This window comes from Vibrio penaeicida, from assembly GCF_019977755.1.
GTDB classification, from domain to species: domain Bacteria; phylum Pseudomonadota; class Gammaproteobacteria; order Enterobacterales; family Vibrionaceae; genus Vibrio; species Vibrio penaeicida.
Genome location: NZ_AP025144.1, coordinates 1,782,449 through 1,840,119, shown reverse-complemented (window position 1 = coordinate 1,840,119; position 57,671 = coordinate 1,782,449). Strand labels below are relative to the sequence as shown.

40 protein-coding genes (2 of these 40 running past the window's edge) are annotated in these 57,671 nt (G+C 46.7%); 10 read left to right on the top strand and 30 right to left on the bottom strand.

Annotated elements, in window-relative coordinates:
• From LDO37_RS08310 to LDO37_RS08300, 3 genes are all read left to right on the top strand, one after another.
• A protein-coding gene (locus LDO37_RS08310; RefSeq protein ID WP_126610001.1) for a methyl-accepting chemotaxis protein crosses the window boundary here: on the top strand, positions 1 to 653 show its 3' end. 1,087 nt of this gene lie to the left of the window's left edge; the window shows 653 of its 1,740 coding nt (coding positions 1,088–1,740); the start codon falls outside the window, past its left edge; the stop codon is at positions 651 to 653.
• A gap of 81 nt (positions 654 to 734) precedes the next feature.
• The gene (locus LDO37_RS08305; RefSeq protein ID WP_101114767.1) at positions 735 to 1,358 is read left to right on the top strand and encodes a LysE family translocator; all 624 of its coding nucleotides are present in this window, start codon (positions 735 to 737) and stop codon (positions 1,356 to 1,358) included.
• Positions 1,359 to 1,377: 19 nt separating this feature from the next.
• On the top strand, positions 1,378 to 2,070 hold the full coding sequence (locus LDO37_RS08300) for an NAD(P)H-binding protein (RefSeq protein WP_126610002.1): 693 nt from the start codon (positions 1,378 to 1,380) through the stop codon (positions 2,068 to 2,070).
• Between the two features lie 380 nt (positions 2,071 to 2,450).
• On the opposite strand, the gene LDO37_RS08295 is transcribed toward LDO37_RS08300, so the two are convergent.
• On the bottom strand, positions 2,451 to 7,064 hold the full coding sequence (locus tag LDO37_RS08295; RefSeq protein ID WP_126610003.1) for a discoidin domain-containing protein: 4,614 nt from the start codon (positions 7,062 to 7,064) through the stop codon (positions 2,451 to 2,453).
• Between the two features lie 609 nt (positions 7,065 to 7,673).
• On the opposite strand from LDO37_RS08295, the gene LDO37_RS08290 reads away from it, so the two are divergent.
• The 3 genes from LDO37_RS08290 to LDO37_RS08280 all read left to right on the top strand — a co-directional run bounded on the left by LDO37_RS08290 (position 7,674) and on the right by LDO37_RS08280 (position 9,711).
• The gene (locus LDO37_RS08290) at positions 7,674 to 8,234 is read left to right on the top strand and encodes an aldolase/citrate lyase/malate synthase family protein (protein WP_101114764.1); all 561 of its coding nucleotides are present in this window, start codon (positions 7,674 to 7,676) and stop codon (positions 8,232 to 8,234) included.
• Positions 8,235 to 8,662: 428 nt separating this feature from the next.
• Positions 8,663 to 9,100 (top strand): hypothetical protein, encoded by a 438-nt coding sequence (locus tag LDO37_RS08285; RefSeq protein WP_126608483.1) that lies wholly within the window; start codon positions 8,663 to 8,665, stop codon positions 9,098 to 9,100.
• Positions 9,101 to 9,111: 11 nt separating this feature from the next.
• Positions 9,112 to 9,711 carry a dihydrofolate reductase family protein gene (locus LDO37_RS08280; RefSeq protein ID WP_126608484.1) on the top strand — a complete coding sequence of 200 codons (600 nt, stop codon included), beginning with the start codon at positions 9,112 to 9,114 and terminating at the stop codon, positions 9,709 to 9,711.
• Between the two features lie 86 nt (positions 9,712 to 9,797).
• On the opposite strand, the gene LDO37_RS08275 is transcribed toward LDO37_RS08280, so the two are convergent.
• The 3 genes from LDO37_RS08275 to LDO37_RS08265 form a co-directional block, all read right to left on the bottom strand.
• The gene (locus LDO37_RS08275) at positions 9,798 to 10,562 is read right to left on the bottom strand and encodes a potassium channel family protein (RefSeq protein WP_126608485.1); all 765 of its coding nucleotides are present in this window, start codon (positions 10,560 to 10,562) and stop codon (positions 9,798 to 9,800) included.
• Positions 10,563 to 11,044: 482 nt separating this feature from the next.
• Positions 11,045 to 11,548, bottom strand: coding sequence for an SRPBCC family protein (locus LDO37_RS08270; protein ID WP_126608486.1), 504 nt, complete (start codon positions 11,546 to 11,548; stop codon positions 11,045 to 11,047).
• Positions 11,541 to 11,885: an ArsR/SmtB family transcription factor gene (locus LDO37_RS08265; RefSeq protein WP_126608487.1), complete on the bottom strand. Its 345-nt coding sequence runs from the start codon at positions 11,883 to 11,885 to the stop codon at positions 11,541 to 11,543. The genes LDO37_RS08270 and LDO37_RS08265 overlap by 8 nt, the downstream gene beginning before the upstream one ends.
• A gap of 139 nt (positions 11,886 to 12,024) precedes the next feature.
• Between LDO37_RS08265 and LDO37_RS08260 the strand changes: the two genes are divergently transcribed.
• Both LDO37_RS08260 and LDO37_RS08255 read left to right on the top strand, forming a co-directional pair.
• Positions 12,025 to 12,585 (top strand): Crp/Fnr family transcriptional regulator, encoded by a 561-nt coding sequence (locus tag LDO37_RS08260; protein ID WP_126608488.1) that lies wholly within the window; start codon positions 12,025 to 12,027, stop codon positions 12,583 to 12,585.
• 60 nt (positions 12,586 to 12,645) lie between these two features.
• Entirely contained in the window at positions 12,646 to 13,128 is a 483-nt protein-coding gene (locus tag LDO37_RS08255) for a DUF1772 domain-containing protein (protein ID WP_126608489.1), read from the top strand.
• A gap of 11 nt (positions 13,129 to 13,139) precedes the next feature.
• Here LDO37_RS08255 and LDO37_RS08250 read toward each other — a convergent pair whose 3' ends face one another.
• The 4 genes from LDO37_RS08250 to LDO37_RS08235 all read right to left on the bottom strand — a co-directional run bounded on the left by LDO37_RS08250 (position 13,140) and on the right by LDO37_RS08235 (position 17,625).
• Positions 13,140 to 13,751, bottom strand: a complete 612-nt coding sequence (locus LDO37_RS08250) for an HAD family hydrolase (protein WP_126608490.1) — start codon at positions 13,749 to 13,751, stop codon at positions 13,140 to 13,142.
• Between the two features lie 41 nt (positions 13,752 to 13,792).
• A complete protein-coding gene (locus tag LDO37_RS08245) occupies positions 13,793 to 14,413 on the bottom strand; it encodes a hypothetical protein (RefSeq protein WP_126608491.1) in 621 nt (206 codons plus the stop codon).
• A gap of 151 nt (positions 14,414 to 14,564) precedes the next feature.
• Positions 14,565 to 16,175, bottom strand: a complete 1,611-nt coding sequence (locus LDO37_RS08240) for an alkaline phosphatase (RefSeq protein ID WP_126608492.1) — start codon at positions 16,173 to 16,175, stop codon at positions 14,565 to 14,567.
• 175 nt (positions 16,176 to 16,350) lie between these two features.
• Positions 16,351 to 17,625, bottom strand: a complete 1,275-nt coding sequence (locus LDO37_RS08235; RefSeq protein WP_126608493.1) for an aromatic ring-hydroxylating oxygenase subunit alpha — start codon at positions 17,623 to 17,625, stop codon at positions 16,351 to 16,353.
• A 90-nt stretch (positions 17,626 to 17,715) separates the two neighbouring features.
• Here LDO37_RS08235 and LDO37_RS08230 point away from each other — a divergent pair, with 90 nt between their 5' ends.
• Together LDO37_RS08230 and gbdR are read left to right on the top strand one after the other, a co-directional pair.
• Entirely contained in the window at positions 17,716 to 17,964 is a 249-nt protein-coding gene (locus LDO37_RS08230) for a hypothetical protein (protein WP_126608494.1), read from the top strand.
• A 160-nt stretch (positions 17,965 to 18,124) separates the two neighbouring features.
• On the top strand, positions 18,125 to 19,174 hold the full coding sequence (gbdR, locus tag LDO37_RS08225; RefSeq protein WP_126607740.1) for a choline metabolism transcriptional regulator GbdR: 1,050 nt from the start codon (positions 18,125 to 18,127) through the stop codon (positions 19,172 to 19,174).
• Positions 19,175 to 19,308: 134 nt separating this feature from the next.
• Here the strand turns inward: gbdR and LDO37_RS08220 are convergent, their stop codons facing one another.
• From LDO37_RS08220 to LDO37_RS08115, 22 genes are all read right to left on the bottom strand, one after another.
• Positions 19,309 to 20,085: an electron transfer flavoprotein subunit beta gene (locus LDO37_RS08220; protein ID WP_126607739.1), complete on the bottom strand. Its 777-nt coding sequence runs from the start codon at positions 20,083 to 20,085 to the stop codon at positions 19,309 to 19,311.
• On the bottom strand, positions 20,078 to 21,367 hold the full coding sequence (locus LDO37_RS08215) for an electron transfer flavoprotein subunit alpha/FixB family protein (RefSeq protein ID WP_126607738.1): 1,290 nt from the start codon (positions 21,365 to 21,367) through the stop codon (positions 20,078 to 20,080). Before LDO37_RS08215 ends, LDO37_RS08220 begins: the two co-directional genes overlap by 8 nt.
• Complete coding sequence (locus LDO37_RS08210) at positions 21,364 to 23,307, bottom strand: (Fe-S)-binding protein (protein WP_126607737.1); 1,944 nt, start codon at positions 23,305 to 23,307, stop codon at positions 21,364 to 21,366. The genes LDO37_RS08215 and LDO37_RS08210 overlap by 4 nt, the downstream gene beginning before the upstream one ends.
• 30 nt (positions 23,308 to 23,337) lie before the next feature.
• Complete coding sequence (locus LDO37_RS08205) at positions 23,338 to 25,398, bottom strand: oxidoreductase (protein WP_126607736.1); 2,061 nt, start codon at positions 25,396 to 25,398, stop codon at positions 23,338 to 23,340.
• A gap of 94 nt (positions 25,399 to 25,492) precedes the next feature.
• The gene (locus tag LDO37_RS08200) at positions 25,493 to 26,029 is read right to left on the bottom strand and encodes a 4-vinyl reductase (protein ID WP_126607735.1); all 537 of its coding nucleotides are present in this window, start codon (positions 26,027 to 26,029) and stop codon (positions 25,493 to 25,495) included.
• Between the two features lie 11 nt (positions 26,030 to 26,040).
• Positions 26,041 to 27,021, bottom strand: a complete 981-nt coding sequence (locus LDO37_RS08195; RefSeq protein WP_126607734.1) for a dipeptidase — start codon at positions 27,019 to 27,021, stop codon at positions 26,041 to 26,043.
• A 246-nt stretch (positions 27,022 to 27,267) separates the two neighbouring features.
• Positions 27,268 to 28,464, bottom strand: coding sequence for a formaldehyde dehydrogenase, glutathione-independent (gene fdhA / locus LDO37_RS08190; RefSeq protein WP_126607733.1), 1,197 nt, complete (start codon positions 28,462 to 28,464; stop codon positions 27,268 to 27,270).
• A gap of 299 nt (positions 28,465 to 28,763) precedes the next feature.
• On the bottom strand, positions 28,764 to 29,624 hold the full coding sequence (gene purU, locus LDO37_RS08185; protein WP_126607732.1) for a formyltetrahydrofolate deformylase: 861 nt from the start codon (positions 29,622 to 29,624) through the stop codon (positions 28,764 to 28,766).
• A 43-nt stretch (positions 29,625 to 29,667) separates the two neighbouring features.
• Positions 29,668 to 30,288: a sarcosine oxidase subunit gamma gene (locus LDO37_RS08180; RefSeq protein ID WP_185829797.1), complete on the bottom strand. Its 621-nt coding sequence runs from the start codon at positions 30,286 to 30,288 to the stop codon at positions 29,668 to 29,670.
• On the bottom strand, positions 30,278 to 33,301 hold the full coding sequence (locus LDO37_RS08175) for a sarcosine oxidase subunit alpha family protein (protein ID WP_185829796.1): 3,024 nt from the start codon (positions 33,299 to 33,301) through the stop codon (positions 30,278 to 30,280). Before LDO37_RS08175 ends, LDO37_RS08180 begins: the two co-directional genes overlap by 11 nt.
• Complete coding sequence (locus LDO37_RS08170) at positions 33,298 to 33,594, bottom strand: sarcosine oxidase subunit delta (RefSeq protein WP_126607731.1); 297 nt, start codon at positions 33,592 to 33,594, stop codon at positions 33,298 to 33,300. The genes LDO37_RS08175 and LDO37_RS08170 overlap by 4 nt, the downstream gene beginning before the upstream one ends.
• Positions 33,595 to 33,603: 9 nt before the next feature.
• The gene (locus LDO37_RS08165) at positions 33,604 to 34,854 is read right to left on the bottom strand and encodes a sarcosine oxidase subunit beta family protein (protein WP_126607730.1); all 1,251 of its coding nucleotides are present in this window, start codon (positions 34,852 to 34,854) and stop codon (positions 33,604 to 33,606) included.
• 40 nt (positions 34,855 to 34,894) lie between these two features.
• The gene (locus tag LDO37_RS08160; RefSeq protein ID WP_126607729.1) at positions 34,895 to 36,268 is read right to left on the bottom strand and encodes an L-serine ammonia-lyase; all 1,374 of its coding nucleotides are present in this window, start codon (positions 36,266 to 36,268) and stop codon (positions 34,895 to 34,897) included.
• A 27-nt stretch (positions 36,269 to 36,295) separates the two neighbouring features.
• Positions 36,296 to 37,549 (bottom strand): serine hydroxymethyltransferase, encoded by a 1,254-nt coding sequence (gene glyA, locus LDO37_RS08155; protein WP_126607728.1) that lies wholly within the window; start codon positions 37,547 to 37,549, stop codon positions 36,296 to 36,298.
• 382 nt (positions 37,550 to 37,931) lie between these two features.
• Positions 37,932 to 39,041 (bottom strand): hybrid-cluster NAD(P)-dependent oxidoreductase, encoded by a 1,110-nt coding sequence (locus tag LDO37_RS08150; protein ID WP_126607727.1) that lies wholly within the window; start codon positions 39,039 to 39,041, stop codon positions 37,932 to 37,934.
• A 55-nt stretch (positions 39,042 to 39,096) separates the two neighbouring features.
• Positions 39,097 to 40,299, bottom strand: coding sequence for a choline ABC transporter ATP-binding protein (choV, locus tag LDO37_RS08145; protein ID WP_126607726.1), 1,203 nt, complete (start codon positions 40,297 to 40,299; stop codon positions 39,097 to 39,099).
• Positions 40,300 to 40,302: 3 nt separating this feature from the next.
• Positions 40,303 to 41,160: a choline ABC transporter permease subunit gene (gene choW, locus LDO37_RS08140; protein ID WP_126607725.1), complete on the bottom strand. Its 858-nt coding sequence runs from the start codon at positions 41,158 to 41,160 to the stop codon at positions 40,303 to 40,305.
• Between the two features lie 84 nt (positions 41,161 to 41,244).
• Positions 41,245 to 42,189: a choline ABC transporter substrate-binding protein gene (locus LDO37_RS08135; protein WP_126607724.1), complete on the bottom strand. Its 945-nt coding sequence runs from the start codon at positions 42,187 to 42,189 to the stop codon at positions 41,245 to 41,247.
• A 74-nt stretch (positions 42,190 to 42,263) separates the two neighbouring features.
• Positions 42,264 to 43,925 (bottom strand): choline dehydrogenase, encoded by a 1,662-nt coding sequence (gene betA, locus LDO37_RS08130; RefSeq protein ID WP_126607723.1) that lies wholly within the window; start codon positions 43,923 to 43,925, stop codon positions 42,264 to 42,266.
• A gap of 46 nt (positions 43,926 to 43,971) precedes the next feature.
• Entirely contained in the window at positions 43,972 to 45,444 is a 1,473-nt protein-coding gene (gene betB / locus LDO37_RS08125; protein ID WP_126607722.1) for a betaine-aldehyde dehydrogenase, read from the bottom strand.
• Positions 45,441 to 46,079 (bottom strand): transcriptional regulator BetI, encoded by a 639-nt coding sequence (betI, locus tag LDO37_RS08120; RefSeq protein WP_126607721.1) that lies wholly within the window; start codon positions 46,077 to 46,079, stop codon positions 45,441 to 45,443. Before betI ends, betB begins: the two co-directional genes overlap by 4 nt.
• A 724-nt stretch (positions 46,080 to 46,803) precedes the next feature.
• Positions 46,804 to 57,671, bottom strand: the 3' portion of a protein-coding gene (locus tag LDO37_RS08115; protein WP_224056059.1) for a VCBS domain-containing protein. 4,582 nt of this gene lie beyond the right edge of the window; only the last 10,868 of its 15,450 coding nucleotides appear in the window; the start codon falls outside the window, past its right edge; the stop codon is at positions 46,804 to 46,806.

Here is a 57,671-nt window from a genome sequence, read left to right as displayed (position 1 = left end):
CCGAGCACACCTCTGCAAATGCTGAAGAATCAAAAGAAATTGTTTCTCAGGCGGTAAACAGCGTTTCAGCGCTGGTTGATGAAGTAAGCAGCATGTCTCAGTCTATCGGGACGATGAGCGCGGACACAAAACAGATCAGCACCGTGCTGCAAGTGATTGGTGAAATTGCTGAACAAACGAACTTGCTTGCCTTAAATGCGGCAATAGAAGCAGCCCGTGCAGGTGAGCAAGGCAGAGGATTTGCGGTCGTAGCCGACGAAGTAAGAGCCCTAGCCGCGCGAACGCAAGACAGTACCTCTCAAATAAATGAAATGTTGAGTAAGTTACGAAATGCCACCGACAATGTGGTTTCAGCAATGGAGTCTACACGCAATAGTTGTGAGAACACAGCTGAGAATACCAATAAGGTTATGGATTCTCTTAACCAAGTGACCGATTCTGTCATTGAAATAAATGAATTGAATGCACTGATGGCAACCTCTGCGGATCAGCAAAGTCAGGTTACAGAAGAAGTGAATAGAAATATGGTCGCAATTCAGCAGATCGTACATCAACTGAACGACAACGCTTCTCAAGCCAATACCGTGAACCAGGCCCTTGATTCAACATCTAGCGGTTTAAATAAGGTTGTCGGACGCTTTAAAGTTCAGTAATTTATGTAAAGTATCAACTTAGGCAGCGAGTCAATGATATCGCTGCCTTTTTTTTTGCACATTTTTCATAAGGATAGAGAAATGGATTGGAATACATGGATGATCTACGTCGCGGCGATATTCATACTCACCGCATCACCGGGACCCAGTGTTTTACTTTGTTTAAGTAAATCGGTCACACAAGGTTTTCGCTCATCAGTTTTTACCGCTCTTGGCAGTTTAACCGCCATTATGGGCATCCTAACGCTTTCTTTTACCGGGTTAGGTATGATCATCGCAACATCCGAGTGGGTATTTAATATCATAAAATGGACGGGGGCAGCTTATCTGATTTACCTTGGCGTGCAGGCATTACTTTCTAAACAAGAAAGTTATGAAGTTGCTGAAGGAAAAAGCCAACAACAATCACCTCGCAGTCTGTTCTTAAGTGGCTTTATCGTGGGCTCCAGTAACCCAAAGGCCATCATCTTCTTTACGGCACTTTTTCCACAGTTTATTGATCCTCAACTCTCTTTACTCACCCAATACTCCATATTGGCGAGTACGTTTGCAGTGATGGAACTGTCTTGGCTTTTGATCTACGCCTACTTAGGAGCAAAATCTTCAAATTGGTTATTGCAAAGTGGTCGTGCCAAACTGTTTAATAAGCTGACTGGTGGCGTGTTTGTGGGTTCGGGTATACTGTTGTCTACAACCTCACGCTAAGAAATTCTCGAGAGGTGTTATGAGTATTCCAGAAAGTAAAGTGGCGATTGTTGCCGGCGGCAGTGGTTTAGTTGGTCACGAGTTAATGATGTTACTTCTCAAAGAAGACGCCATTGCAAAAGTCCATGCCATGGGAAGACGACCTACACACCTCTCTCATTCAAAGCTTAAAGAGCATATCCACGTAGACCTGTCGGTCACTCAGTGGGATGAAAACTCCTCCTCTCCAGAAATTGGTTTTATTTGCCTAGGGACAACACTTAAACAGGCGGGGTCAAAAGAGAAGCTTGCGAAAGTAGACGTCGATTTGGTGTGTCATGTTGCTCAGGAAATGAAATTACTCGGCGTTACGCGCATTGCCGTTGTTTCTAGCTATGGAGCAGATCCAGACTCTTACTCTCATTACTTGAAATGCAAGGGACGAATGGAGTCAGCTGTGTCAAAAATGGGATTCGAACGGGTCGTATTTGTTAGACCAGGTCCTTTAAGCGGCGAGCGTGATAAGCCGCGAAAAAACGAAATAATAACCGAATATGTCCTTAAGCTCTTTTCGCCTCTTCTCATCGGCAAACTTGGTAATTTCAAACCAATCTCCGGAAAAGACGTAGCGCAGTGTATGCTCTATTCGTTATTTGAAACTCAAACATCTCAGATCTACCCCACTATTTTTGATACTCGTTCAATGATTGCGTTGCTGGATCAATTTAAATAAACGGACATCTTATCTCCCACCAGCTGAAATACGGCATCACCCACTCTAAATTAACGTGTTTCAAATGATGGTTTCGTTCGCATTGCCAGTTTCAAAACGTACGTGGCGATTAGCGTGTCAAACGTCATACGTTTTAGAATGGTAGAGTAGTAAGTTTAGTTGATTTTAGATGAGGTCATAGCTCTTCCGTTAAGTTGGAAGAACTATGACCAGAGTTGGAAGGAAATCTAACGTGTATTCGTTAGATGCTACCGTTTATTGTGACTAAAGCTGAAGAATCCAAAGTAATCGATAGATTGTTGTTGGATGCTCATCCTGCATATTTCTCACACTTGCCCGGCAATGAAAGAAATCTTGACACAGATGACATCTTCGTCAGATTAAAAACCCTGACGAGTGCCAATCACATCAAATTCCGATGCAGAAACAAAGTCCCCTAGCCCAGATAATGCCTCGAATCTGACATAGTTTGCTCTAACTGGTGCAAACGATAGGGTGTGCGTTCTGGTGTTTGAGTCAAAATGACCGCTACTCACTTCCTGCCACTGTGAACCATTCATTGAAAGAGAAATTCGATATTGCCCAATGGTGCCATTCCCTAAATCTTCACGTGCAAGATACTCAAATCCTGATACATCAAGTGTCTCACCAAGTTTTATGATAAAACTTTGAGGCGCCTTTTGACTTTCATCATTAGGGAACCAAGGTGAGTGATACATAGTGCTAGGGTCGTTATCAAATGCTTTCGCCAGATCATGGCTAGATTGAAAATCAGGCGCTTGAATAATGGTCATTGTGCTCTCATCGAAGTCATTTACGGTGCGTGTTCCAATCACATCAAACTCGGCTGCTGATACGAAATCACCCAATCCAGATAGCGCTTCGAATCTGACATAGTTCGCTTTAATTGGCGCAAACGATAGCGTGTGATTCCTTGTATTTGGCTCAAAGCTGCCGCTACTCGCCTCTTGCCACTGTGAGCCATCCATTGAAAGTGAGATTCGGTATTGCCCAATCGTACCATTCCCTAAATCTTCACGTGCAAGGTAACCAAATCCTGATACATCAAGTGTTTCTCCAAGTTTGATAATAAAGCTTTGAGGCGCCTTTTGACTTTCATCGGCAGGGAACCAAGGTGAGTGGTACATAGTGCTAGGGTCGTTATCAAATGCTTTCGCCAGATCATGGCTAGATTGAAAATCAGGCGCTTGAATAACCGTTATAGTGCTCTTATCGAAATCGTTTTTGTCCCGTGTTCCAAAGACATCAAATTCCGCCGCCGACACAAAATCACCTACCCCAGACAACGCTTCAAACTTCAAGTAGCTTGCTTTGGTAGCACTGAATGTGATTTTTTGAATTTCTGATAAACGCTCGAAACGGCCATTGCTTATTTCGGTCCATTGGTTACCATCAAGCGAGAGTGAAAGCCTATATTGCCCAATAGTGCCATTTCCAGCACCTTCACGTGCAAGATAGCTGAAACTATGGACATCAAACGTCCCACCTAGGTTAACGGCAAATTGTTGAGGTGCTCTTTCACTGTCGTTGGTCGGATTCCACGGTGAGTGGTAAATCGTTGTTGGGTCATTATCAAACGCATTCTCTATGGCATGCCCTTGCTGGTGGCTGGGTTGCTCAATAAAGACAAAATCGGACTTATTGATCTCGTTAAATGTAGCGGATTCAGGTCCACTTATTCTCAAGTTTGCCCAATTAATGCAATCAACAGCGGCACTGGTGTCAATATCTTCAACGGTTAGCTCAACGCTACGTATTCCGGTTAACGCTAAATTAGGTTTGACGACGGTAGGGCCTTCTATATCGTACTCCCAGGCTTTAAACCCATTCAAATAGATAGAAGCTTTAACGGTATTCCCGTATACATTACAACTGTCGTCAATACCCACATCCGCATTGAGTTCAGACCACGTTCCATCAAGGAAGAACGTAAGAGACGACGGCGCAGAAACCCCAATCCCTCCAGAGAAAGACAAGCCGTTCATTTGCATTGCGTCCCCTGTCACTGCCTTATCTTGCTGGACGTTACCTACAGCAGTACCGTTAGAGAGCGTTAAATCAACCGTTTTAAGCGGAACTTCGATTCGTTCGGTGATCACATCAAACTCTCTCGCGGAAAAGAATTGACCAACACCCGCTAACGCTTCAAATTTTAGATATCGAGCATTCTGTGCCGTGAATCTCGCAATTTTCAGTTCGTTGCTTACCTCCCAATCACCTTCGCTAACGGGGTCCCCCCAGTTGCTCGTATCGTTAGATAAGAAAAGTCTATATTGCGTGACCGTGCCATTTCCTGCATCCTCCCGCGGAAGATAGGTGAAACCAGAGACAATGTAGTCCTCTCCAAGGTCGATGGTGAATGACTGAGGTAGTCGATCGCCGTCGTTTTCAGGCCACCATGGTGAGTGGTAAATGGTACTGACGTCCCCATCTAGCGCATGGCTAAACGGCTGAAAATCTTGTTCTTCAGCACTTTTAATAATGGTGATCTTACTTTTGTCAAAATCTGTCTCGTAGAGTGGGCTCGGATAAGGTGGAGTCACCGGTAACGTGGCTAGTTCATCAATGTCTATATTAAATTCGATACCTTGGTAAACAGATTGGTTTGGCACTTTGATATGGATGGTCCCAAATTTCTCATCTGTGGCGTAGTACCACCCCTGTTCAATAGCATTGAACTCATCTAGCGTGCTCACAGATGTCATTTCTAAATTGCCAAACCGTACACTTAATGGTTCCAATAAAGAATTCACTTTAAGGTGGTAGCTGCGACCCGTTACTTGATCGGTGTAGCTATTGTGCACCGTTGTCGCGTCAACATTGATCGTGATGTCTCCTGCTGCATTTTCCGGCGCAGACACACGGATGCTCGTATCTGCAAATGCATTTTGCTCTTTGTATTCACGTGTTTCGCCATCATCCTCAAATAGCGTAAACTCACTGTTACCGTGGGGGTAAATGTCTAGAATCAGGTGAGTTTTATCCTGTAGCTGATCAGATTGGGCACCTTCATACATTGGAATAATCGCACCTGCGCGGACAAGTACAGGCATTGTGTCGATAGAAATCGGATAATGAGAGAGCAGTGTCCCGCCCGATGGTGATAGGGTACGGGTTCCGTCCCAGTAATCGATCCACAGCCCTTCTGGCAAGTAGACGTCTTTGTGCCATCCGCCGTTTTTGAGCATAGGTTCATACACAGGGGCAACCAACAAAGATTCTCCATACATGTATTGATACTTGTAGGTTTCGTCTTTAAGTACAGGATCGTCCGGAAACTCCCAAGTCATCGCTCTGACAATAGGAAAACCGGTTCTGTCCGCCTCGTAAGCATAGTTATACAAGTAAGGGGTAAGAGCGGACTTCAACTTCAAATATTGGCGGTTAATGTCACGATAGGATTTACCACTTTGTTTACCATCATGCCACCAAGCGTGTTTCCTTTCTTTGTCGTCCCAACCAGACATCGCTATCAACACTGGGGTGAAAGTTTTGAACTGAATATCGCGAGTGTATTTTTCAGCTCCGTTACCAAATATGCCGTTAACATCTGAAGAAGCGTACGCCTGACCTGAAAGACCGGAGCCAATGAACGTTGGTATGTGCCAACGGATATAGTCCCAGCTAGAGTATTGGTCGCCCGTCCACGCTATTGAGTATCGCTGCGTGCCTGCCCAGCCCATTACCGTCCAAATCATTCCCCTAGTGTCGGAATTATTGACCAATCCCTGATGAGCATCGTTATTGGCAGATAAAGAGTACAGCTTTCCTGGACCTGTCCATGCTACATCCAATTTGTAAACGCTGACGCCATCCGCCACTTCTTGCGCAATAGAATCTAGCGAGCGTTGTGTCCATAAACCTGTTTTTATTCCCAGATCGTCTAGCGCATTGATGGTGCCTGATAGATTTTCATATTCACAACCATACCCATCGTTTGGCAAAATCCACCCTATTGGCATATCGTAATTTTTATAAGGAATGCCCACTTGTTCAACAACATCCATCGTTGTTCCTGGTTCGGAAGGCCAGCCTTGTGGGTAATAGCCGTTTTTGTTGTTGTAACAATCCGCATCACCGAGGTAGTACGCCCATCGAGGCATCAAATGAGGACGCCCCGTTAACGCGGTATATTGCTCGACAACGTCTTTAATAGAGTCCCCAGTAAAATAATAAGCATCAAACCTATTTTCGTTATAGCTGGATGTATATTTATCAATATTTCTAAAATCTTGTCCCCCATTTCGCCAAGTGTTTCTGAGTACTCCGTAACCTTTGTCTGACATAAAAAACGGGGCAGGATTAGGTCGGTCGTACTCGTCCCAACCACCAGAATACGACGCTTCCATGATTTTGCCATTGAACTCAAACTCACCATTTTGCTGACCACCGCCGTAGAAATGTTCCTCTAAGCCACTGGAAAGCGTTTGAGTAGTTTTTCCACTCGGCTTGTCCATCTTAAGCGACTCAATATCAAAGTTTGTTTTAGCTTGCCCAATGCTAATAGGAACAATTTCAGACCATAACGCAGTTGGATCACCTTGCTTGTATAAAGAAAAGATCAGTGGCGATTTCTGAATTCTTAATGATATTTCATTCGTATTAAGAGCATAAAAATTGGAATTCGTCGTCAATTGAACATTCACATTGTCTACGTTGTTGTCGACGACAATGGTAGGAAGTGCGTTGACATCAAAGTCACTCGCATTACAGTTAAAATTATTGCATTGGTCGAATAGCGCATCCACTGTCTCATCGACAAACGTCGCCGTTTGACTCACCTGTATCCGAAATGTGTTCTCACTAAGGATAGAGATTTTAAGATGCTCGTTATCCGTTGTTTTTAGCGTGAGAGTCTGTCCGGTAAGTTGCACAGTGTTTGCATCAATATCGCCGAGTCCCTTGGCATCGACAGCAGTTATCGTTACGAAAACCAACGCCGTTACGCTGAGATATGATTTGGTACATTTCATGAATATTTTCCCTAATATCAGAAAGTGAACATCAAATATTGAGTGTCTCTTTTCTTGATTCCTTTCGTTTTCTTTCGCTTTATTTCTCGTGTTTTTTGTTTATTTCTATTTGTTTCTATTCACAGAACCTAGCGCTGTTTTTTAATTTTTAAAGTGATTTTGATCAAAAGAATTTCTCTGAAATCTATGTTTTTTGTGACGTGAGCTCGCAAGAATTATGAATATTTTTTCAATTCATCCCCCTTACCTCAACAAGTGCAGTTTGTCGGTAACCTTCTTTTTATTTCGTTCTCAAAAATAATAGAGACATGACACCTTAGCGTTTGTCTCAAAATAGTGATGCGGGACAGGCTGGCTTAAAGATGGTGCGAGTCAAAAAGCATAAGCAAGTCGTTGCCCCGCTTTGATAAGACAACAAAATATGAAAAGTGCATGGGAGTGATAGATGCTGTGTAAAATTTCACAGGCTTTTTTGTAAAATTTACACTGTGAAATTTTTATTGTGAAATTTTGATGTGAATGGCGCTAATCTAAAGTTGAAGCAAGGGCAAAAGAACAGTCACCTCTTTTACCCAAGCTGGCAAAAAGATAAATGATGAGGACATCACTATGACTATATCAACTGCTTCGAACAATCAAAATACAGAAACCGAACAACAGTTTGATGCGACTTCTGTCCTCGCTGCTGAAAAATCAAATGCGCAACGAGTGACAGAAAAGCAACAACGAGCAAAAGAAATATTGGATTCATCCTTCCCGTTAGAGCATGGTTCTCATCAAGATGTTGTGAACTATATGGTGTACTACTGCAATTTGGTTGCCTGCTTTGCAGATGGGAAGTTGGTAGGGTTAGATAACCCTTCACAGTTTGTCGCTTTATCAGGTCACAAACGCGAGCCGGAAGCCATTTTACTTAAAGATGCTCAAGGTTCGCACCTAGAGATTACGCTAGGGACACACCTAGGCAGTATTGATAATTTGGCAAACATCCAAGATATTCAGCTGGAATCTCGTACCTCGCTGTGCATGGAAACCCAATCTAACCACCGTTACTGGATCAGCCTTCTAGAAACGGGAGCAAAGGGCGACCCCATTGCGCACAGCGTCGACAAAGAGTACACCTCGCGCAGTGGTGAAGACTATACACTCACTCGCTTTTGCAAGAATTAAGATACACAAAAATATCCACACAACTATTTTATAAAAACCTTAACCTTAGTCTATGTCAATCTGACTGACCCCTTAATTGGGGTCTTTTTTTTGGGTCAAACAACCTAAATAATTTTACCTAAACTGTCCCCGAATTGTGATTTCTCTCGTCTAGATAATAGCCAGAACTAAAAACTGGTTTGAACGTAAGTTAAACAGCTTATCAAGGAGAAAACTGTGAGAATGAATCAAGAAAGGAATTGGACCGGAGTCGAACATAATTTAGACGACTTATTTTTAGCCTATCTCGAGGTTTTGAAAAGTCCTAGTTTGTTTAGTCAATGGAAAAAGGCTGAAGCCCCCGTTGTTCACCTGATAGAAATAGCATCAGTATTGTGTTCCATAAAAAAGTCGTTCACGTCCGCTAATTCAATACAGGGAGTGACACAATGATTGCGCATGTCCTATCAATTCTGACCTTTATGGTCGTTACCTTTGCCGCACAAGGCTTATCCCATTTTGTTATTAACAAAGATCATTTTGATTCAGTGGGTTTTCTTCGCTCTGAGCCAATCATGGCGATGGGGTTCGTCGTTATGATTATTCAAGGCTTAATCATCAGCATTGGTCTGAAAGCCTGGAAAGACAGTACCGTTAGAATGAAAGACGGTGTAATTATTTCGCTGCTTTTTGGATCGTTTCTTGTCAGCTATATCGCACTCACCGAGCCTGCTAAATATACCGTACCATCAATTTCAAACTGGATTCTAATTGAACTAACAGTCGGGTTGCTGCAATTTGGGATTTTTGGACTGACTTTAGGTTGGATCCATAAAAAGTTCCGCTCAGATAATAGGCACCGAAATACCTACACGAACAAGATATAAAGGAGGCATCTATGAGAAATCTTGCTGTTCTGGCATTCGTAACGCTTGATGGAGTCATGCAGTCCCCTAGTATGCCTGAAGAAGACCCATCTGGTGGATTTAAGCATGGCGGTTGGGCAGCGCCTTACTGGGAAGGTGTAATGAGCCAGGTCGAAAGCTACGCGATGTCGACGCCTTACGATATGGTTTTTGGTCGCAATACCTATAACATTTTTTCAAGGCATTGGCCTAACGCACCAAAAAGCACACTTTCAGACCGAATGAATGCAGCGAGGAAATACGTTGTTACGTCTGACCCACAAACATTGAATTGGGAGAATTCCCATGCAATTACGGGCGATATTGCTTCTGAAATTCATGCTTTAAAAAGCCAAAACGGTCCTATCCTACAAGTGCATGGCAGTGCCAATCTGATACAAGCGCTTCTAAAGCATGGCCTAATAGATGAACTTCGCCTCTGGGTATTTCCTGTCGTTGTTGGTAGCGGAAAACGTCTGTTCGAATACGGCAGCGCCTTACATCGTTTTGAACTTACAAAGTTTGATAGCTGCGATAACGGTGTAATGATGCATTTCTACAAACCTGCGTTAACTTCCAAAAACCTGCCTTGAATACCGCGCCAGAGAAAGGCGTTGAGCGAGTAACGATAGAACTGAATGAACTCGGATCTGTTTAAAAGTCAATTTTCTTTACCCCATTAATTGGGGTCTTTTTTTTGGTTTAATTCTATAAGCAATGCTTTAAGCTCTCCGACTTCTGATCTGAGTTCCGTCACTTCGTCTTTGAGGTTTGCCATTATGTGTTTGCCCTGATCCTCTTTGTCATCTTCCAGAAACCAAGAAGCCACAAAGCCGGTAAAAGTACCGAATAGACCAACACCCGTTGTCATCAACACAGAGGCAACAAACCTACCCTCAGCTGTGACGGGATAGAAATCCCCGTAACCTACAGTCGTTATCGTTACAAATGCCCACCAAAATGCGTCTGACGCATTGTGAATGTTGGCTCCTTCAACCCCTTGCTCTAACAAAAGTAATGCGATTGCACCAACGGTCAGCATAAGAATCGAAACAAAAACAACGAATGAGAACGAGCTTTTTACTTTGTTCCGTAAAAAGACATTGGCTAATGTGCGAACAGAGCGAATGACCCGAATGAGACGAATAACACGAACGACGCGCGCAAATTGCGGATAAAAACCAAATGGGACGGAAGAAAGCAAATCTATCCACCCCCATGTACGAAAATATCGCCAACGATCGGGGGCATGTTTCAATTGGATAATGAAATCAATAAAGAAGAAAACACAGATAAATTGATCCGACCATCTGAGCATAGTGTTGATGTCATCGGGTAGTTTCGTTGTTAATTGCAATACAACGGATATCAAAACAAAGACAGACAAAAACAAAATAAAGACCTGAAATGGGCCTAGATACTCACGCTGCTCAGTAGTGGTCATGAAATGTTCTCTAAAATCAATCTAAAAAGAGGGGGAATACTCGGTAACATTAAGTGACTAGGTGATCGTTCGTCAATCCGGAATGCAAAGTAGTTTGGCATGGGTTTGGATAGTGACGTTAGTGACGGGGTTTCTTTTTGCTGGGCTTTGGCTTAGACGTATTCTGCATTGAAGAATACTCATTTTTCAAAATGAAAACAAAACGTATCACACCGATGACAAACACAATGCCTAATACAATAAGTATTGTCTGGCAAAGCCACTCTGGGTCGCAGGGTAAATAAATTTCTATGGGCATTTCGCCATATACACAGCAGGCTCGTAACAATACTGACCGCCCACTCAGCAAAAAACTTCTATCCCTGAGTCACCTAAAGCAAAAAAGGCTGTTATGAGCACCTAACAGCCTATATTTTTACCATACAACTATGTCGCTATTGAGCTATTGAGCTATTGAGCTATTGAGCTATTGAGCTATTGAGCTATTGAGTTGAAAGATATCGTCCCAAACTATCCAAGCCAGTTCCCCAACCTGCACCGTGTTGGCTGCGCGATGCGTCAAATGCGGCGAGTTCTTCTGATGTCGCGTTAACGGGCTCCCAAATCAGTTGTAATTTAGTTTGGCTGCCATTTTCTTCAAGCTTAACCGTTGTTTTCATTTCTTTTGGCCAATTAGGCATTTGTGGGCTCGGCATGATCTCGCCCTGCTCATTCGATACCGATTGAATAAACACAACCGTGTGCGGTTCTACAATTTCAATGTATTGAGATAAAAGCCACATCTCGAAACCATTTGGCATCACCATCTTGTGAAGAGACGATCCACCAGCCTGAATATCAGCTCGGGTAAATTCGCAGGTTACGCCAGGCATAGGAACCATCCACTTTGTCATGTGCTCTACTTTAGTCCATGCCTCAAATACCAAAGCGATAGGCGCATCGTATTCTCTTGTTAGAATGGTGGGTTCTACGTGTTGATTACTCATCCTTGTCCCCTTTTTGTTGAATCTCTTGTAGGTATTCACCCAAACTATCTAAAGTATGGGTCCAATATTGCTCGAATTGAACAATCCAGTCTTGAATAGACTTAAGTTGCTCGCCATTTACGTGATAAGCGCGAAATCTTCCTTCTCGACGCTCCCTAACCAAATCGACGGCTTTTAGCACCCCTAAGTGTTTGGATACCATTGGCTGATTCCACCCAAGTGATTCAACTAGCTGATTAACCGTCATTTCTTTGCCAGCTAATTTTTCCAGTAGCTCTCTTCTTTTAGGCTCAGCTATCGCGTTAAATGGATCAAATGTGGTTTTTGTTCTAGCCATAAACTTTAATATATTCCTATATGGGAATATTTCAACATGATAAAGGCCAAGTTCTTATCATTGAGACATTGGAGAGTTCTCGTCTTAGTAAACTTAGGTCTTATACTGGTTGCAAAGATATGTTGAGAAGGAAATCATGGTGGAAAGTCAGTTTTTTAGGCAACTTGATAAGCCAACGCAAAACAAACTTACCCTTTCAGCGCAATCATTTCGATTCGAACCACAAGAGTTTCTTCTCGATTCACAGTCAAAATGGAACACGGTATTCCTATTAAACTCAGGCTCTGTGAGGATGTACTACCTCGACAGAGATGGAAAAGAGCACAACAAAGCCTTTTTTGTCGATCATGCTTTCTTCTGGCCGGTGACAGAATCGCTAAGGAATGAGCCCGCCGGATTTTTTATTGAATCCATTGAAAGTGGTAGCGGATGGCGTTGGGATTTTGATGTCTTCAAACAAAATTTTGCCAACGAAGCCGACTGGATGACGTTTTCTCACCTTTGGATGGAAAATGTATTAGCCGAAAAGTTCAATAGAGAGAAAGACTGGCTGCAACTTACCGCAGCGCAGCGCTACATTAAACTCATCACTCAGAGGCCGGAGTTCAAGCGTTTACCCAACATGCACCTCGCAAGTTATATCGGCGTAACACCTGAATCCTTCTCCCGATTAAAAAAATCCATGTCACTTACCAAATGATAAGTACAACTCTCTGACATTTCGCCAGACTTTCCGTTAACGCACAAAAAGGAAAGCAAAATGGAAAAGGGACTAGAAGCAACATCTACTTTACTGCTTGGACTTATGGCTGGTTTTTTTGCCACCTACAGTTTTAACGTGAACTACGCCATGCTCGAAGTCGATGGCAGCACCTACGCTACGGTACAATCACTGTTTAATATCAATGTGAGACACACCGGTTTTTTTGTGTGCTTTTTTGGGGCTGCTCTGTTGCCCACAGTAACTGGAGTGGTGTGGCTGAGAAAGGATAAACGATGTGCACTGATTTGGTTAGCCATCGCTTTGAGTTACTTTATTGGGATAGTTATTTTTACTCGGTTTGTTAATTTACCGCTTAACTACTACACAGAATCATGGGATCCAGCCGCGCTGCCCGATGATTGGCAAACCATTCGAGATCAATGGAATACCGCGAATTTACTGCGTGTTATTGTCAGTATGATTACCTTTTCGATTGCATTGGTAGTCCCTCACTTACGAACACGCAGTATCATCCGTTAGCTTTGTACTCTCTATACGGAAACACCTAAGCTACGCAAATCTTCTCGCGCTTTCTTAGCCGTTGAAAACTGGAAAGCGTGAAAGCCCTCTGTTTTCGCCCCCTCTACATTCGCGGGCATGTCATCTAAAAATACAGATTCACCAGCTTCCACGTTACATTGCTCCACCACCAACTGGTATATTCTAGGATTAGGTTTCAGTACATCCCATTCCGCAGAGACAATGGCATTGTCGAATAGCGACCAAAAATCGTATTTATCTTTAAGAAACGTAACAATTTCATGCACATTATCAGTGAGTGCGTAAATGCCATAGCCTGATTCTTTTAAATCTTTCATCATGTCTTCTGTGCCTTCTAATAAGGACAGTGATGATTTCACGTTATCAAAGAGTCGGTCAGTTTCGGTTGCACTTAGCTGCAGTTGAGTTTGATACGCCAGCTTCGCTTCACTTTCAGAATACCGACCTTTATTTAAATCAAGCCAAATTTGATGAGAGAAAATGTCTTGAGCCAGTTTTTGCGCCGCTTCCTCTTCCACATCAAACGTTGCGGAAACGATCTCAAGAGGAGACCATTTTACAATCACGTTACCTACGTCAAAAACGATATTTTTTATTGTCATATCCTAGCCTTTGTTAATTGATGCACAAGTACGCGCTGGGGTTATAAAGCCTTTAAATACACCGCGGCATTTTCCTTAGAAGGAGAAAAACCAACGTTCAAAAGATACTCTTCGTGCTCTCTGGTTTTCGCAATGGCTTTAAGCATGTTTACACCGCGTTGCTTCATCACTTCTGGGTGTAATTGGTAGTAATACTGCGCGACCTTCATGTCTCGATACTCTGGCGTCACAAAATCAAGCACAAGAGATAACGTGCCGTCCTTATCCATGTTCCCCACCAGCACGCCCGCAATACTGTTGTTTCGAAGTGTATAAAATGCCGTGTCCGATTTCTTTATCGATTCCACCGAGGTTTGCTGCTCAATTTCGGCTAAGTTGGTGGAAACAAAATGGTCGAAATATTCCGAATCGACAGAAGCCGAGATCAATTTGAATCTCTCTTTGGTGGTATAAATACCCCACAAATAATAGACATTGATTCCTGCAATACCTAAGTTCATCAACATAGTGGGATAAGAATCAATAAAATAGGCAAACGCTGCAAAAAGTAAGCAGCCGATAAAGTTAATCACTCTTAACTTTATGATGGACGTCATTGTTAGCGATACAAGTACGACCAAAGATGCGAGATAGCCAAACCACTCTACCCAATCAAAATCCATTTTGATGCTCCTTCTCGTTTGTGTAATCAAAAAGATAGCATTGGAACTATGCTGGGTACACATCAAAAATGTGTTAGCTATGCAGGTATAAAAAGAAAGCCACCGAATAAAGTGGCTTTGAAAACAGAGTGCATATTTATCGGTGTCAACACTATTCAATAATATCTATCATAAAACGCCCGATATCCGTGTGATGTAACAGTTTGCTTGTGAAAGGCGCAACCGCTTCGTCTTCACCTTGCGCGAACAAGAATACTGGCGTGCTGGTGTGGCTTCCTGTGCTCCATACCACACCTTGCTGTTCTGCCAATTCCCGAGCCAGCAAATTTTGTCGGTTATCGTCCGTTTGGTACACGAAGAATGCACCATACCCTTCCAGTTTTGGCACGGTCTTACTGCTTAGGTATTTGTGATCCCGAACGTAATAGGGGTTAGGCTGAGTGTCGAGTATCTTTTTCGCCTGCGCTGCGCTGATTTCAAAGTCGCTATTCTCAGCGACTAACTTCGCCAGGTTCTCGGGTGTTTGCTGCGCTTTATCTAACCCATCAAATTCGGAGTAAAACAGATCAGCGTGGCTGATTTTTTGGTTGTAAATCTTATCCAATACATTAGGAGAAATGAAATTGAAATTAGGCTTGTAGTCTCTTCCTTCAAATGCATCTCCAGGCAGCTCTTGAGGATCGGGTAAGTCCACCGCTGAATAACTGAAGCCAAAACCGCCTGTTTCATGATCTGCGGTCACCAATACGAGAGTGTCGTTTCTGGTATCAGCCCAGTCGAGTATGCTGGTTACGGCATCGTTCATTTTTAGCATCTCGTGCAGCATGCTGCCCGTATCGTTATAATGCCCAGCCCAATCTATTTGCCCCGCTTCGACCATTAGGAAAAAACCGTTCTCGTTTTTTTCCAACACGCTGATCGCATGTTTGGCCATCTCTTCAAGTGTCGGTTGCGCACGCTGATCATCACCTTTGAGCTTGCTGTTAGTAATGCCATCATACATTCCTGAATAAGAGAACAACCCAAGTACTTTGTTGCCCTTCGAGTTGCTTAATTGCTCTTTAGTAAAGACGGTTTCGTATCCTGCCCCTTCAGCTTCGGTAATGAGGTTGCGTTCATCTTTTCGCTTCGATTTAATACGCACTTTTCCGTCGGTTTTCGCCGTGAGCGCTTTGTGTGCTTCCGAGGTTTTGTCACTCGCGCTTTTTGGTATCCAATACCTCAAACCACCAGAGAGCAACACATCAGCATCGCTTGCGAGCATTTGCTCTGCGATTTTGTTTTCCAAACTTCGATGAGCAACATGCGCAGCAAATGACCCTGGTGTTGCGTGGGTAATACGCGTATCCGAAACCAAACCGACCGACATGCCTTTTTGTTTCGCCACTTCGAGTACGGTACGTGCCGAATACCCTTTCGCATTTAGCCCGATCATTTCCGCCCCCGACATTTGCCCTGTTGCAAGTTGGCTCGCTGAAGCAGCGGAATCGACCACAATCGCTTTATCAGGGTGTGTCATCGACATGTTCATTTGACCACCTTTGATCATGCGCTCAAACACCGTACCTTTTCCTTTCAGCACCGACTTAGGGGCAAGATCGGAATACGTTTGCAATAAGCCCACTTGCTGGGGGCCCATTCCGTCTCCTATAACCAGTATGATATTTTTTGTTTTTGATTCCGCGAACGCCATATTAGCACTTAAGCCAATAGCGGCTGCCGCTAAGGACATGAGCGATAATCTTCTTCCATGTAATTTCATCGTTTCTGTTCCATTGATTGAAAATTTTGGCGCTACTCGAAAGCATCACCTTGTTCTTTAAAACGAAAAAAGGAACCCCAGTAGAGAGGTTCCTTTGGTTTCATCACCTAAGAAAAAGAGAACAACCTAAAATGTTCATCTTTTTTTAAAAAGGCGGTCAACAAATAGAGTCGCATTATTCATTGTCCACCATGCCGCTATCAAGGTTAGCGAGCATTTTGTCGGCATACCAATTGATAAAATTGATCACACCAAATTCATAGGTCTCGGAGTAAGGACCCGGTTCATAAGCCATCGAGTTAATACCCAGTTGGTTGGTTTCCCCAAGAATACGGTCTTGGTCGTTCGTTGCATCCCAAACCTTACGTAGGTTATCTACATCGTAATCGATACCTTCAACCGCATCTTTATGGACAATCCACTTGGTAATCACTTTACTTAACTGGGGCGCAACAGGAATCACTTGGAAAGCGATCAAGTGGTCACCTTGAGCATGGTTCCATGAGTTAGGCAAATGCAGAATTCGCATTGAACCCAAATCAGGAGTATTAATACGCCCCATTAATTTCTTGCAACCCACTTCACCGTTCATCGTCATTGCGCTTACGCCATCTTTTAAGGGCATGCGCACAATTCGATTTTGATTCCCATAAGCAGATTTATGCTCGTGAGGAATGCCATTTTCATCCCATATTTTTTGCTTTTCGGCAACAAGCGCTTTGAACTCGTCAGACGCCCGTGGATCATTAGTGTCATCCCACTCTAAAAGGGAGCCTAACAGTTCTGGGTGCGAACCTTCACAGTGGTAGCACTCTCGATTGTTCTCGATAACGAGCTTCCAGTTCGCCTCTTCCATCATGACACTTTGGACGGCAACTTTGGCGTTTTCCAAGTCATAGGGTTCAAGGTAGTGCTCTAAATCTTTGAGAAACTCGTCAATTTCAGGCGGATTCTCAGCGAGAGAAATAAAGATGTACCCTCCTGCCGTTTTACAGTGTATAGGCTTCAAACTGAATTTCTTTTTATCAAAATCCGAACCCATCTCCTGACCGGCGTAAATCAACTCACCATCCATGTTGTATGTCCATTGATGGTATGGGCAAACTAACTTAGCGGATTTACCGCGATGCTTAGTACAAATTTTCGAACCACGGTGACGACATACATTATGCAAGGCATAAACTTCGCCGTTATCACCCCGTGTGATCATGACCGGATTGTTCCCAACCTCAAACGCGATGTAGTTTCCTTTATCAGGAATTTCACACGTTAACCCTGCAAAAAGCCATTCACGTTCGAATATAGATTTCATATCGATATCAAACAGTTCTTGGTTGTTGTAAAACTCTTGTTCCAACGAGTATCGAGGGTTTCGCTCTCGCAACATGTCCAACACTTTTTGCTCGTCTATAAGTCCTTTTTGAGGCCTTTTTTTGATATTTGCTTCCATGGGTCTATCTCTTATAGCGCTACCTATCCCACACGCTTTTCATCAACACTGTTGAGAAAAGCTCTGATTCCCTAAAAAGCAGCGGTGTGAATGGGTGATGACAAACACACCGATGTTAAAGGGTTGCCAACAACCCACTTTACAAAAGCCCGCAGTCATAAAGTGGTTGTTGTGGGATATCTTGAGCAATACCCAAAGTTCACACTTAGTTATTTGAGACACGAATATGCTCAAAAAAGACAAGTCGAAGGAACAAACCTTCACAATGTGTTAGCGATCAATAAAATACGAAAAGCGCACACAACCCTCGATAAAATTTACTTTTTTATTTTTAATTGAATGATCAATTAAAAATAAATGATGGATCACAAACAGAGAATAACTGGCTTTACAGAGTAAACGCCCGCTGATTAATTATTAACCAAAAGATAACAAAATGATCACATGAGCAATCTTGAAGGTCAGTTTACTCACACACGGAAGCAAAAGGAGGATCGTCATGACCTCATCGATACAAACAGGGACAAAGATCAGTTTTGTACTGGTTGAAAACTTCACTATGATCGCATTTGCTTCGGCAATTGAAGTGCTAAGAATGGCTAATCAGTTGTCGGGAGAACGGTTGTATGAATGGAACACAGTAAGCTTGGATGGACAGTCGGTCCAAGCGAGTGACGCACTTAGTATCAATGTAGATGGGTCGATGGAACTTGCTTCCGAGTCGGAAACAGTCATTGTTTGCGGAGGCGTGGGTGTACAACAACAATGCCAACCTAAAATGCTGAATTGGCTTTTGCACTTGGATCGGCAACATATTACGTTGGGCAGCTTGTGTACGGGGAGCTATATTCTTGCGAAAGCAGGTCTCTTAGATGGGCACCCTTGTGCAATCCACTGGGAATATATGGCTGGCATGCAGGAAGAATTTTCCGCCATCCACGTGAGTAATAAGATTTTCACCATATCAGAGAAACGCATGACCTGTACGGGTGGAACTGCGCCGATGGATATGATGCTCCAAATGATTAATCGCCAACATGGCGAAAAGCTCAGTGCTGCGATTTCGCAAATGTTTATTTGTGACCGTATTCGCGACAGCGAGGAAATGCAAACACTGCCACTAAAAAGTTTGGTTGGCGCTTCTCAGCCCAAGCTTCGCGAAATCATCATGCTGATGGAAGCTAACCTTGAAGAAACCATCAGTATGGACGAAATGGCAGGATACGTTGACCTTTCAAGAAGACAGCTAGAACGCCTGTTCCAGAAGTACTTAAACTACTCCCCTTCTCGTTACTACCTGCACCTTCGGCTAAACCGTGCAAAACAACTTCTTAAGCAGACAAATCTGTCCATTATTGAAGTGTCTATCGCGTGCGGGTTTGTTTCGACGTCTCATTTCAGCAAGTGTTATCGCGACTACTTTGGCTCTCCTCCTAAATCTGAGCGTTCAGCCAAATTCTCAATGAGCCAGGCTCCTTCTTCATCGAATGAGCCGACTTATGCATCGGTATCCCTTCATGAAGAGGTCATGGTGAAAAGCGTGATTTAGCTTTCGGTCTTTCGCCCCTCATATCTGGTTCACGAAATCATAAAAAATCCGATAAACAACGCTTATCGGATTTTTACTTGTTGGGAGGTGAGTTAAACGGATCAAAAGCAATAACTGATCAAAAGAAATAGAGGCTATCCTCGCTTTTTTAGTAACCCTTCCGCTTTTAATACTTTCAGAATCTCCTCTGCAGCCTCATTTGGATCTGGCGCGTGCATTACTTGGCTCGATGTCGTTTCCGATTTCGCGGTTGCGGCTTTAAACCGGTCTTTTGCCGACGTTGCTTTTACTTTTTTCAAGCGTTTAGGGCGTTTGGCGGCTGGCTCAAATTCCCAGTTTTCAAGCGCTAGGTCTTTAATAAATGGTGCTCCCAAATAATAGATGTTTCCAGAGACCGACTTTAAGTAAGAAATTTGCCTAGGCTCTGCTGCTGCCGAATCAACAAGACCAACAAACGGCAAATTCACTTCTACCTTTCGTCTTTGCCCTCTTGGTAGTGCCTGCAACACCGTTGCGCTATTATTGTCTATTCTCAGTACCTCTACAATCTTCGGTACCAATGTGAAACCCAGTAAATTGGCTACGGTATAAGGCAGATGCCCCGAGCATTCACCTACCTCCGCTTCTGTCCCTGTCAGTATGACATCAGCGTTCGTAGAGCATATGTAATCCACCAGCGCCGGAATAACATCCGCATTTGCTGGCTGTGACAGTACGGTTAAATCTGGAATACCCATTCCTAGGTAATCTCTTAAGGAAGGTTCATCAGGATCGCCAGCGTGCAATAGCTCCAAATTCACGGCATCCAAACCCAGTGCCAATTCCACCATTTTTGCGTCTTGATCTGCTCGTCTGGCGCGTTTGGTATAAGGGTGCTCCCCCACTGAAACTAATCCTATCGCTTTAAGCATGTTCAACCTCCTTGTGCTCAAGGTTGTTCGAGTCGGAACGGGAAATCAATGTGTCTCCGATAACAATTTCATCTGAATCTTTGCGTAGCAGTACGCTCATCGCCTTCATGATCTCGCTGCTATCAGCGATCACACTTAACTCAGAGCGCTTAATCATATCGCACCCCAAATCTGTATTGATTGCGATGACTTTTTCACACTTCTCAATACCTTGTAGGTGCTGAACGGCTCCAGAAATACCCACAGCGATATAAACTCTGGCGGTAACCCAAGTACCCGTTGCACCTACCTGAGTACTTCGGGGCATAAACCCATCGTCTACCGCAACTCGACTCGCGCCCATCGTGGCACCCAATTCCGATGCCAATTGTTTGAATAGCGCCCAATCCTTGACCCCGTTCCCTCCCGACAAAATGAACTCTGCTTCGCCAAGTGAAATGGTTGCAGGGTCGACATCAACCGAGCCTTTGTCTGAGATACCTATAGGCGCACATAGGTCCGAGTTGATCTCCGCTCCTATATCAATACACGCATGGCTCGTTTCCGTTACTGGCTCTTCGCATTCGGGTAGTAACAGCATCACTCTTGATGCCTTCTGAACATATTGCCGCGTTCCTTTGGAAGACAAGCAATGGCATTGGTCGTTTTGCCATTTGTACACGTTCGTACTTGGTCTCACATTAAGCGAGGCAGCCAACCTGCGTCCTAGCTCTCCACTGCCATCGTCACTCTCAGCGATAAGAATGTTTCTAGGGCTTAGCTTCATGACTTGTTCATAAACAAATTTGGCTTTTCCTTCAGGGTTGTAGCCTAAAAATACGGTTTCATTAGCGTAAACCACTCTATCCACGCCCAAGCTTCCCAGCTCCTCCTTTAGCTCCCCAAACAAGACAAGATCGACAGGCTGAGTAGGTGAACAAGAAGACGCCTGTTTATGAGCCAGCCCCAAAATGTCTTTACCGTGTTCAGAAATTTTCCCAGACGTGGTTTCAAGTACAACCATGATTGGGGCATCCGTGCTTTCTGGGGTGTAGTCTTGCCGCTTCAGTTCCTGAGACGCTCCGCGAACACTGACGACCGAACTTGTCGCGGCACTGCCCAAATTAAGGCGATCAATGCGTTTCACTCCACTTGGACCAATAAAACCAATGCCATGCACCTTTTTACGAATCAAGCCTGTCGGTCCGTATTGAGGCTCACCAAGGTTAGTATGCTCAGGGTGAAGTCTATTCCGTGCGATACGCTCTCTGCGTGGATCTCGCCTTACGATGATTTCACTCATGCAACCTCCCTAGCGGACACCGTCGCCGCTGGTTGTGCTTTTTCTGCTGGCAACGCTTCCAATAAAAGCTCCGCAATATCTTTCACGTCGGGTCTTGGTTCGACAACACCTTCAAGCATTAATGTACACTGAGGGCATCCAACGGCAACCACGTCTGCTTGGGTTTCTTTTATGTCTTTCATGCGAATATCGGGAATGCGTTTTTCTCCCGGTATGTCTGTGACCGGAGCCCCTCCACCACCGCCGCAACATCGAGACCGATAGCCAGAACGCTCCATCTCTTTCAGTTCAAACCCAAGCTGCTTAAGTAAGTATCTCGGTGCTTCATATTCCTCGTTGTAACGCCCCAGATAACATGGATCATGGTAAGTCACAGTGCCTTTAGATACATCGCTATCCAAGTGAAGCGACCCGCTTTCAACCAACCTCGCAAGCAGCTGAGTATGATGTTCCACTTCAAAGTTACCGCCAAAATCGGGGTACTCGTTTTTTAGGACGTGAAACGCATGGGGATCAGCCGTAACAATCGCCTTAAAGCGGTATTTGTTCAGTACACCAATATTGGCTTTCGCCAATCGCTGGAAGGTGGCTTCGTCACCCAGTCTGCGGGCGAGATCCCCACTATCCAACTCTTCGTTACCCAAAACGGCAAAAGATACCCCAGCACGACGCAGCAACTTGACCACTGCGCGTATGGTGCGCTGATTTCGCATATCAAAGGCTGCGTCGCCCACCCAAAACAGCACGTCGCACTCTTTGACTTCTTTGAGTACGGGCAGTTTTAGATCGATTCCCCAGTTGTGGCGTTGTACCGGAGGCAGCCCATTTGGGTTATCTGTCGCGATCAAATTTTCCAACACTTCTCGGCCTTTACCGGGTGTTTGACCAAGGTCTAGCGTTAAATGCCGTCTCATATCGACCATGGCGTCAACGTGTTCAATCATCATGGGACACTCTTCCACACACGCTCGACAAGTTGTGCAAGACCAAACAGTCTCCGGATCTAAGAGCTTTTCAAATAGAGGTTGGTCTTTACCGCCTTCACCAATGTCACCCTCTTTTCCGGGGTAACCCTGACCGGCATAGCGTGATGTATCTCCACCCGCCATCCCAACAACCAAGTCTTGGATCATTTTCTTCGGGTTAAGAGGCTGACCAGCCGCAAACGCAGGGCACATTTTTTCGCATCGACCACATTGGACACACGCATCAAAACTCAGCAGCTGCTTCCATGAAAAATCTTCGGGTTTAGCAACCCCAAAGCCCGGGGCGGGCTCTTTAATATCTATTGGTTTTAATCCTGTAGAACGAATGCCGGAAAAGCGTTCTGCTCTGCGGTGAAACGCGAGATGCAATGCGCCAGAAAAAGCGTGCTTTAGCGGTCCACCCCACGTCATACCAACCACTAGCTCTAACAAACCTAACGCAATGCCCAACAGTAAAACCACGGCTAGTACGGTATTCCCAACAACGGAGTCTTGAGAGGCAAGAGTGAACACGCAAATTGCCAGACCGGATGCAGAAAACATCAACAAGCTTTTAGGAAGGCGCATCCAAGCCCCTTTCGATAGGTTTGGCGGAGCGTTCACACGCCTGAGATAAACGAATATCGCCCCTACGAACATCGCGAGTAAAGGTAAAATAAGCACAGCCCATGCTACGGGGTGATAGTCGAGGTCAAATAAATAGATGGCCATCAGCCCCAGCAACGACGCGACAAAGCCTCCTGCGGCTGCCACGTGCGTGTTCGACATGTATTTGTCTCGGGCGACGACGTGGTGCAAGTCGACAAGGTAACGCTTAGGAATGGATAGGAGCCCAGCAACAACATTGACTGGCTCCTTTCTTCCTCTACGCCACATCAAAATACGCCTTAACGCTCCAAGAACCCAAACTAGGATCACTGTTACCAGCAACCAAGGTAAGATCTGATTAATCATCGCTTCTACTCCCTACTTCTGCATCTGTTATCAGAAGTCCTTACACAGTCTGAGCGCATCGTATATTGCTGCGTGTGTGTTTCTTTGAGCGGTACAGTCACCGATGCGGAACAAAAGCATGCCTTCGCTTTGTTTTTCCAATGACGGCTGTGGCTTCGCATCGTAGAGCGCTTGAATATCCATTTGCCCTTTATTAACCGATTGCGCTTTCAAGGCGTAGTAGAGTTCTTCGGACGGTCTGATCCCATTTTCGACCACAATCTGGTCGACGACGCGTTCTTCTTTTTGCCCCGTGTACTCGTTCTCTAGCACAGCGATGAGCTTATCGTTTTCTTTGTAGACTTCTTCGAGTATGAAATCCGGTGTCATGATGACTTCTTTTTCATACAGGCTTCGGTAATAGGTAGGGAATGTGGTTCCACCGACCGCTGCTCCCGGCTTGATGTCGTCAGTCACCAACTCAACAAGCGATCCTTTGGATGAAAGATAATCGGCGACAGACATACCTGAAAATTCGCAAATCGTATCGTAAACCAACACATTTTTACCTGGCTCGATTTCTCCGCTCAGTACGTCCCAACTGCTGATGACTAACCCATCTTGCGCGCCCCATTTAGGGTTTTGCTCAATGAAAGGTGTTCCACCAACGGCGAGGATAGTGACATCAGGGCTATGGCTTAAAATGATCTCTTCTGTCGCTTCAGTGTCGAAATGTATTTCGACATTAAGCCTCGCCAGCTCTAACGCATACCAACGGGTAATACCTGCAATTTGGTCGCGCTGAGGTGCCTTCGCTGCCAGTGTAATTTGACCACCAAGTTCTGGTGCTTTTTCGAGTAGCACGACATTGTGCCCGCGCTCGGCACAGACACGTGCAGCTTCCATTCCTGCTGGACCACCACCCACAACCACCACTTTTCGAATCACACCGTCTGTTTTCGAAATAATATGAGGCATAGTGGACTCACGAGAGGTTGCCGCATTTTGAATACAAAGCACGTCCAGCCCTTGATACTGGCGGTCGATACAATAATTTGCGCCCACACATTGGCGAATCTGATCCACTTGATTCATTTTTATTTTTGCAATGAGGTGCGGATCAGCAATGTGCGCGCGTGTCATGCCAACGAAATCCACATACCCAGCTTCAAGTATTCGCTGCGCTTGGTTTGGATCTTTTATGTTTTGAGCATGAATAACTGGCACGTTCACCACTTCTTTGATCCCGGCAGCTAGATGCAGAAAAGGTTCTGGTGGGTAACTCATGTTCGGAATCACGTTTGCTAGTGTGTTGTGCGTGTCGCACCCCGAACCAATAACGCCAAAGAAATCGACCAAGCCCGTTTTGTCATAGTAGGTTGCGATTTCTTTCATGTCATCGTGCGTTAAGCCGTCGGGGTGAAACTCATCTCCACAGATTCTTAAGCCAACTGCAAAGTCTCGCCCTACCTCTTCTCGAATCGCCTCCAGAACACGAATCCCGAAACGCATTCGGTTTTCAAAACTTCCACCCCACTCGTCTTCTCGTTTATTCACGCGAGGGCTCCAAAATTGATCGATTAGGTGTTGGTGTACAGCCGAGAGTTCGACACCATCAAGACCGCCTTCCTTTGCTCGCCTCGCGGCTTGAGCGTAGTCTCCAATGATGCGTTCAATTTCTTCAGGTTCAATGGTTTTACACGTTGCGCGGTGAACCGGTTCTCGAATCCCACTTGGGCTGACTAACGTTGTCCAGTCTCCACCATCCCAACGAGAACGACGCCCCATATGGGTGATTTGAATCATGATATGACCACCGTGCTTATGCACTGCGTCGGCAAGATTCTGAAAGTGGGGAATGATTCGGTCGGTGGATAAATTGACGGATTTCCACCAGCTTTGTGGGCTGTCTATGGAGACGACACTGGAACCACCGCAAATACTAAGACCGACGCCACCTTTGGCTTTTTCTTCGTAATACTTAACGTAACGTTCCGTGGTCATACCGCCTTCAGTGGCGTACACCTCAGCGTGAGCCGTGCTCACAACACGGTTTCTTATTGTTAAGTTATTGATATTCAATGGCTGAAATAGTGCATCAAACTGAGACATCGCTGCTTCCTTACTGTTTACATCCGACCGCTTTTATTTTTTAGTGCTTTCACTTCTTTTTTACCGATTTCACTTACTTTTCTACCACTTCCACTTAGCTTCCCAGCGGCTCAACCACGAAGACTCCGTAATCAACGCCTTCTTCGGACGCGCTTTGAACCTGTGTGGCTTTGGTTTTGACGTTGTAGCCCAAGCTCTCTGCGATTTGATCGATCGCGCCAGCAAACCAGCCCGTAAACATGTAATCCACTTTGCGATTGACTTTTCCGTAGTGGTAAACAAAAGCCGAGTGATCCAATCGAACTCGCGCAGTTCCATTCTCAATATCCAAACTTTCAATGCGGAACAGCCCCCAGCCTCGCTGGGAAAGGCGCTTCATGTAGTGTTCAAATACCGCGTCACCAGAAAGCCCATGTTTTTCGGCTTCCTTTTCACACCAATAATGCGCCGATTGGTAACCGGCTTTGTATAAAATCTCCGCGTACATATCGTCGCCTAGCGACTCCGCTATCGCTGTGTGGTTGTTGATGAAAAAGTGTCGCGGTACGTACAGCATCGGAAGTGCGTCTGTCACCCAAACGCCTGTTTCGCTGTCTACTTTGATTTCCATTTCAGGTGCATGTGTACCCATTTTTAATCTCCTTATTCGCCCCAAACTTCTTTGAGAGTGTTAACCCAGTTTTCACCCATCACTTTTTGTACTTTTCTTGGCGTCCAACCTCGGTTGAGTAACGCCTCGGTAAGGTTTGGAAACTCTCCGATCGTTCTAATGCCTTTCGGGTTAATAATTTCACCAAATCGAGTGAGACGACGAGCGTAGCCTTTATCGTGAGTAAGCCATTCGAAGAACGGTTCGTCGTGCCCTTGCGTAAAGTCCGTTCCAATACCGACGTGGTCTTCCCCCACGATGTTGACGATGTACTCGATGGCTTCGACATAATCTTCAATCGTGGACTTGATGCCGTTTTTGAGGAACGGAGCAAACATGGTTACACCGACAAAGCCACCGTGATCGGCGATGAATTTCAGTTCTTCATCCGATTTATTCCGAGGGTGATCCTTAAGACCAAGGGGCAAGCAATGTGAATAACAAACGGGTTTTTCAGACGCGAGAATGACCTCTTTTGATGTTTGGCTTCCTACATGAGACAAATCGCACATCATACCAACGCGGTTCATTTCACGAACGATTTCATGCCCAAAGCCAGAAAGCCCGCCGTCGCGCTCATAGCACCCTGTACCAACAAGGTTTTGTGTGTTGTACGCCATTTGGGCAATGCCAACACCCAGTTGCTTAAACACTTCGACATAGCCAATTTGGTCTTCAAAAGCGTGAACGTTTTGGAAACCCAATATGATCCCTGTCCGCCCTTCTTGTTTTGCTTTGTGAATATCCTGAGTCGTTCTTACGGGTCGAATTAAGTCAGAGTGCTCTTGAAAGAAGGTGTTAAATTCCGCAATGTTGTTCACGGTATCTTGAAACCCTTCCCATACTGAAACCGTGCAATTGGCGGCGGTTAATCCCCCTTTCGCCATGTCTTGAAAAAGTGCTCTATCCCATTTGGCTATCACAAGTCCATCTAAAATGATGGATGCTTCATGTAGCTTTTCCGCGTCTGACATATTCGACTCCAAAGTTTTATTAAGCTCGTGCTCGTATTAGGTGCTGCACGCACAAAGCATTCTGGTTTAGGGGAATGCTGATTAAAGGTGTTGCTCTTAGGTTTTGAGTCTAACGTGTCAATTTGCGCAAAAACGGCTTGAAAGCGACAAGAACATTAGGAATGCCGTCATCTTTTGCTCTGGAAAAAAAATAGCGACCCAATAGGTCGCTATTCTTCGTTTATGTTGTGACTTTGGGTTGATGTTCTATGCAACCATTCCATGTGGATCGATAACAAACTTCTTCGCGACACCGCCATCGAACTCGCTATACCCATCGGGTGCTTCATCCAAGGAAATAACTTGAACATTAACGGCTTTGGCTATGTCGATTTTATCCCATAGAATCGCTTGCCCTAATTGCCTGTGATATTTCATGACGGGGCATTGACCCGTGACAAAGTAATGCGATTTCGCCCAGCCTAGCCCAATACGTACACCGAGTTGCCCCATCTTTGCAGCTTCATCGACTGCCCCAGGATCGCCCGTCACGTACAAACCCGGTATACCGATACCGCCACCAGCACGGCATACGTCCATCATGGTGTTAAGAACCGTTGCAGGTTGCTCTTTGTGATGCGAACAACCATGGCTTCTCGCTTCAAAGCCAACGCAGTCAATGGCTGCATCCACTTCTGGCACACCTAGGATCTGCTCTATCATTTCTGGAACGGTAGATTCCTCTCGAAGATCAATCGTCTCACAACCAAAGCTTCTTGCTTGCTCCAATCGCGCTGGAATCATATCCCCGACAATCACGCATGCAGCCCCAAGTAAATGAGCAGAAGCGGCACACGCCAACCCAACAGGTCCCGCTCCAGCGATGTATACCGTTGAACCCGGTTGAACCCCTGCCGTCACAGCTCCGTGATAGCCAGTTGGGAAAATATCCGACAGTAGTGTGAGATCTTTGATTTTCTCTAACGCACCTTCACGGTCATCAAACTTAAGTAAGTTGAAGTCGGCATAAGGCACCATAACGTATTCCGATTGCCCACCAACCCAGCCGCCCATATCGACATAGCCGTAAGCCGCACCAGGACGTGCAGGATTTACGTTTAAGCAAATACCGGTATTGCCTTCTTTGCAGTTTCGGCATCGGCCACAAGCAATATTAAAGGGAACAGAGACAATATCGCCCACTTCAAGAAACTCGACATCTCGTCCACATTCAATAATTTGCCCCGTAATTTCGTGTCCAAGAACCAGCCCTGCTTCTGCCGTTGTTCGCCCGCGAACCATGTGTTGATCGCTTCCACATATATTGGTTGTGATCACCTTTAAAATAACGCCGTGTTGGCACGCTCGTTTACCCATCATAAGTTCTGGGTAAGCAATGGGCTGAACTTCTACACTGTTCTCCCCCATGTACACCACACCGCGGTTTCCATGATTTCCACACATAAATTCCATATCCCTATTCAATTTGATTTGCTGCTCAGTTCGCTTCTCATCGACAGGTACAAGAAAGTCGGTACGAGAAAACCAGTGAGCCCCTTTCCAGTTAATCGGTTTATGTGTGAGTAAACATGTCCATATAAGACGCTAAATCGACTGTTTGAGACATGTTAAGAATCTTGAAAATTTAGACTGCTAAAAATTAACGCTCTCGCTTTACGTTTGCCTAACAAAACAGAAAGCCCCTATTCAATAGGGGCTAAATCTGCTTTTCAAAGATAGGCACTGTTACTTGAACAAACGAACTATTGCTCGAATACGATGGTTTTATTGCGGTAAAGGAACACGCGCTTTTGAATATGCAGTTGAACTGCTTTGGCGAGCGTCAGTGATTCAACGTCCATCCCTTTCTTGGCTAAATCCTCTGGGTAAAAGCTGTGATTCACCACTTCCATGCCTTGAGTAATGATCGGACCTTCATCCAGTTCATCACTCACATAGTGAGCCGTCGCGCCTAACAGTTTTACCCCTTTTTCATAGGCCTGATGATAGGGTCTCGCGCCTTTAAAGCCTGGCAGAATAGAATGATGAATATTGATGGCTTTACCTTCCAAACGCTTACAAAACCCGTTCGATAGAACTTGCATGTAACGCGCCAAGATCAATAGCTCGCATCCATATTCCTCCATGATTTGTTCCACTTTTGCTTCTTGCTCCAATTTGGTTTCTTTCGAAATTGGGAAGTGGTAATACGGGATACCATGCCACTCAGCAAGCGGTTTCAAATCGGGATGGTTGGAGACAATAGCACCCACTTCTACATTTAGGTTTCCGGTGCGGTAGCGATAGAGCAAGTCGTTCAAACAATGGTCGTACTTGGACACCATAATCACCACTTTGGTTTTATGGTTGGCGTTAGAGACTTCCCACTCTAAATCGAACTTGCTCCCTCTAACATTGAGTTCTTTTGTGAATTGTTCTGAATCGAAGCTCGCGCCTTCCATCATTCGAAAATCCACACGGATGAAAAACCGCCCTGATACCTCATCGTCAAATGAGCTCAATTCGCTGATGTAAGCATTCCACTCGTACAAGAAGCGAGTGACAACATCAACCGTTCCCTGTCGGCTTGGGCAGCTAGCGGTAAGAATATAGTGCTGTGTCATGCCATTCCCCTTCGGTATGTCGGCGGTTAGGTTCAATCGGCGACTAAACACCGACGTTTAAAGAAAAACCATATTCTTTAGAGGCATCTTGCAACCATAAACACAGATAGTCTGCAAAGCTTCTACGTACGATTAAATCTACTTGATGCTCGTCGCGTCGAATCATGTGCACGGAGCTTTTCGCAAACACGGTGCCGACGACTTTGCCAACAGGAAACGATTCTAAATCGGTGTCGTAAGGGCACGACTTTTTAATAACATCCAGAGTGTGCTTCCCACTCAGGCGTATCACCGTTTGTGCGCCACTCACATCAACCACAGAAAAGTGCCCGTTCAATTCGTTTCTCAGATCTGCCTTTAAAACGATGTATGATTTCTCCTTAGAGACAATAAGCCATTCATCGGGTGACATCCAATAAATGCTGGTCTCACCATCTGTTTTTGATTGGCAAGCAGTGCGAGGTAATGTCAATCCAACCGCATTTTGAATACCTAATACAAATTCAGGATCATAGCCGTTTCCACGAACAATGATATGAGTCAGTGCTGCCAACTCCCGAATTTCGACGCCATTCCCTTCATTCAAATTCGCCTCTGCTGAAAGCGCGACGTGTTGCAACGGAGAATTCATTCTAGGGGCAAATTTCATTTCATTATTCGACATTTTGGCGCTCTCCCTTTGGATCATAAAATACAGAACTGGTGATCTCAGCCTCTAAAACCCTGCCATCGGCTAACGGAAAATAAACCGACTCGCCTAACATGGCTAACCCATTTTTGATCATCCCCAGAGCAATGGAGTGCCCTAAACATGCGCTGTAGTAACTTGAGGTCACGTGACCGATCATCGTCATCGGAACCGGTTCTTTAGGGTCAAGTACCGCTTGTGCCCCCTCAGGTATAACGGCTTGGCTATCTTTACAACGAAGACCAACAAATTGCTTCCTATCGGTACGAGATGTATCTTCCCGCTCCCATGAACGCTTGCCAATGTAACTGAATGCCTTTTTCTTACCGACAATCCAATTCATGTCCATATCCTGAGGTGTAACCGAGCCGTCCGTATCTTGTCCAGCGATGATAAAGCCTTTTTCCGCACGTAGAATGTGCATGGTTTCGGTTCCGTACGGAGTGATATCGAACTCTCTCCCTGCTTCCATAATCGTTTCCCAAACGTAAGATCCGTAATTGGCTTGCACGTTAATTTCGAAAGAGAGCTCCCCAGTAAAACTGATTCGGAAAATACGCGCTTTCACGCCGGCAACTTCGCCACTCTGCCACGTCATGTATGGGAAAGATTCGTTCGAGACATCCCAATCTGGCGCTATTTTTTCGAGCAGTTTGCGACTATTTGGACCAGATATCGTCATCGTCGACCAGTGATCTGTAACGCTGGTGAAATACACATTGAGTTCTGGCCATTCGGTTTGTTGCCACAACTCTAACCATTGCAAAACCGCCGCAGCGCCCCCCGAGGTAGTAGTCATAATGAAGTGATTATCGTTGATGCAAGAGGTCACACCGTCGTCGAAAATCATCCCATCTTCTTTGCACATCACGCCATATCGGCACTTTCCGGGCGCAAGTTGGCTCCAAGGGTTGGTGTAAATTCGATTGAGAAACTCACGCGCATCGGCACCCTGAATGTCGATTTTACCCAGCGTTGAGGCATCCAAGATCCCAACACTGTTTCGCGTAGCTAAGCATTCTCGGTTCAGGGATTCCTGCATGGTTTCATTACCTTTTGGGTAATACCAAGGGCGCTTCCATTGGCCAACATTTTCAAAGAGCGCACCATGCTCAATGTGCCATTTATGCATGGAAGTAAAGCGAGCAGGATCAAACAAATGCCCCGCATCCCGCCCCGCTAACGCACCGAAAGTGACAGGTGTGTACATGGGTCGGAAAATAGTGGTGCCTGTTTCTGCGATGGTTTTTCCCATCGCCTTCGCGGCAATTGCCATACCATTGATGTTGCCAGTTTTACCTTGGTCAGTTCCAAAACCCATAGCGGTATAACGCTTGATGTGCTCTATGCTCTCAAAACCTTCTCGGGTTGCCAGCACAATCCCTGCCGCCGTCACGTCGTTTTGGAAATCGACAAACTGCTTTGGTGCACGGCTAATAGAGCGCTCATGAGGACATAAGTAGAGTTCCATTGAATCGCTCATAATGGGCTCTTCTATTGCTGGAAACTCTCCTAAATCTTGATTTGGTTTAACGCCAAGAGAGCTAAGAAGGCTTTGGACTTCGGCAATCGCTTGATCGGCAATGGCGTTTAGGCTGTATACCCCATTAACACCGCCAATACAGGTTTGGTCTTGTACCGTTTTACCCGGAACAAAACCCAAACTGTCTTCACACCAAACGGGTTTGGAGCCTGTGTGACAAGACAAATGAACTGCTGGGCTCCATCCCCCCGAACTGGCAATGGTATCGCAGCTCACTTCAACCACGTTACCTATCACCTTATCGCCCGCTTCGTTAATCGGCGCGACTTTGGCACTTTTTACTCGTTTGTTTCCGCATGCTTGAATCACACACGAGCCTTCAAAAACAGAAATGCCCTGCTCAATCGCCCAATCCATGAGATGTGCAGCGACTTGTTTTCGTGAATCAACAATGGCAACGACCTGCTTACCGGCTTCTACCCACGCTTTTGCTATTTCGTATGCACCGTCATTGGTTGTCATTAGCAAAAGTGCATCACCCGGTACGACCCCATACTGGCGCACATAGGTTGCTACGGCACCGGCAAGCATGTTACCCGGCAGGTCATTGTTGCCATACACTAACGGGCGCTCAATCGCACCGGAAGCCAAAACGACCTTTTTTGCACGAATACGATGAAGTCGCTGACGTGGACCTTCAACATTTTCACCAAGATGATCGGTGCGTCTTTCCACTACCCCGACAAAATTTTGGTCGTAGTAACCAAATGCCGTGCTGCGGCTTAGGATCATGCACTTACTGTCTTTACTGAGTTCGATTATCGTCTCATCAATCCAGTCAGACGACGTGAGCCCGTTGATTTTGGTGTTGGAAGACAAGAGTGCGCCACCGAGTTGGTGTTGTTCGTCTACCAAGATGATTCTGAGCCCTTGCCCGACCAGTTTTTTGGCTGCGGTCAAACCCGCAAAACCGCCACCTACAATCAAGACATCGCAATGGTGGTTCATCTTGTCGTATTCGTCGACATCTGGTGCTGTTGGTGTACTGCCTAAACCCGCGGCTTTACGGATGTATTTTTCATACGTTGGCCACAGTGATTGAGGATACATAAAGGTTTTGTAGTAAAAACCTGGGGGCATCATTCCACCGGCTAACTTTCCTAGCCCAGCTTTAAAATCGATATCGATATTTGGCCAACCTGACACACTGCTGCACACTAAGCCTTCATAAAGCTCTGTTTGCGTTGCTCTTAAGTTTGGAATGGTCGTACTGGCTGAACTGCCAACTTGTAAGATGGCATTCGGCTCTTCTGCACCACTGCCAAAAATGCCGCGAACACGACCGTATTTGAAGCTTCGCCCGACGATATCGATGCCATTTGCCAACAAGGCTGATGCGACGGTATCCCCCGCGTAGCCAGTAAGCTGCTTGCCGTTGAAGGTAAAATTAATTGGTTCGTGTCTGTCTATCAATCCGCCAGATAGTGTGCGATTGGACTGTGTCATTCCTGTACCTCCGACGTAGATTGCTTAGGCGACTGCCCCATTTCGTAGACTTCAACAATCTCGTATGAGACCGTGTCTCGCGTTACGTTGAAAAACTTTCTACACCCTGTGGCATGGAACCACATTTCATGATGCAACCCTTTCGGATTTTTACGGTGGAATAAGTATTCCCCCCATTCTTTATCACTTAGCGACGCAGGGTCGAGTGGGCGCTCGATGTGCGCCTCTCCAGCATAAGAAAACTCTTCTTCTTCACGATGTTCCTGACAGTAAGGACAATACAAGTGCAACATAATTAGCTCCTAGTGCGCGACACCTGCAGCGCCATGTTCATCAATCAAATACCCTGATACAAAACGATCCATCGCGAACGGTTTTGCTAATGGATGTGGATCGTCATACGCGATTGTATGAGCAAAAACATGCCCCGACCCTGGTGTTGCTTTAAAGCCTCCTGTTCCCCAACCGCAGTTAAAATACAAACCTTTGATCGGTGTTTTACTGATAATGGGACAGGCATCTGGACAGGTATCAACGATCCCTCCCCAGTGACGGTTTAACCTCACTCGGCTAACAATTGGGAACATTTCCTTAATGGCAGAAATAGTGTGTTCGATTACCGAAAATGACCCTCTTTGCCCGTAGCCTAAGTAGCTGTCTATACCCGCACCTATGACCAAATCACCTTTATCCGATTGGCTCATGTAGCCATGGACATGATTAGACATCACAACGGTGTCGAGCACTGGTTTCAATGGCTCAGAAACCATCGCCTGAAGAGGGTGAGATTCCAGTGGAAGAGACAAACCCACCATATTGGCTAACACACCAGAATTCCCAGATGCCACGCAACCAACCTTGTTTGCACCAATAAATCCGTTTGATGTTTCCACGCCAACGACACGACCATCTTGAACCCTTATGTCGGTGACTTCCGTTTGCTGGATAAGATCGACACCCAGCTTGTCGGCGGCGCGAGCAAACCCCCATGCAACGGCATCGTGACGCGCCGTACCGCCTCTCGGTTGCCAACTTGCGCCCAAAACGGGATACCGAGCGTTGTCTGAGCAATCCAGAATGGGCACCATTTCTTGCACTTGGTCTCGGTTAAGCACCTCGCCGTCTATTCCGTTTAGGCGATTGGCGTTCACTCTTCTCTCAATATCTCTCATGTCTTGAAGGGTATGACCCAAGTTCAGTACGCCTCGTTGGCTGAACATTAGGTTGTAATTCAAATCGACTGACAAACCTTCCCATAGCTTCATAGCATGTTCATACAGCTTTGCCGCTTCATCCCAAAGGTAATTTGAACGTACAATCGTGGTGTTTCGTGCTGTGTTACCACCACCTAAGTATCCTTTTTCAACCACAGCGATATTTTTTACTCCGTGATTTTTTGCCAGATAATAAGCTGTCGCCAAACCATGACCACCACCGCCTACGATGATCACATCGTAAGCCTTTTTAGGCTTTGGATTGCGCCAAACACGCTGCCAGTTTTCATGGTAAGTAAGAGCATGCTTGAACAAACCGAATCCTGAATATTTGCTCATTGTTGATTCCTTTCTACTACGCAGTCACAACTGTGTCTGACTAACATTCAATGACGTTGACGGCTAAGCCACCACGTGACGTTTCTTTGTACTTATCCAACATATCTTTTCCAGTATCTCTCATGGTTTTAATCGCGGTATCGAGAGAGACAAAATGGCTACCATCACCTTTCAACGCCATGGATACAGCGTTAATCGCTTTCACCGCTGCCATGGCGTTGCGTTCAATACACGGTACTTGAACAAGTCCTCCAACTGGGTCGCACGTTAAGCCTAGGTTATGTTCCATCCCAATTTCCGCCGCGTTTTCAACTTGCTCGGGGGTTGCCCCAACCGCTTCTGCTAACCCCGCAGCAGCCATTGCACATGCCGACCCCACTTCGCCTTGGCACCCAACTTCTGCACCTGAGATAGAGGCGTTGGTTTTGCATAGCATGCCAATAGCTGCAGCACTCAAAAGAAACCGAATAACACCTGCTTCGTTACCATTGCAAAACTCTAGGTAATATTTAATTACCGCGGGAATTATGCCTGCTGCGCCGTTAGTGGGCGCTGTTACTACTTTGCCACCGGCTGCGTTTTCTTCGTTAACCGATATGGCGTACAGGTTTACCCACGCCATAGAATCTAGATGCCGAATTCCGGTTTCTTGATTCATGTCGCACAGGTCGCGATGCATTTGAGGTGCGCGCCGCTTAACCGATAACCCACCAGGAAGAATCCCATCTTTGGTTAGCCCTCTGTCGATGCAACTTGTCATGACACCCCAGATTTCATTAATACCATCCAGTACGCTCACTTCATCACGAAACGCACATTCGTTTGCGAGCATAATTTTATGTATCGGGTGCCCAGTTTTATTGCAGATGGTAAGCAGCTGTTCTGCTGTATTAAACGGGTATGGAATAGGTGCAGCTTGAACGTTGAAAACCGAGTTTTCTTTCCCTTGCTCAATAACAAACCCACCGCCAACGGAGTAATAGGTCTTGCTATTAATAACGGTGCCTTCCGCGTTGCTGGCTGTTAGCGTCATCGCGTTAGAGTGCCCAGGCAAGATCTCCTCACCTTTGAAAAGCATATGTTTTTCTTCAAAAAAACGAATCCATTTGTCTTGGTTTAGAAAAATCAACTCGGTTGCAGTAATAGAACGAATACGAGCCTCAATTTCTTCCGATTGAACCAACTCTGGTGTGTAGCCCTCTAAACCAATTTTCACGGCCGTATCGGTACTGTGCCCTTTCCCTGTTGCACCTAATGATCCGAACAACTCACATTGGATCTCTTCCACTGAATCGATGACGTTTTGCTGCGCGAGTTCCTCCACAAACATGTTGGCCGCTTTCATCGGTCCCACGGTATGGGAGCTGGACGGTCCCACACCTATCTTAAACATGTCGAATATACTGATTGCCATAATGCCGTACCTATTGAATCGCCTTTGCTAGCGATAAACCGGATGCTCAGAACAAAGCTTTTCTACCTGCTCTTTCACTTCTTGGACGACAACATCGGACTCGATATTATCGAGAATGTCGCATATCCAGTTTGCCAGTAGTGCCACTTCTTGCTCTTTAAAGCCTCGCGTTGTAACCGCTGGGGTTCCTATTCTCAGGCCGCTCGTCACGAATGGTGACTGAGGGTCATTCGGTACTGCATTTTTGTTCACAGTGATATTGGCTCGGCTTAGTGCTTCATCCGCCGCTTTCCCCGTTAAACCTTTGCTTACTAGGCTTAATAAAAACAAATGGTTGTCTGTTCCACCTGAAATCACTTCGTAATCTCGTTGCTGAAAAACCTCTGCCATTACCAGAGCGTTTTTCACAACTTGGCGTTGGTAGCTAGCAAAATCCTCCGACATCGCTTCTTTGAAGGCGACGGCTTTAGCCGCAATCACATGCATTAACGGGCCACCTTGCCCACCGGGAAAAACCGCTGAATTCAGTTTCTTTTCTAGCGCTTCGTTTTTACGGCAAAGGATCAACCCGCCACGCGGCCCACGTAATGTTTTGTGCGTAGTTGTTGTGACGACATCGGCAAACGGTACGGGGTTCGGGTATTCACCAGTGACGATTAAGCCTGCAACATGAGCCATGTCCACCATCAAGTACGCGCCTACCGAATCGGCTATTTTGCGGAATCTTTCCCAGTCCACCACTCGTGAATAAGCGGAAAAGCCTGCAACGATCATTTTTGGTTGATGCTCAGAAGCCAATGCTTGAACTTGGTCGTAGTCAATTTCACCTGTTTCTTCGTTTAAGCCATATTGAACGGAGTGATATTGTTTACCAGAAAAACTGACTTTCGCGCCATGGGTTAAATGCCCGCCATGAGCGAGGCTCATCCCCAATACGGTGTCACCTGGGTTTAACAGCGCCATGTAAACGGCTGAATTCGCTTGAGAGCCAGAGTGTGGCTGTACGTTCGCGTAGTCCGCTCCAAAGAGCTGCTTTGCTCGTTCAATCGCAATGGATTCCACGACGTCTACATGTTCACAGCCACCGTAATAGCGTTTTGCAGGGTAGCCTTCGGCGTATTTATTAGTGAGTTGTGTGCCTTGCGCTTCCATCACCCTTTGACTGGTGTAGTTTTCTGATGCGATCAATTCCACGTGGTGGTGCTGACGGTCCGTTTCGGCTTCTATCGCGTTCCAAATCTCATCGTCAAACCCTTTCACAGTATCCTTACGGTTGAACATGCTTTCTCTCCATTCAAATCATTCATCGCACTCAGGGAAAGTCTAATTTTTCGAGCTGAGGCTTTTTTCCACGCGGGTTTTGCGCGGATTGTTTGTATGGGTTGATACTAGCGAGCACAGGGTTGGGGATGATGCTTTTTTACGTCGACAATTATTCTATTTACGACGCCAAAAACGACTGAATTTCTGCGGACTAAAAGTCTTAATTGGTGGGCATAAAAAAAGGTTAGCGCAGCTAACCTAATGACCAATGGCTTCCCGACAAAGCGTAGCTTAATGAACATCCCTGTAATTTCGCGTGTCAACGAAGTTAGTTTATACAAGTGTCGATTAATGCTCGGTCACACAAATACTCAGTTAAACAAATACTCGGTCAAACAAATTATGTTTTGATAACGACATGGCTCTTCGGTGTGGAACAACAACTCAGAATGTATCCATCATTCTCGTCATCTTCCGTAATCCCGCCGTTGTGATTCATTTCCACTTCACCTGAAACCAATTTGACTTTACATGTACCGCAGATCCCCATTCCACAGGCTTTTGGGATATGTAGCCCAGCTTTCGAGGCCGCGGATAACAATGTATCTTCTGCGGTAATCTTGGCGCTTCTATCTGCATCCTCAAATAAGACTTCAAATAGATTGGTATCATCCGGTTGAAGCAAAGCATGCTCAGCCGATTCTAATGCCTCTTCTTTGGCTTCTTCCGGTGGCGCACCAAAGCTTTCTTCGAAATAGTTTTCCATTGGAAAATTCAGTACTTGAAGGATCTTTTTTACCGCATTCATGTAAGGTGTAGGTCCACAACAAAACACGTATCTGTCCTGAAAATCGGGGGCAATCAATTGGAGAGTTTCCTTGGATAAATAGCCACGAAATCCCATCCAGCTATCGCCAATGTTTTGCCTTTCACAAATTATCGCCAATTCAAAGTTATCGATCCGCGAATCCATAAATTCCAGTTCGCGGTGATAAATGATGTCTTTCGGAGTCTGCGCGCTGTGGACAAACTTCATATCTACATTGCCGTTAGTATCAAACCACCAACGTGCCATCGACATTAAGGGAGTCACACCAACGCCACCGGACAATAGCAGCACCTTATCTGCGGTTTGATCAATACAGTTAAAGTTACCTACCGGTCCGTGAACCGCTAGCTCGCTTTCCACCATCATATTATCGTGCAGCCAATTAGAAACTTTCCCACCTTTCACGCGCTTTACTGTTATTGAAAAGCTATAAGGTACAGACGGAGAAGACGAGATCGTATAGCTTCTCATCACTTGTTCTTCGTCTATTTCAAGCTCTAGCGTGACAAATTGACCCGGTTTGAAAAAGAACATAATAGGGCTCTGACTCATGAAACAGAATGTTTTCACATCATGCGTTTCTTGAATCACTTTTACACAACGAACCATATGACGACCATTAACCCAAGTTTGAGTGTTGACTGGGCTTAGGTTAACTGGATTCTCATCGATCACGGTCATGGTGCGACTCCTTTCTAATCACTCTGTGTTTAACGTTGGTGGTTGTATTGTCTTATTATCCTTCGGACACTTGGCTGAAATGTTTTCCCAGCAAAGCGTGATAGAAGTCTTTGTCTGACAGCACGCCACAAATACGTCCATTCTCTTCTATAACGATTGGACGACCCGTTCGATAACGTATTTCTAGTGCTTCTCTCATTGTGATGCTTGGACTTGCAACAACGAGACTCTCGACCGACAACGCTTCGATATCGACTTCCTGATTCCACTTCAGTAGATGAATATCCCCCGCATGTTGACTGCCGGCGGACATAACCTCTCCTTTTAGTGACACCGTAACCCAGCTTCTTTTCTCGTGATCGAGGTAATACCGATCATCATTAACTGCGAGCTCTTTTGCCGGCGTCATTAACGACTCACCACAAAGAACATTTAAAGGGTTGGTGTGAGCAACGAACTCACGGACATATTCGGTGGATGGACGCAACACGATATCTTCTGGTTTGCCTTGCTGAATAATCCGAGCCGATTCCATAATGGCGATGTTAGTGCCCAGTTTTAGCGCTTCATCCAAATCATGGCTGACAAAAATGATGGTTTTCTTTAGGCGCGTTTGGAGTTCTAACAATTCATCTTGGAGTTGGTTCCGAATAAGAGGATCGAGCGCAGAGAAAGGTTCGTCCATCAGCAGGACATCAGCGTCCATTGAGAAAGCGCGAGCTAAACCCACTCGCTGCTGCATTCCACCGGATAACTCATGCGGATATTTTTCGGACCACTCTGCCAGCCCAACCATCTCGAGTTGTTCCATCGCTTTAGAGATACGAACCCCTTTAGCGATGCCTTTCATTTCCAGTCCAAATGCCACGTTTTCAACAACCGTTAACCAAGGCATTAATGCAAATTTTTGGAAAACCATGGATACACAGTTAGCACGAATGGTTCTGAGCGTATCTCTATCGCAAGTAGCAATATCGGTTTGTTCACCGTCGTATTCAACAACAAGCTCGCCGCGAGTCGTTGTATTCAGACCATTTATTGCGCGTAGTAAACTGGACTTCCCAGATCCTGAAAGCCCCATAAGAACGCAGATTTCGCCTTCTTTAACTTCCAAACTGGCATTGTGTACGCCCACAATATCCCCAGTTTCGTTTGAGATTTCTTGTCGCGTTTTTCCTTGGTCTAGCATTTCTAAGGTTCTATCGAGATCGTTTTGACCAAAAATGATGTCCAGATTTTTAATAGTGACTGATGCCATTGTTTATCCCTCTTCTCTGCCGCCAGTAACGCTTTTTGGCTGCTTGCATAGACGGTCTAAAATAATCGCGACCAAAACGATGGCTAACCCAGCCTCGAAACCTTGAGAAATGTTTACTGTGTTTAGCGCCCGAATTACGGGTTTTCCTAATCCGTCAGCGCCAACTAGCGCAGCAATAACCACCATAGATAGCGATAACATGATGCACTGAGTAATTCCGGCCATGATGGTGGGTAACGCCGCCGGTAATTCAACTTTAAATAGTAGCTGCCTACGATTTGCACCAAATGCTTTACCCGCTTCTAACAATTCTTCAGGGACGCGAATGATACCGAGATATGTCAGTCGAATAGGTGCGGCTATAGCAAAGATAATGGTTGAAATAAGCCCAGGAACAACGCCTAAGCCAAACAATATGAGTGTGGGGATTAAGTACACAAAGGTGGGAATGGTCTGCATTAAGTCCAATATTGGTCGTAGACCTACATATAGCCACGGCTTGTGGGCGGCAAGAATACCAATCGGAACCCCGACGACGACACATAAAGCCGTTGCCGAGAAAACCAATACGAACGTTTCTATCATTTCTGGCCAGTAGCCCAAATTTAATATGAGCAGAAGCGCGAAAATGATGAAGACAGACATACCGATGCTTCTATGTAAGGCAAACGCTAAGCCAGCGGTAAAAGCAATTAAGAACCACGGCGGAAACCACTGGAAAAGTTCGACAACAAGTAAAATCATCCATTCCAGACTGAATGCAATCGCATCAAAAAAGCCTGATGCGTGACCGATTAACCAATCAACAAATGCTTCAATCCAAGACCCTAACGGTATTTTATTTTCGATAAACCAATTCATTACACTACATCGCTATCCATAGACAGATGGAGGGAAGATAAAGCTAAACGCCTGCCTTCCTACCATGCTGTTCATTGTTATTTGTTATATGTTCAGATGTGCTTTAACTGCGGCTAACCCGACTGTCCCGTCTTTGGTGGAGACACCTTTTAGCCACGTATCCAATACACTCGGATTTGCCTGTAACCATTCACGAGCTGCTTTTCTAGGGTCTTCTCCCTTATCGAGTATTGCGCCCATGACTTCGTTTTCCATGTCCAAGCTAAATTCAATATTGGTCAGGAGGGTTCCGACATTTGGGCACTCTCGAATGTAACCATGACGTACATTGGTGTGGACCACCGCGCCGCCAAAATTAGGACCAAAATAGTCATCACCACCATCTAGATAATCGATTTCAAAGTTGCTGTTCATTGGGTGTGGAGCCCAGCCAAGGAACACTATCCATTGATCTCTTCGGATGCTGCGTGCAACTTGAGAAAGCATGCCTGCTTCGCTCGATTCAACTAGGCTGAACCCTTTCAATCCATACGCATCGGTATCGATCATTTTTTGAATCAGGCGGTTTCCATCATTCCCCGGCTCTATCCCGTAGATTTTGCCTTTGAGTTCTCGTTTGTATTTGGCAATGTCAGAGAAGTTCTTGATGCCTGCATCAAACGCAGCTTTATTCACCGCAAGAGTATATTTTGCGCCCGTTAAGTTAACCTTTACCATGTCCACACTGCCTTCAGACATGTACTTTTCAACATCTGACGCCATGGTTGGCATCCAGTTACCCAAAAACACGTCAATGTCGTTATTGGCTAACGAGTTATATGTAACGGGGACAGATAGAAGCTGTGTGCTTGTTTCGTAACCTAAGCCCTCTAGTACTTCTGAGGTAATCGCTGTGGTCGAAGTGATGTCTGTCCACCCGACATCTGCAAAGCGGACAAGATGGCATTGGTTGGCCATCGCTGAAGAGCTCAACAATGCCGTCAATGCCAGTGCATATTTCCCTATTTGCTTACCAATAGTTGCCTTCATAACTTTCTCCTTGTTGTGATGACTTTCTTCGACCCAACGCGGTGTTAACGCCCCAAACGTTGAATCTATAAACCCTATCTTTGTTTCACTTGATACTCTGGGTGAATCCAAACATCGATATTTGAAATCGGGGAGATAAATCCTTTGCCTAAGATGGAATCGGACAGTTTCTCTGCCATCATGATGGTCGGTGCGTTCAAATTTCCGCTGATGATGCTCGGCATGATAGAGGCGTCGACCACTCTGAGATTGTCCGCGCCATATACTCGTCCGTGTTCATCAACAACCGCCATCGGATCATCCTCTGCCCCCATTTTGCAGGTGCAAGAGGGATGGTAGGCGCTGTCTCCTTTTTCACGAATGAAGGCGTCTATCTCTGCATCGGTTCTAACGTTTAAACCTGGTTTGATTTCCTTTCCTCGAAAAGAAGCGAATGCGTCTTGGGCAAAAATTTCTCGCGTAAGCGTAATGCATTGACGCATTTCCCATACGTCTCGATCCGTGGCTAAGTAATTAGGTTGAATGATGGGATACTCAAATGGGTCCGCCGATCTAAGTGTGATTTCACCTCGGCTTTCAGGTCTCATGGTTCCAACGTGTGCTTGAAAGGCATGTCGGTCACCCTGATCTCTGCCATGATCGTTTACTAACCCAGGCAAAAAGTGATACTGAATATCAGGGTGCTTCACGCCAGCCTCGGTTCGAATAAATCCACCGGACTCCAAATGAGCCGTTGAGCACCACCCTGTTTTATTAAGAAACCATTCGGCTCCCCACATCACTTGATTTACTGGATTGGTGGATTTATAGAGCGTGATCGGTTGAACGCATTCTTGCTGAACGTAAACTTCTAGATGGTCTTGTAAGTTTTTTCCCACACCGGGGCTGTGCACAACCGAATCGATACCGTGCTTGGCCAATTCTTTTTCATCACCAATACCCGATAACATAAGCAGTTGAGGCGAATTTATAGCACCACCTGAGAGGATCACTTCTTTGTTTGCGTAGGCTCTTTTGGTCTTGCCACCTTGCACATATTCAACACCAATCGCTTTCGTTCCATCGAATAGGATTCGTGTCGTCATCGCCCTCACTTCAGTTTGCAAATTTTCTCGCTGCAATACGGGTCTTAAGTATGCTTGTGCTGTGCTTTCGCGTTTTCCGTTATGAATCGTCATATCCATAACGCCAAAACCTTCTTGCTGATAACCGTTCATATCTGTTGTCTTGGGGTAACCAGCTTGGACACCCGCCTCAACAAAAACATCAAACAATGGATTTGGAAAATCGCCCGTATGTACCCTTAACGGACCGTTATGACCTCGATAGGCATCTCCTCCAACCTTCCGGCTTTCCGCCCTTTTGAAGTAGGGTAATACATCTTCATAAGACCACCCTTTCGCGCCTTCACTTTCCCAACGGTCGTAATCTAAAGCGTGACCTCTAATGTAGACCATTGCATTGAGCGCAGAACCTCCACCCCAACATTTCCCTCTCGGCCAGTACATTTGTCTGTTGTTCATATGCGCTTGAGGTTCGGTTTTGTAAAACCAATTGTATTTGTCATCTTCTAAGTTGTAGACGAGCCCCGCAGGCATATGAATTTTCCATGTATCGTCCTTTCTTCCGGCTTCAAGAAGCAATACGCTGAAATCGCCATCTTCAGTTAATCTATTCGCTAATACGCATCCTGCTGAACCTGCGCCTACAACAATGTAATCGGTGCGATGATCCATAGTTATTCCCTTACTATTCCCTATCTCATTGAGACTTATTAACCCTTTAATACGGGCTTTCTATATCGCCAAGCTCTACATACACGCTTTTCACTTGCGTATATTGGTTTAATGTTTCTGGCCCGTTTTCCCGACCAATTCCTGACTGCTTGTAACCGCCAACAGGCATTTCCGCTGGTGATGCTCCCCACGTATTTATCCAACAAATACCCGCCTCTATTTTTGCGATCACTCGGTGTGCTCTGGACACGTCTTTAGTAAATACCCCTGCTGCCAATCCAAATTCAGTACAGTTAGCGCGCTCAATAACTTCGCTCTCAGAGTCAAACTTTAAAACAGACATGACTGGGCCAAATATCTCATCAACGACATTTGGCATATCGTCAGTGCAGTCAAAGAAAACTGTTGGCTCGACAAAGTATCCGTTCTCTGTTTCTAGTGAGACATGTCGCCGTCCACCACAAAGCAATTTCGCGCCCGATTGACTGGCAAGATCGATATAACGCAACACCTTATTAAGGTGGTTTTCGTTGATCAAAGCCCCGACTTGTGTGCTCAGTAATCTTGGCTCCCCAACAACCAGCTGCTCTGTTTTCAATTTCACTTTACGCAGAAACTCGTCATATACGCCTGACTGAACAAAAACGCGAGTGCCGTTGGTGCAAACTTCTCCCTGCGTGTAAAAGTTGGCTAACAACGCACCAATCACCGCATTATCAATATCTGCATCATCAAAAATCATGAGTGGAGACTTGCCCCCAAGCTCCATCGTGACTTCTTTTAACGTGCTGGCCGCATCTTGCATGACTTTACGACCAGTACCGCACTCTCCGGTAAACGATACTTTTTCGATTCCAGAATGACGTGTGAGATATTGCCCAACACGATAATCACCCTGCACAATGTTGAAAACGCCATCAGGTAAGCCGGCTTTTTTAAGTGCTTCTGCCAAGTAGTAGATTGACAGTGGTGTCTCTTCAGAAGGTTTAAAAATCATTGAGTTACCAGCGGCTAAGGCGGGTCCAGTCTTCCAACAAGCGATTTGAATGGGATAATTCCATGCGCCAATGCCAGCACACACGCCTAATGGCTCACGTCGCGTGTAAAAAAACTGGCTATCAGACAGTGGTTGCTGAACCCCTTGAAGACCAAGGACTAACCCAGCGTAATATTCAATAACGTCCGCACCAGTCTGAATATCAACTTCCAGCGCTTCCTGTATGGGTTTCCCAGTATCGATTACCTCAGTTAACGCTATTTCATCGTTCCATTCACGTAGGTATTCCGCTGCTTGTCGGAGAATCCGGCTTCGTTCTATTGACGAATACCTTGCCCAAACCTTCCCACCCTCTTTTGCCGCAGAGACGGCATTGTCTACATCTTCAATGGACGCTTGTTGGATTTCACAGACGATCTCTCCATTCGCAGGGTTAATGGATGTAAAGCGTTCTTTAGACGTCGCGTCAACATACTCCCCACCTATAAAAAGTTGTTTTAAATCGCCACTTATTTCGCTCATTGAAGTGTTCCTTTCTTGGTGTGCGTAAAAAACTGTTTGTCTGTTAATAACGCTTCAGGTAATTGGCTAAATAGATATTCTGTAATTAATTGTTGTGCAAATTCAGCATCGATACCTTTTGGGTTTAATGCCCCTCTAAGCCAAATTCCGTCAATCAATGAAGCGGTAGTCATGGCAACCATTTTTGCTTTTTCTTTTGGTAGCACTTTTTTAAGCTCATAAACTAAATGAGAAACCAGACGTTGCTCGTTTATTCTTTGCAAACGGAAAAGCATGGGGTTATGCATTGCATGAGGCCAGAAGGCTAACCACGTTTTCACTATTCGTCTCTCGACCTGCCTATGGTCGAAATTTCCACCCACAATCGCCATAACTCTTCCCAGAACATCACTTTCATGAATATCCGAAAGGCGCTCTTTGACTCCTTCTGCTAGCAGCTGAAGTACTTGGCGCATAGTGGCTTCAAGCAGACCATTTTTGCCACCAAAGTAGTGATTTATTATTGCTGGGGATACGCCTGCCGCTTCACTAATTAAGGCGACACTGGCACTTTGCATTCCTACGCGGTCGATAACCGTCATAGTCGCGTCTATTAGCTGTGGCTTCCTTATTTCTGGCATTCCTATTTTTGGCATAACACCCTCTAAATATGCGATTGGGATTTTTATTAAATGACCATTTAACAAAACAATGCGACCTATTAGGAATATTGTCAACGCAGTGAAATCGGCGTAAAAAGTCAAAAAAACAAATAGAAACCTATAGAAAAATATTTATATCCATTTGTTTTTTAAGGCTTAAATTCTATCCGATATTGAAGATTGAAATGAGAGAGAATGGAAAAGCGTGGGATTCTGATAGCGCAATTAAGAATAATGGTGTCGTCTTTAGGATAAGAGAAAATGAAAATGGATTTATATAAATTGCTTTTATTAAAGCACCCAAAATTAACTAAATCGCATTCTCGATGAAAAATAACGATTACGTATACTTCGTTAATTAAATTAAGTCACTTAGTTGTTGTCGATTTATATACCCAAGTGACCTCAAAATGCAGGATTCAGAGCCTCATAGTCTGTTCCAGTTCAAGGAGAAGGACGCAGTGGAATGACGAGTCCTTTCCAAGTTCTTTGACAATGAAATGGGACAGAATATGGGCTCCCAAGGGCGAGTTTAACTGGCTTTCATACTGCGTTACCGATTCTTGATTTAGAATAACTAGATCTTCAAATCGATGCCTTGCCTGAAAGCCAGTTAACTCTCGCTGAACCTAGCATCTTGAGGTTACTTGGGTATAGGTAAAAATGCAGAGGCTTTAGCCCCGGCATTTAAAGTACATACAAAGATTCTACTTATTGATTAGTCATCTTTAATAAGAAGTATCGTGCTCAAGTTGTTAGTAAGATCCGTTGCTGATACACCTTCAAAGTCAATCGTCACCGAGCTTCCGTCTCTATCGACGGTTATGCTTGAATGATCATCATCGCCATTCACTGTGCCTTTTATTTGGTCCAGCATAGACGACACTTCATTTTCAGATAAGTCAGTGAACAAATCACTCAAATCAAGCTTGTCTCCTTCATTAATGTGGAAATCGGTAATGCTATCTGTACTGCCATCTAAATCGGAGTTAACCCACTTAAAGACGTCTGAATCGTCACCACCAGTCAGGATATCACTTCCTAGTCCACCAATTAATGTATCGTTGTCGTCGCCGCCATATAGGTAATCATTACCGCCTTGACCAAAGATTATGTCATCACCTTCATTCCCATGTAGGTGATCAGCTTTATCATTATCCGTAGACTGATTGAACTCCCCAATGTTTTCGGTGATGTAATTATGCACTTGCGCATCAGACACTTCCGCTACATTGAGTTTGCCTGCCACATACTCTTTTATGCCTTCGTAACCCTGTGCAGATACACCAGACATGTGCATAGAATCACCAAATAGAATGTCGTCACCTCTACCGGCAGAGATGGTATCGGCACCTGGAAGCTTATCTTCTGAAGTACCAAGGATGGCTTCAGCTAAATCATCTGCATCTACATTGGTTTGCACGTTACCATCTGAATCAAAATCTTTTAACTGATCTTCATTCAAGCCACTGCCAATACCAATTGCTTCCACCGTTACACCGTTACTTTCGAGCATTTCGAACCCAAGCTCAGCTTGTGAAAGGGTAGCACTGTCTGCGTAGGATCCGCGACCAGCTATCTGCACAAACTCATGCTTTCCCGTTCCATCAGGTCTCATGAACCCTTGGAACGTTCCATAGTGGTAGCCCGACGTATAACTGTATACTTTTCCGTGCGTATCGATAATTGTCTTGCCTGCGTAGCTATAGGTTTGACCCGGCACGTAATCAGCATTATTTAAAATATCATCTAACGTACGATCATTAGAGTTCCCTGGTCTATTGTATACAACAGGGTTAGTAACATCCGTGTTGTAATAAGTTGGGCGACCATCGGTAATGAAATACGCCATGTTATTGGCTTCTGGATGTGTTGTTTTCACCGTTTCAAACCAGTTATTGGTAACAGTGAATGCATCTTCATAATTCGTGCCGCCGCCAGACTTCAAGCTATCTAAAACAGTTTCAAGCTTGTCTTTAGCACCTGCATCAGCAAGATCCACACTCACACTTGTATGCGCCAATGTATCGAAATCTACCAACATCACATTAACTGTACCGGAGTGCTCACCTTTTGCACTGTTGATCAAGCTATCAAAAACTTCCTCTAGCTGGTCTTCAATGTCATCAATATTACTGCTTCCAACACTACCTGAAGTATCGACCATGAATGCAATATTATAATCCTGACCATGAGTAACAACAGTACCAGTGGTATCGCCAATAATGGTGTCATGCGTGTCACCAGTGGTGTTGCTTTGCCCATCGCCACTCATTGTTACGCCAGCAAAATCACTAAGGACGATTGAGTCATCCCCTGAGGCTGTATTTGCTGTGTCACTTCCTTCCTGAGAAGTTGCAGTTACAGAAATTTCCGCTGCGTTAGTTGCCGTCGTTACTAGAGTCAGACCAGATAAGGTCACCGATGTTGCATCGGAAGACCAAAGCCCAGAAAGTGTGATGGTGCCATCACTTGAAGCAGTACCGATGACTGCTCCGCTGGCGTCTTTCAATACATCACCTTGAGCAAGGCCAGAGATCTCAATCTCCGTTAACGTCTCACTTCCATCAACATCGGTTAAGGATGCTTCAATATTCAGTGGGTATTCAGATGATGTAGGCTCAACTTTTGTCAACGAACCTGTATCTGGGTCGAGCTCAAAAATACCATCTTCAAACTGAACATACTTAATGTTGTGCAAATGCAATGAATTAACTTCGTTCGCTCCATCTTCAGAGAAGTTGAACCAGCGGTCATTACTGGTAAAGCCAGAGCCTTTGCTGATTTCATAATCCGTGCTGTTGCCTTTTAGTATCGCGACATCTTTGGCATTGGGATCGTAATGATTTGAGCCGTACAACGCATCTGTGCCGTTGCCCGCTACAAGGATGTCATCACCTAAATCGCCTCTGATATCATTCTTAGAATCCTTGGCACCGACTAGAATATCGTTACCGTCACCACCTGATATCGAATAACTAGCACCATTGTCGAATTCACCAAATACGTAATCACGCTTTGATGTACCTGAGCGCTCGCCCCACACATCAATAATTTGAGTGTTCTCTATACCAAACTCTGTTCCATCGAAGTTTTCAGGTAAGAAGTCTTCATAGGTCATTCCAAATGTAGGGAACTCAGAGTAGACATGAGTAGGACTACCAGTGAGCGATACATTAACCTCTGGTGCATCAGCTACTGGGGTCACGTCTAGGTACGCGCTTCCCGTATCTGTTAACTTGCCGTCGCTAACAGTGAAATCGAACTTAATATCATCTGCAGACATATTTTCGTTCGGGTGGAACACCGCACCTGTCACTTGACCGTGAGAGTTAGTTGTAACAACAAGCTCACCTTTTGACTCATCGACAGAAAGAGCAGAAATAAACAAGTCGTCTTGATTTTCGTCCGTCGCCGTATTCAACAGTAACTGTAATTTAGCCGCATCAATAACAAAAGCGTTATCTTCTGCAGAGTTACCTAAGTCTGCATCGCCGTTAACGACAGGCGCTCTCTCTAGTGCAGACTCGGAGCTTGGAATAGTAATGTCTACAACTGCCGTATCATCACTTTCCTGTCCATCAGAATCGACTGCCTTATACTCAATCTCATCATTGATTTCCGAATCAACTACTTCAATATTCGATAAAGTGAAGTTTGAATTCTGACCAGCTGTAGTCGTCAAACGAACTTCATCAAAACCACTATCTAATTGAAGATTGGCAACATATTGAGAGTTCTCTATATCACTAGACGAATCAACTATAACGGTCTTCTGTAAAACGCCATCTTTGTAGAGTTCGATATGAACCTTGGCGTCAATCCCAAGATCAGTATCTGTGTAATGGTCATGTAAACTGCCAAGAGAAATATTCGCTTCAGTTACATTCGTACCATCGCCAAAATCAATAGAAATATATTCTTTGCTGTCACTTTCAACTTCATTGCCGTTTACACCAATGCCATTTTCATTAACTGCGCTATGATAATTCAGTGTTCCCTGAATCAAGGAACCGTCATCAGCAATGCTTCCGCCAGTTATCACCAAACCACTTTCTAAAGCGATTTCTGTCAAGTCATTAATTGGGGTATCGCCATGGTAATCAGTCGCATCAAAACTGAAATCAGCATTAACATTCCCATCTAGCTCATACTTAATGTTAGAGGTATCATCAACTTTTGAACCTACAGATAAGTCGGTTCTAGAACCATCATCATTAATTACATATAGCGTTCCAAACTCTGGAAGGCTGGTAATAACAATACTTGTTGTTTTACTTGAATCCACATCATCTTCTGTATCGGTCGCATGACTAGAGAATGGAACGTCAAAGACGCTAGACGTTGACGATACAGAGAAATCGTTAACTTCAGGTCCTTCGTTTACGTGAACTGTATCTGTAGACCCATATTGAGAACCATCTGGATAAGTTATAGATACGCTCACTTCAAAATCACTGCCCTCGGCAGGAGTTACATAGGAACCTTCAACTTTTCCACTGGTAATTTGCTGCTCAGACAGTGTAATTGACTGTACTCCAGAAGGTAAAGTAACAAGTAAGACAGTTCCTACTGTCGCTCCTTTTGGAAGATCTATCTGGTACGCAATATTTTGACCAATCTCAGAGCCTGCCAACACTTCATCATTATTTGTATCACTAGTAATAGTCACCTCTGGTTTAAGTAGGTCTTCAACTGTGTAAACTTCTTCATCAAACTTAAATGACTCAAATTCCCTAAAGACGTTTGTGTCTTTCTCAGTTGGTTCGTAGATGACAATTTCGCCATTGCTATTAATGCTTATCTGGTATTCATCAATATTCCCTGTGAATACCGCACGATCATGATGAGCACCGCCGTCGGCAACAAAATAATCATTGTCATCGTCCGAAACCATTCTAAGTTCGTCATTACCACCGCCAAGAAGCACGTAGTCGTCAGACGCCTCAGTTACAGCAGGATCATAGGTACCGTGATAATAATGAACCGTATCAGAAGCCTCACTAACATTGCCTGCAGGATCCGTTTCCTTCGCAAACATAAACTCGTTGTCATTGGTAGGCGTTGCGCTGATATCAGAGATATCAAGCGTCCAACTTAAATCATTTTGAACTGTTGCAGTGCCAATTGAGACATAATCACCATCTTCATTTTTAGCAAACACTTCAATCGTATTTCCAGCTTCACTGCCCGTACCATGCAAAGTCACTTCAGAGTAATCACTGTTTTCTGAGTCGTCTGTAATGTTTGTGATGGTTGGTTTAGCCACAGTGGCGTCCACTTCGATGCTGGATGTCGCTTGCGTCGCAGCATTGCCGGCCACGTCGCTGACGTCCGCGGTAATGCCTTCCAGACCTTCTTCGAAGTTCGCCACGTCCGCCGCCGGAACCACGATGCTCCAGACGTTGCCTTGAACCTCACCTGTGTAGGTCTTGCCGTCGATGGTCACGCTCACCAACTGACCGTTTTCTACGTTCGTGGTGGTGCCGCTGATGGTCAGCGCCTGACCTTTCTCGCTCGCGTTGATCACGTCATCGCCCGCCAAGTCGGCGTCGATGCTGATGGTTGGGTGGCTCGTGTCGACCGTCACGTCTTGCGTGGTCGTCGCTTCGTTGCCTGCCGTATCTGTCACGGCGATGCTCAGGCTGTTTGCGCCGTCTTTCAGCTCGTTCGTGATGGCGATGGTGTAGACACCATTCGCATCCGCGGTGCCGGTCGCTGTGCGAACGGTATCCGTCGCATCCGTGTACGTGATGGTCACGGTCGCGCCCGCTTCCGTCACACCCGTGATGTCCGGGGTGTTGTCGTTGGTGATGGTGTCGGTTTTTAGACCACTGTTGGTCGCGTCCGTGATGTCGGACGTGATGGCCGCTTTCCCATCGTCTGTTGGGTGCGTCAATACCGCTGTATCCAGTTTCGCACTGTCTGTGCCTTTCTCTGACACGTTGCCCGCCGCATCCGTGATGGTCGCGTCCACTGTCAGTGTCGCGCCTTCCGCCGGTGCATCCACCGTCGTCAACACTTCGCCTGCGTCGATGTGAGCTTGTGTCAGTTCGATAGCCGTGCCGTTCACGGTCAAGGTATCGCCTTTCACCGCGCCTGTGCCTGTCAGGCTGATGGTCACGTTCACGTCACCGTCCAACTCCGCCTTGCTGATCAGACCGTCGTTATCCGTATCTTCTGTGATCTCCACGCCTGGCGCTCCCGCCGCGGTGGTATCCAGTTTCGCACTGTCTGTGCCTTTCTCTGACACGTTGCCCGCCGCATCCGTGATGGTCGCGTCCACTGTCAGTGTCGCGCCTTCCGCCGGTGCATCCACCGTCGTCAACACTTCGCCTGCGTCGATGTGAGCTTGTGTCAGTTCGATAGCCGTGCCGTTCACGGTCAAGGTATCGCCTTTCACCGCGCCTGTGCCTGTCAGGCTGATGGTCACGTTCACGTCACCGTCCAACTCCGCCTTGCTGATCAGACCGTCGTTATCCGTATCTTCTGTGATCTCCACGCCTGGCGCTCCCGCCGCGGTGGTATCCAGTTTCGCACTGTCTGTGCCTTTCTCTGACACGTTGCCCGCCGCATCCGTGATGGTCGCGTCCACTGTCAGTGTCGCGCCTTCCGCCGGTGCATCCACCGTCGTCAACACTTCGCCTGCGTCGATGTGAGCTTGTGTCAGTTCGATAGCCGTGCCGTTCACGGTCAAGGTATCGCCTTTCACCGCGCCTGTGCCTGTCAGGCTGATGGTCACGTTCACGTCACCGTCCAACTCCGCCTTGCTGATCAGACCGTCGTTATCCGTATCTTCTGTGATCTCCACGCCTGGCGCTCCCGCCGCGGTGGTATCCAGTTTCGCACTGTCTGTGCCTTTCTCTGACACGTTGCCCGCCGCATCCGTGATGGTCGCGTCCACTGTCAGTGTCGCGCCTTCCGCCGGTGCATCCACCGTCGTCAACACTTCGCCTGCGTCGATGTGAGCTTGTGTCAGTTCGATAGCCGTGCCGTTCACGGTCAAGGTATCGCCTTTCACCGCGCCTGTGCCTGTCAGGCTGATGGTCACGTTCACGTCACCGTCCAACTCCGCCTTGCTGATCAGACCGTCGTTATCCGTATCTTCTGTGATCTCCACGCCTGGCGCTCCCGCCGCGGTGGTATCCAGTTTCGCACTGTCTGTGCCTTTCTCTGACACGTTGCCCGCCGCATCCGTGATGGTCGCGTCCACTGTCAGTGTCGCGCCTTCCGCCGGTGCATCCACCGTCGTCAACACTTCGCCTGCGTCGATGTGAGCTTGTGTCAGTTCGATAGCCGTGCCGTTCACGGTCAAGGTATCGCCTTTCACCGCGCCTGTGCCTGTCAGGCTGATGGTCACGTTCACGTCACCGTCCAACTCCGCCTTGCTGATCAGACCGTCGTTATCCGTATCTTCTGTGATCTCCACGCCTGGCGCTCCCGCCGCGGTGGTATCCAGTTTCGCACTGTCTGTGCCTTTCTCTGACACGTTGCCCGCCGCATCCGTGATGGTCGCGTCCACTGTCAGTGTCGCGCCTTCCGCCGGTGCATCCACCGTCGTCAACACTTCGCCTGCGTCGATGTGAGCTTGTGTCAGTTCGATAGCCGTGCCGTTCACGGTCAAGGTATCGCCTTTCACCGCGCCTGTGCCTGTCAGGCTGATGGTCACGTTCACGTCACCGTCCAACTCCGCCTTGCTGATCAGACCGTCGTTATCCGTATCTTCTGTGATCTCCACGCCTGGCGCTCCCGCCGCGGTGGTATCCAGTTTCGCACTGTCTGTGCCTTTCTCTGACACGTTGCCCGCCGCATCCGTGATGGTCGCGTCCACTGTCAGTGTCGCGCCTTCCGCCGGTGCATCCACCGTCGTCAACACTTCGCCTGCGTCGATGTGAGCTTGTGTCAGTTCGATAGCCGTGCCGTTCACGGTCAAGGTATCGCCTTTCACCGCGCCTGTGCCTGTCAGGCTGATGGTCACGTTCACGTCACCGTCCAACTCCGCCTTGCTGATCAGACCGTCGTTATCCGTATCTTCTGTGATCTCCACGCCTGGCGCTCCCGCCGCGGTGGTATCCAGTTTCGCACTGTCTGTGCCTTTCTCTGACACGTTGCCCGGTGCATCCACCGTCGTCAACACTTCGCCTGCGTCGATGTGAGCTTGTGTCAGTTCGATAGCCGTGCCGTTCACGGTCAAGGTATCGCCTTTCACCGCGCCTGTGCCTGTCAGGCTGATGGTCACGTTCACGTCACCGTCCAACTCCGCCTTGCTGATCAGACCGTCGTTATCCGTATCTTCTGTGATCTCCACGCCTGGCGCTCCCGCCGCGGTGGTATCCAGTTTCGCACTGTCTGTGCCTTTCTCTGACACGTTGCCCGCCGCATCCGTGATGGTCGCGTCCACTGTCAGTGTCGCGCCTTCCGCCGGTGCATCCACCGTCGTCAACACTTCGCCTGCGTCGATGTGAGCTTGTGTCAGTTCGATAGCCGTGCCGTTCACGGTCAAGGTATCGCCTTTCACCGCGCCTGTGCCTGTCAGGCTGATGGTCACGTTCACGTCACCGTCCAACTCCGCCTTGCTGATCAGACCGTCGTTATCCGTATCTTCTGTGATCTCCACGCCTGGCGCTCCCGCCGCGGTGGTATCCAGTTTCGCACTGTCTGTGCCTTTCTCTGACACGTTGCCCGCCGCATCCGTGATGGTCGCGTCCACTGTCAGTGTCGCGCCTTCCGCCGGTGCATCCACCGTCGTCAACACTTCGCCTGCGTCGATGTGAGCTTGTGTCAGTTCGATAGCCGTGCCGTTCACGGTCAAGGTATCGCCTTTCACCGCGCCTGTGCCTGTCAGGCTGATGGTCACGTTCACGTCACCGTCCAACTCCGCCTTGCTGATCAGACCGTCGTTATCCGTATCTTCTGTGATCTCCACGCCTGGCGCTCCCGCCGCGGTGGTATCCAGTTTCGCACTGTCTGTGCCTTTCTCTGACACGTTGCCCGCCGCATCCGTGATGGTCGCGTCCACTGTCAGTGTCGCGCCTTCCGCCGGTGCATCCACCGTCGTCAACACTTCGCCTGCGTCGATGTGAGCTTGTGTCAGTTCGATAGCCGTGCCGTTCACGGTCAAGGTATCGCCTTTCACCGCGCCTGTGCCTGTCAGGCTGATGGTCACGTTCACGTCACCGTCCAACTCCGCCTTGCTGATCAGACCGTCGTTATCCGTATCTTCTGTGATCTCCACGCCTGGCGCTCCCGCCGCGGTGGTATCCAGTTTCGCACTGTCTGTGCCTTTCTCTGACACGTTGCCCGCCGCATCCGTGATGGTCGCGTCCACTGTCAGTGTCGCGCCTTCCGCCGGTGCATCCACCGTCGTCAACACTTCGCCTGCGTCGATGTGAGCTTGTGTCAGTTCGATAGCCGTGCCGTTCACGGTCAAGGTATCGCCTTTCACCGCGCCTGTGCCTGTCAGGCTGATGGTCACGTTCACGTCACCGTCCAACTCCGCCTTGCTGATCAGACCGTCGTTATCCGTATCTTCTGTGATCTCCACGCCTGGCGCTCCCGCCGCGGTGGTATCCAGTTTCGCACTGTCTGTGCCTTTCTCTGACACGTTGCCCGCCGCATCCGTGATGGTCGCGTCCACTGTCAGTGTCGCGCCTTCCGCCGGTGCATCCACCGTCGTCAACACTTCGCCTGCGTCGATGTGAGCTTGTGTCAGTTCGATAGCCGTGCCGTTCACGGTCAAGGTATCGCCTTTCACCGCGCCTGTGCCTGTCAGGCTGATGGTCACGTTCACGTCACCGTCCAACTCCGCCTTGCTGATCAGACCGTCGTTATCCGTATCTTCTGTGATCTCCACGCCTGGCGCTCCCGCCGCGGTGGTATCCAGTTTCGCACTGTCTGTGCCTTTCTCTGACACGTTGCCCGCCGCATCCGTGATGGTCGCGTCCACTGTCAGTGTCGCGCCTTCCGCCGGTGCATCCACCGTCGTCAACACTTCGCCTGCGTCGATGTGAGCTTGTGTCAGTTCGATAGCCGTGCCGTTCACGGTCAAGGTATCGCCTTTCACCGCGCCTGTGCCTGTCAGGCTGATGGTCACGTTCACGTCACCGTCCAACTCCGCCTTGCTGATCAGACCGTCGTTATCCGTATCTTCTGTGATCTCCACGCCTGGCGCTCCCGCCGCGGTGGTATCCAGTTTCGCACTGTCTGTGCCTTTCTCTGACACGTTGCCCGCCGCATCCGTGATGGTCGCGTCCACTGTCAGTGTCGCGCCTTCCGCCGGTGCATCCACCGTCGTCAACACTTCGCCTGCGTCGATGTGAGCTTGTGTCAGTTCGATAGCCGTGCCGTTCACGGTCAAGGTATCGCCTTTCACCGCGCCTGTGCCTGTCAGGCTGATGGTCACGTTCACGTCACCGTCCAACTCCGCCTTGCTGATCAGACCGTCGTTATCCGTATCTTCTGTGATCTCCACGCCTGGCGCTCCCGCCGCGGTGGTATCCAGTTTCGCACTGTCTGTGCCTTTCTCTGACACGTTGCCCGCCGCATCCGTGATGGTCGCGTCCACTGTCAGTGTCGCGCCTTCCGCCGGTGCATCCACCGTCGTCAACACTTCGCCTGCGTCGATGTGAGCTTGTGTCAGTTCGATAGCCGTGCCGTTCACGGTCAAGGTATCGCCTTTCACCGCGCCTGTGCCTGTCAGGCTGATGGTCACGTTCACGTCACCGTCCAACTCCGCCTTGCTGATCAGACCGTCGTTATCCGTATCTTCTGTGATCTCCACGCCTGGCGCTCCCGCCGCGGTGGTATCCAGTTTCGCACTGTCTGTGCCTTTCTCTGACACGTTGCCCGCCGCATCCGTGATGGTCGCGTCCACTGTCAGTGTCGCGCCTTCCGCCGGTGCATCCACCGTCGTCAACACTTCGCCTGCGTCGATGTGAGCTTGTGTCAGTTCGATAGCCGTGCCGTTCACGGTCAAGGTATCGCCTTTCACCGCGCCTGTGCCTGTCAGGCTGATGGTCACGTTCACGTCACCGTCCAACTCCGCCTTGCTGATCAGACCGTCGTTATCCGTATCTTCTGTGATCTCCACGCCTGGCGCTCCCGCCGCGGTGGTATCCAGTTTCGCACTGTCTGTGCCTTTCTCTGACACGTTGCCCGCCGCATCCGTGATGGTCGCGTCCACTGTCAGTGTCGCGCCTTCCGCCGGTGCATCCACCGTCGTCAACACTTCGCCTGCGTCGATGTGAGCTTGTGTCAGTTCGATAGCCGTGCCGTTCACGGTCAAGGTATCGCCTTTCACCGCGCCTGTGCCTGTCAGGCTGATGGTCACGTTCACGTCACCGTCCAACTCCGCCTTGCTGATCAGACCGTCGTTATCCGTATCTTCTGTGATCTCCACGCCTGGCGCTCCCGCCGCGGTGGTATCCAGTTTCGCACTGTCTGTGCCTTTCTCTGACACGTTGCCCGCCGCATCCGTGATGGTCGCGTCCACTGTCAGTGTCGCGCCTTCCGCCGGTGCATCCACCGTCGTCAACACTTCGCCTGCGTCGATGTGAGCTTGTGTCAGTTCGATAGCCGTGCCGTTCA

Coding starts and splice junctions, on each gene's coding strand:
- gbdR (WP_126607740.1), top strand. CDS start 18,125: ATGACCTCATCGATACAAACAGGGACAAAGATCAGTTTTGTACTGGTT.
- LDO37_RS08295 (WP_126610003.1), bottom strand. CDS start 7,064: ATGAAATGTACCAAATCATATCTCAGCGTAACGGCGTTGGTTTTCGTA.
- LDO37_RS08200 (WP_126607735.1), bottom strand. CDS start 26,029: ATGGGTACACATGCACCTGAAATGGAAATCAAAGTAGACAGCGAAACA.
- LDO37_RS08210 (WP_126607737.1), bottom strand. CDS start 23,307: ATGATTAATCAGATCTTACCTTGGTTGCTGGTAACAGTGATCCTAGTT.
- LDO37_RS08235 (WP_126608493.1), bottom strand. CDS start 17,625: ATGGAAGCAAATATCAAAAAAAGGCCTCAAAAAGGACTTATAGACGAG.
- LDO37_RS08165 (WP_126607730.1), bottom strand. CDS start 34,854: ATGAGCAAATATTCAGGATTCGGTTTGTTCAAGCATGCTCTTACTTAC.
- LDO37_RS08230 (WP_126608494.1), top strand. CDS start 17,716: ATGGGTGATGACAAACACACCGATGTTAAAGGGTTGCCAACAACCCAC.
- LDO37_RS08150 (WP_126607727.1), bottom strand. CDS start 39,041: ATGACCGTGATCGATGAGAATCCAGTTAACCTAAGCCCAGTCAACACT.
- LDO37_RS08175 (WP_185829796.1), bottom strand. CDS start 33,301: ATGACACAGTCCAATCGCACACTATCTGGCGGATTGATAGACAGACAC.
- LDO37_RS08275 (WP_126608485.1), bottom strand. CDS start 10,562: ATGACCACTACTGAGCAGCGTGAGTATCTAGGCCCATTTCAGGTCTTT.
- LDO37_RS08290 (WP_101114764.1), top strand. CDS start 7,674: ATGACTATATCAACTGCTTCGAACAATCAAAATACAGAAACCGAACAA.
- LDO37_RS08300 (WP_126610002.1), top strand. CDS start 1,378: ATGAGTATTCCAGAAAGTAAAGTGGCGATTGTTGCCGGCGGCAGTGGT.
- LDO37_RS08215 (WP_126607738.1), bottom strand. CDS start 21,367: ATGAGTGAAATCATCGTAAGGCGAGATCCACGCAGAGAGCGTATCGCA.
- LDO37_RS08220 (WP_126607739.1), bottom strand. CDS start 20,085: ATGCTTAAAGCGATAGGATTAGTTTCAGTGGGGGAGCACCCTTATACC.
- LDO37_RS08245 (WP_126608491.1), bottom strand. CDS start 14,413: ATGGATTTTGATTGGGTAGAGTGGTTTGGCTATCTCGCATCTTTGGTC.
- LDO37_RS08255 (WP_126608489.1), top strand. CDS start 12,646: ATGGAAAAGGGACTAGAAGCAACATCTACTTTACTGCTTGGACTTATG.
- glyA (WP_126607728.1), bottom strand. CDS start 37,549: ATGTTCAACCGTAAGGATACTGTGAAAGGGTTTGACGATGAGATTTGG.
- LDO37_RS08265 (WP_126608487.1), bottom strand. CDS start 11,885: ATGGCTAGAACAAAAACCACATTTGATCCATTTAACGCGATAGCTGAG.
- LDO37_RS08250 (WP_126608490.1), bottom strand. CDS start 13,751: ATGACAATAAAAAATATCGTTTTTGACGTAGGTAACGTGATTGTAAAA.
- betI (WP_126607721.1), bottom strand. CDS start 46,079: ATGCCAAAAATAGGAATGCCAGAAATAAGGAAGCCACAGCTAATAGAC.
- LDO37_RS08195 (WP_126607734.1), bottom strand. CDS start 27,021: ATGTCAGACGCGGAAAAGCTACATGAAGCATCCATCATTTTAGATGGA.
- LDO37_RS08160 (WP_126607729.1), bottom strand. CDS start 36,268: ATGGCAATCAGTATATTCGACATGTTTAAGATAGGTGTGGGACCGTCC.
- LDO37_RS08205 (WP_126607736.1), bottom strand. CDS start 25,398: ATGTCTCAGTTTGATGCACTATTTCAGCCATTGAATATCAATAACTTA.
- choW (WP_126607725.1), bottom strand. CDS start 41,160: ATGAATTGGTTTATCGAAAATAAAATACCGTTAGGGTCTTGGATTGAA.
- LDO37_RS08280 (WP_126608484.1), top strand. CDS start 9,112: ATGAGAAATCTTGCTGTTCTGGCATTCGTAACGCTTGATGGAGTCATG.
- LDO37_RS08170 (WP_126607731.1), bottom strand. CDS start 33,594: ATGTTGCACTTGTATTGTCCTTACTGTCAGGAACATCGTGAAGAAGAA.
- LDO37_RS08135 (WP_126607724.1), bottom strand. CDS start 42,189: ATGAAGGCAACTATTGGTAAGCAAATAGGGAAATATGCACTGGCATTG.
- choV (WP_126607726.1), bottom strand. CDS start 40,299: ATGGCATCAGTCACTATTAAAAATCTGGACATCATTTTTGGTCAAAAC.
- LDO37_RS08240 (WP_126608492.1), bottom strand. CDS start 16,175: ATGAAATTACATGGAAGAAGATTATCGCTCATGTCCTTAGCGGCAGCC.
- betA (WP_126607723.1), bottom strand. CDS start 43,925: ATGGATCATCGCACCGATTACATTGTTGTAGGCGCAGGTTCAGCAGGA.
- LDO37_RS08305 (WP_101114767.1), top strand. CDS start 735: ATGGATTGGAATACATGGATGATCTACGTCGCGGCGATATTCATACTC.
- LDO37_RS08270 (WP_126608486.1), bottom strand. CDS start 11,548: ATGAGTAATCAACACGTAGAACCCACCATTCTAACAAGAGAATACGAT.
- betB (WP_126607722.1), bottom strand. CDS start 45,444: ATGAGCGAAATAAGTGGCGATTTAAAACAACTTTTTATAGGTGGGGAG.
- purU (WP_126607732.1), bottom strand. CDS start 29,624: ATGACACAGCACTATATTCTTACCGCTAGCTGCCCAAGCCGACAGGGA.
- fdhA (WP_126607733.1), bottom strand. CDS start 28,464: ATGTGTGGAAATCATGGAAACCGCGGTGTGGTGTACATGGGGGAGAAC.
- LDO37_RS08285 (WP_126608483.1), top strand. CDS start 8,663: ATGATTGCGCATGTCCTATCAATTCTGACCTTTATGGTCGTTACCTTT.
- LDO37_RS08180 (WP_185829797.1), bottom strand. CDS start 30,288: ATGTCGAATAATGAAATGAAATTTGCCCCTAGAATGAATTCTCCGTTG.